A 54,990-nucleotide genomic window follows, 5' to 3' on the forward strand; every position below is an offset into this window, starting at 1 on the left:
TCGCGGATCTCGTCGATGTGCCGCTCGACCGCGCTGCGCGGGATGCCGAGCTCGTTGGCGATCGAGTTGACGGTGCCGGTCACGAGCCCCAGCGCGATCGCGCGGTGCAGCTCCGAGAGCCGGGCCAGGACCTCGGCGACATCGCGCTCGAGCTCGCGCAGCCGCTGCGGCACGCTCGACGACTCTGCGATGAGCTGGTGCCGCGGGACCGCGCGGCCGTCACAGTCGAGGGCGGTGTCGTCGAGCGAGCACTCCTCCCTCTCCGGCGACCGCATCTCGGCGAAGCGGTAGCGGATCAGCGTGACGACGCGGCGCTCGACGACGCGGGCGACGAAGGTGTTGAGCTGCGCCTTGGCCGGGTCGAACTTCGGCAGCCGATCGATCAGATCGGTGAGCAGGTCGTGCTCGAGGTCGCAGCGTTCGGTTCGCTTCCGGAGTCGTCGGAACAGCCTGTTGGCGTGGTACTCGACGACTCGGGAGATGGCAGGATCAGTAGGGTCAATCGGGGGTGCAGCGGCTGAGGATCGGTCCATGAAGAATCTCCGTGTTGGGCCGCATCCACTGCGACCAGTTCACGGGGAGTCTCGGGAGACCGACCTGCCGGATCAGTCCTGACTAGTCATGACTTGGAGAGGATTTCTGCCGCACGCACGCCTTGATCGGTGAGGAAGTAGCCGCCAAGCCGGCCGAGATGACGGCCGTTGCCGAGCAGGTTCATCTTCACGAGAGACGAGAGAGCGGCTTTGAAGCTGGCATCCCATGTGTAGCCCGCGAGCTTCGCAAGCGCCTTCTGTCCAGGCGGATTCGATGCATCGGCGCCGACGACTCCCTTCTCATGGAGCGCCGTGATTGCATTGCGTTCCATCTCCTTGAGACGACGCACCTGTTCCGCGACGGCATCACCGGTCGGGTCGGCCGGCCGGCCAGGATTCACTGCAGGTGTGCTCTGACGATGAGACGCCTCCTCGTCCACGCGGAGGCAGAAGTCGCGAACGCGAGCATGCGCCGATGTCATGAGTCGCACGGTGCCGGTCGCTCCGAACGCAATCGACTCGGACATCGCCAGGTGGAGTACCGTCCGGCGCGAGAGCACTGTCGCCAGCGATGGGTCTTCGCTCGGGCGGGGGGTGAGCACGACGAGCGGGACACTCTCCTCGCCAGCGAGTCGGATGATCGTGTCTACGAGTTCCCTGTCCTCACCCACGACGAGGAACACCCCACACGTGACGGATGACTGCGTGCGCAGCGTGCCGATGCGCCGGACGCCTGCCAACGCGTGACGCTCCCACCATCCGATCGGTTCGCAGCGAAGCGCGCCACAGACCCGCTGACACAACCCCCGCAGATCGATCCGATATGCCAGGACCTCCTCGTGCGACAACGTCACCGTCACGCCGTTGGTCGGATCGACCCCAACGACACGGTCTTTCTCGAGCACCAGATCGAGCGGCGGACCAACCCGGCCAAGACGCGGATAGGCGGCGACACGCTCGCCGGTCTTCACGATGAACGGCGCAACGATCGGGTATTCGTCACCCAGCAGCAACTCCCACTCGGCCCTAACCGAGGCGAGTTCCGGCATCGTGTTCAGCGACGACCAGAGTCGGCTTAACTTCCACCATCGATCCCTCGTTCGCATGTCGATCTCCTGCGGTGCGTCCAACAACGAAGCCGCGAGCTTCCAGCCATCGAGTGACAGCATCGCTATCGTCATCACGCACGAATGTCGCGTTGTGCGGAGTCACCTTGACGCGGCGGACGTTCGGGCTGTTGGTGAACTTGATCTCGAACTTCGCCGCGATGATCTTCGGCCTCTGTGGCATCGTCTTGCCGCGATTCCTCAGCCCCTTGAAGATGTCCTTTGACCGGCGAACCTCTGTCTCGATGGGGTCGCCAGGCCACAAGTAGTGGATCTCGACCAAGCGGATGAAGTCGATACCGTCGATGTCTTCGCACAAGAGGGCGCTCTCGCCATCGACCCGAAGCGGATCAAGTGTGTGCTTGTCTGCCTCGCCGAAGAACTCCTCGTCTCCAAGCAGCGCCTGTCCGAAGACCCTGCAGTAGAGGCGCTTCTCGCCGATGGTCTGCGCGTTCGCGCAGAGTTCACCGAGCGTCTTCTCGTAGATCACGACGTCGTACTTCATCGGGCGATAGAGCAAGCTGGCGCTGGACGGGCTATCCACTTCCTCACGGCGAAGGGGTTCCCCATGCTTGACGAGGAAGAGGATGCGATGGTCTTCGGGGAATGCCCTGACCTCACACCGATCCCCTCGCTTGTGCGACGCGAACCATGTCGCGAGCGCGCGTTCGATCGTTCGTAGTGCCCGCTCCGAGGGCTGACGGCATTTCGGCACCGGCTGATCCGCCCGTCTCATCGGGAAGTAGTCGAAGGATCGCGGACGATGGACGAACTGTCTCGCCTGCTGCTGCTCGAGGAGCGTCGGGTCGAGCAGCCAGAGTTGAACCGCCACATCCGCTGGAGTGTGCTCCTCGCCATCGATCGCGATGCCTGCCGCCGCTGCCGCATCGAGGAGCGCGTCCAAGCCCTCGGCGGTGGACAGGTCGGCGAGCAGATACAGCGCATCCACTAGATCGGGCGGAGGGCCATGGGCAGCAGAGGCGAGGATGAGACTGAGCTGGTCGTAGTCGATCTCGCGGCCGTCGTCGGCATCGGGCAGGTCGATGCCGCATCCAGCCAGGTAGGTCTCGAACCGCTCGAGGAAATCGAGGAGGTGCCGTCGCCCGATGCTCCGAAGGACCTTCGGCTCCGTGAATCGGCGAGGGTTGAAGGTCGGCATGCGTCTGGCTCCTCTCGTGGTTCGGCGGCGTTATCCGGGCTTCAGGGTCGGGATAGAGCGGCTGGGCAGCCCAGCCGGACGATGCTATACTACCTCGGAGGTTGACAAACCGCTACTCTGGGATAGACTACATGCCGAAGGATACTGAATGCCAGCCGCCAGACCCCAGAGCCGTTTCCGAGTTCCTGACCGCCTTCAAGCTGGCGATCGACTACGAGCGGTGCGAGTTCCGCGGACGCCCCCGGACCGAGCAGGATCTGATCGATCTCAACCTCACCCGACGGCTGGCCTTGGAGCAGATCTGCCGGCTCACCCCGAGCAACTACTCGGCGGGGCCGACGCCCGACGACACGGATCAGTCAAGAGACGTCTGGATCTTTGGGTGCGATCTTGAAGGCACGGAGGTCTACATCAAGCTCAGACTCAACCCCACCAAGCCGCGCGAGCTGCCTCGCGGAACGGTGTGGTCGTTCCACAAGGCCCAGCATCCGATGCGTTATCCGCTGAGAGGAGCCAGCTCATGATGGAACGAACAATCTACTGCCCCAACTGCGAGTGCGACCGCCTCTTTCGCCCGGAGGAACGCGACGAGCGATTTGATGTTCGAGGTGAGGACGTCTCGCTCAAGGTTCCCGTCTGGGTCTGCGCCGAGTGTGGCGAGTCCGTCGTCGATGCCGCCTTCGGCGATCCGGTCGAGCGCGCGATGGATGCCCATCGAGAGAAGCGCGGCCTGCTGTCGTCGGCGGAGATTCGTCGCATACGCGAACAGTGGAGCTTGAGCCAGGTGGCATTCGCCACGCTGCTCGGAATGAGCCCAGCAACGATTAATCGCTACGAGCAAGGCTCGCTGCAGCAGGAGAAGGAGGATGAGCTGCTGCGCGCCTGCGACAGCCCCGACCGCATGCGCGACCTCCTCAGACGCCGAGGGCACCTGCTTTCGGAGCGCCAGCGTATCGCAGCGGAGGCGAAGCTCGGACCAGTTGCGGCAAGCGGTGTTGCGTATTGGGAAACAGGCTTCTACGAATCGATGCCGGTTGAGGTGTCCAAGCGAAGTGGATTCCGCCAGTTCGATTTCGATCGATACGCCGCAGTGGTGGCGTGGCTCTGCAAGAACGTTCAACTCGTCACGCAGACAAAGCTTTACAAGCTCCTCTTCTACGCGGATTTCATCTGCTTTCGTGCGTCGTCGCGATCGCTCACGGGTGCCGTGTATCGGCGAATGCCGTACGGCCCGGTGCCCGTGGGATTCAGCGGACTGCGTGCGCAGCTCGAAGCCGACGATGTTGTGGTCGTCAGCGAGATGGCGTTCCAGAACGGGAACACGGGCGAGGTCTTCCGCCCTGGCGCGCGAGCAGAGGAGTCCCTCGGTGTGCTGACTGACGACGACATGCGTGTGCTGAAGTTCGTCCGCGATGCTCTCGGTGCTATGACGCCGTCAGACATCAGCGACAAGTCGCACGAAGAGTCGGCGTGGAAGGACACCCTTCCAAAGGATGTGATCAGCTACGAGAAGGCGATGGAGTTGTCGCTTTCGCTCACCAAGTGAACGGAGTCCAGCAATGGCAAAGAAGAGTAACACGCATCACGTGACCTACGACAAGAAGGCTGATGACTGGAAAGTCACACGCGGAGGTGCCGATCGTGCGGCGGGCCGGTTCGACACCAAGCAGCAGGCGGTCGACGCGGCGCGCGAGATCAGCCGCAACCAGAAAACTGAGCTGAAGATTCACAACAAGGATGGCAAGATCGCTCAGTCCGACAGCCACGGCAATGATCCTCATCCGCCGAAGGGCTGATTGCCGAGAACGCTACGGCACGCCGCCCGCTGCTTCCGCCAGTCGGGTATCGCCGCGATCGGCCGCAGTTCCCGTTCGGTGATAGGGTCGCGGCCAGACTCGACCCGGGGCAGGGCGAGGATCGCCTCCTGAATGTCGGGGGCTAGGTGCAGCAGATTCATGATCTGCGTGACGCGGGCGCGCGTCACCTGCCCGAGCCGCGCGATCTCGGCGAGGTCCTTCACCTCGCCGTCGCGGATCAGGTGCTCGAACCGGATCGCCAGCGCCATGAGCCGCGTCACCCGCGGCATCCGGCCGGGCATCGGCGCGGGCGACTCGGGACGCTCGCCGACGACCGCGCGCTTTCGGCCTCGACGGCTGGTGTTGAAGTGCACCTTGAACTCGATGCGCGGCTCGGCTCCGTCGATCACGCGGCGACCTCCTCTTCGTCAGGCGCCCCGACCTCGCTGGCCAAGCCGCGCAGGCCGCTCGGGTGGAACGTCACGCCCACCATCCCGGTGACGCCGTCGTAGTCGACGCGCTTGACCAACAGCCGGACGACGCGGGCCTGCTCCTTCGGCGAGAGCGTCTCCCACACCGGATCGAACGCGGAGAGCGAACGGGCGACCTCGCGCTCGTCGACGATCTCGCGCCCGAGCGTCATCGCCCGCTCGCGCAGCTCCGTCATCCGCTGCTCGCCTGATCGGATGCGATCGTTGAGCTCGCCCAGGCGCGATGATGCGACCGTGCTTGCTCCCGCCTCCGCGGCCAACTCGCGGAGCTCTCGTTCGTACCGCCGAAGCTCGCGCTCGACCGTCCGTTTTTCGCCCTCGATCGTGGCGATTGCCTCGGTTGCCTGCTTCCTCGCGTGCTTCAGCGTCGCGGTGATGAGCGTCGGGTCGCGACCGATCGCCCGGATCTGCTCGACAACGAGCCGCTCGAGCTCCGCAGCCGGAACCGACTTGGACGGGCAGGTGTGCCAGCCGCGCTTCTGCGCGTTGAGGCAGACGTAGTAGCGGTACTGGATGGAGCCGTTGCCGTTCCCATCGCGCCGGGTCGAATAGGTGTGACCCATCGAGCAGCCGCACGGCGTACACCGCAGCAGCCCCTTGAGGAGCGCGCCGTACTTGTTTCGCACCGCGGCTCCGCCCGTTCGGCCGTTGCGGACCAGCAGGCGTTGCGTGCGCTCGAAGAGGTCGGCATCGACGATCGCCGCGTGCTCGCCCTCGTGGACCTCGCTCTTGTACCGCACCTTACCGAGGTAGACGACGTTCGTTAGCAGCTTGAAGAGGCTCGCCTTGTCGAACGCCTTCCCGCCGCGCTCCGCGCCCTTGCGGGTGGTCCAGCGCTTGTTGACCCACCCGCGCTCGTCGATCGCCTTCACCGTCGGGATCAGCGCCTGGTGCTCGAGGTAGAGCGCGAAGATCTCGCGGACGCGCGAAGCCTCGTCCTCGTTGACGATGAGCCGGAAGCCGCGGGGATCGACGTCGTAGCCGAGGATCGGATGGCCGCCCGCCCACTTCCCCTTGCGCCGCGTCGCTGCGATCTTGTCGCGGGTGCGCTCGGAGATGATCTCGCGCTCGAACTGGGCGAAGGAGAGCAGGACGTTGAGGACGAGCCGCCCCATCGACGACGCGGTGTTGAACTGCTGCGTGACGGAGACGAACGACACCTTGCGGCGCTCGAACGTCTCCATCATGCGGGCGAAGTCGAGCAGCGACCGGCTGAGGCGATCGACCTTGTAGACGACGACGCAGTCGACCTTGCCCGACTCGATGTCGGCCATCAGGCGTCTGAGCGCCGGTCGCTCCATGTTGCCGCCCGTGAAGCCGCCGTCGTCGTAGCGATCGGGCAGGCATACCCAGCCTTCGCCCGCCTGGCTCGCGATGTAGTTCTCGCCGCTCTCGCGCTGGGCGTCGAGCGAATTGAACTCCTGCTCGAGGCCCTCCTCGCTCGACTTGCGGGTGTAGATGGCGCAGCGGACCGTCGCGGCGGAGGCGCGGGCCGGGGCCAGCCGGGATCGGCTCATCGGGTGGCCTCCTCGCACCGCGGCTTCTCAAGCCCGAAGAAGAGGTAGCCGTTCCAATGCGCGCCGGTCACCGCCTGGGCGACGGCCGAGAGCGAGCGATAGATCGTGCCCTCGTAGTCGAAGCCCTTCGGCAGCACACGCACGCGGATGGTCCGGCCTCGGTACTGGCGGGTGAGCAAGGCTCCGGGCATCGGGAGCCGACCGTCGCTGGCGACCGAGATCGCCGTGGTCGCGCTTGCGGGGGTCTGCGCTGCGAGGAGCGCCGGGCCGGGCGGCCGCGCGGGGCCGGGTGCCCGCATCCGCAGGTCGGCGTCGTCGGCGATCTCCATCGCCCGCTCGCGAAGCCGCTGCGCCCGCTCCGCGAGATCGCCCTCGGTGTTGGCCTGCACCCGCCACGCGATCCGCCGCACGAGGTACGCCTTGTGACACGAGCGCGTCTCCTCGCCGAAGACCTCGGCGTAGCGCCGCCGCAGTTCGGTCACCGTCATGCGCTCGAGCTCGCTCATCAACCGTCCGACGTTCAACGCCACGCATCGCTCCTTTCTGGCTTCAGACATCGCTGCATCTCCGAGCCGTTAACCAGTGGAACGATCAGGGCGTGAGCCACGAGGAAGATCAAGGCATGTCGGCGCGTCCTCGGCGAGATTCTGAAGATCGTCGAAGTCGCCAACGATGCGGCCATGCAGGCGGAGAATGCCGCGAGCGAAGATGCTCGCGACCTCGTCGCGGCGCTCCGCCGTGGACATGCCTTCGGGGTCGTCGTGATCGAGGCGCAGCGACATCGCGGACTCCTTGCGGGAGCTGTGAACGCGCGACCATCCGTGGTCGGTCGATCGTGCTCGGATTCAGAGGCGGCTGTTAAACGAAGCCGCTACTGGATACCTACGCGGCGGAGGGCCGGAGTTGCTCGAACCGCCGCGAGATGTCACGGCCGCTCGAAGATTGTGCTCGTCTTCCTCAGGGCGAAGTGACGGAAGTACTTGTTCGGCGACTGCTCGACGGAGTCACGTGTCAGCAGATCGACGGAGCGGCCGAACAGCGCCTCGAGGTCTTGCTGGAGTGCGACGATGGCCAATCCGACCGGTGCTCCAGATTCGAACGTCACGAGTATGTCTATGTCGCTCCCGGCTTCGACAACACCGAGTGCATGGCTTCCGAAGAGCTCCAGTCGCGCGACCCAATGCTTCTCACACAGTCGGGCGAGGCGTTCGGGATCGACCGGGGGCATTTCGGGCTGCATGCTGGTACAACCAGTGTTTCCGAGTCTCGCTCGGGGTGCGAGAGCAACCCTGCTGTTAAACTCACGCGAGGTGTCAACCCGAGAGCGCGAGAGTCCGAGAGGGTTGCGCTCGGTGGCCCGAGAGGAACCGTGACGGTTGCGCTCGGACCCCGAGATTCGGCTTCGGAACTGAGAGCGCCGCTGCCGAAGGCGGGTGGCCAGAAACGCCCGCACCTGCGGGAGATTGACGCGATTCGGCCCGATGCGGGCTCAACGCCCGAGCCGTAAACCAAACAACCGCCGCAGTTTCGCGGCGGTTGAGTGAACTCCCTGATCGCAACGAGATCAAAGTTTAGCTGAGGCACGGGAGGCGTGTTTGGGGCGGAATGGTAGTTAACAGGTGGGCGCATGGTCTTGTACCACGGCACTCTGCGACTTGATATCGATGAGTTGCTTCACCCAGAGCACGCCGCCTCCGGTGCCCGCAGTGAGGCGAAGAGACCCAAGCGTGGCTGATCTGACCGGGGTGGGTCAGATCTCGATGCTCGGCAGTGGGTCAGTTTGCGCGCGAATTGACAGTCGGGACACCTGAACAACCAGGCCTGACGGGCGATGGAGGTGGTTGGGTGAATCTCAAGTGATTAGCTGGGATCCCGTCGCAGTCGCCGGGGGGCCGATCGAGCCGGCCCTGCTGCACGGTGCCACTCGCTCTCGCTCATGCCCACGCGAGACTCAGGCTCCGTTTCCAGTTGTAGACCACGAGACGCATTGCGAAGTCGAACTCGTTCCGTCGCTGCCCTCGGTACCGCACTCGGCTGTACCCCATCTGTTTCAGCCATGCGAACGGACCCTATGTAGCCAAAGTGCGTCTGGCGGGACTTCTTCGTGAAGCTCGCTCCCAGATCGCGCGTGCTCGTCCCGTTGTCCCGCGTCGATCTACGCGCCTGCTCGATGATCGTCGCATCGACGAGCGTGCCCTCCTTCACCAGCAATCCACCCTTCTCGAGCTGAGCCAGCGTCGCCTCGAAGATCGTTCGATCGAGTCCCGACTCGCGAAGTCGACGACGGAATACCACGAAGGTCGTCTCGTCCGGCGTCGCGTCCGTCAGACTCAAGCCGATGAATCGCCGGAACGAGAGGCGGTCCTTCAGGCACTCTTCGAGCTGCGCGTCACCAAGGTTGAACCACTTCGCAAGACGCATGCAGCGGAGCATCGTCTCCGGCTGCCACGCCGGTCGACCGCCCTTGTTCTCGCCGCCTCGCTTCGCGCGGTACTCCGCAAGCTTCGCGATCGGTGCCACGAGATCCTTCCATGCAACGGCCGCATCCAGGCGATCGAGCAGCTTCGCCGTCCTCGGCCCGCCGAGGTCCGCCGTCATCCCGTCGACCAGTCCCATGTCCGCATTGATTCGTTGCGCCATTGTGATCCTCGCCGGCCGGCATCATCGCCGATCCGACGAACACCTCGCGGCCGACCCGTTCGCGGTCTTCTTGGAACCGGCGAATTCATCCTGGTTGTTCAGAGATCCCATTCGAGGTGATCGTGGAGGGCGTTGTGTTCTTGCCATCGCCGGGGGGTACTCCGACTCGGAGACGCCGTAGGCCTGTACAAGTGCAGCGCGACCCGGAATCGCACGAACCGAAACCCAACCGAAGCGGTATGCTCTTCCCACCCGATACACCCATCAGATGTCCCCAGCCCTTGTCAAAATCGTCGCCATGCTCCTGCTCGTTGTACAAGGGGCGATCGCGTCGGCTCCGGGAAGGGTCCTTTGCATTCCGGTCGTAAACTGCGGCACACACGAATCGGAAACTGCCGAAGTGTGCTCGCATTGTGACACCCGGGGTATGGCCGACGCGGGGAGCAGGGTTGGTGCCCCGAGCCACCATGAGGGACCGTACGGAACCGCGTTTCACCCCGACGATGAGTGCGGCTGCCACCTCCATATCCCGGTACCAGGCGACGAGCAGGTTCCCAGCAATCCGATGAGTGGTGGGCAAGACCCTCGGTCGTGCATCGCACCGCTGCTTGAGGCCGTCGTCATTGGTTGGAACTTCGATCCGCCGGTTGCCGAACGGCCTCGTCTCCAGCCCCCTGATTTCAGCGCCTCCGACCAGATCGTGGGTCTGAAGACGACCCATCTACTTATCTAGCGCCGATGTTCCCGCCCGCCGCCGCTCGGACAATTGTCTGGAGCGGCGGGCGATGTCGTTCTCCTGCTGTGGGCCTTTCGGCATGCACGCAGGTCTTGGCGTTGTTCCCACCACAATTGGGTTTGATCTGGCTCAGTGGTGTTCGCCGTGGCTCCGCGTTGCGGACGGCCATGATGGGCTGAGCTTCCACCTGTTCGGAAACTTACTGATGGTCAAGTCACACGAAGACCGGTCCGAAGGCGGACTGCGGCGGCGGTTCACGGGGATTTCTCTGGCTGCACTTGTCGCGCTCACCGGGGGAGGCTGCCAGTCGTACGAGCAACGGCCGCTCGACATGACTGGACACCAAGCCGCGTTCCTCGCACGGACGCCGGAAAGTCCGGAAGTCAGGACATTCGCGGAAAGCCTCGCGGCGAGGTCATCAGCGCCCGCGGGCGGGATGGTGGTGTTCGATCCCGGCGACGGCATTACCTGCGAGGAAGCCGAGGTCATCGCGCTTGTGTTCAACACCGACCTCCGAGTCGCTCGCTTGCGGGCGGGGGTCACCCAGGCGACCGCGGAGAACGCGGGGCTTTGGCAAGACCCAACGGTCGGCGTCGACCTGAACCGCATCATCCAGAGCACGCCCGAGCCTTGGAAAGTCTTCACGAGTGTCGGCCTCACGATCCCGATCTCGGGCCGACTGGAAATCGAGAAGCAGCGGGCGGGTGTGGAACACGCCGCAGAGCTCGCACGGGTTGCCCAGCGCGAATGGATGGTGCGGACGTCGGTTCGGCGGGCATGGAGCGAATGGTCGGCGCTGAACGCGCAGCTCGCGGTCACGCGCGACTTCCTGTCCCAAGTGGACCAGATCCTCTCTGTCGTCGACAAGATGGAGCAGGCGGGGGAGATGGCCAGGACCGAGGCGCGGCTCTTCCGCATCGAGAAGGCAACGAAGGCCGCAGACCTCGCCGTACTTGAGTCCCGAGTTCGTGAAGCAGATCTTCGGCTTCGCCAACTCATGGGGATGTCACCCGACGCTCCGCTTCGGTTGCACGCCGACGGGGTCGGGCCGACCCGGTCGAGAGTGCACTCCGGAATGGACACCGCCGAGCTCGAGCGCCGGAACCCGGCGATGCTGGTCGCCGCCGCCGAATACGAGGCCGCCGAGAAGACCCTTGAACTTGAGGTTCGCAAGCAGTATCCCGACTTGCTCATCGGACCTGGCTATGGGAACGAGGACGGCCAAGACCAGGTGCGACTAGGCTTATCTCTTGCCGTCCCGATCCTGAACGCCAACCGTCGCGGCATCGCTGAGGCGCGGGCGCAGCGCGAAGTCACCCGGGCCGCTGCCGAGGCCACACTGGAGCAGACCATCACCGCCGTTCGCGCGGCCGAGGTGCGGCTCATGGCTGCGACGCAACGCCGCTCGACTCTGGAATCGGAGATCGTGCCGCTGGTCGACGCGCAATACGCCGATGCCCGCCAAGTGGCCCGACTGGGCGAAGTGAACACACTGGTGCTCTTGGAGAGCCTGACGCGGCAACAAGAAGCCAAAGTCGGGCTCGTTGAAGCGGTACGCGATGAGGCGCTCGCCGGAGTTGATCTGGACGAGCTTCTCGGCCCCGAAGCGTTGACGTCTCCGAGTGGGCCTGCCGCGATTCCCGATACTCCGAGAATTGCTGCTCCTTCGAGCGGCAAGCCAGCTTCGGAAGGCACCCCCACGAAATCCACCGGCGCGGGCGCGCGCTGATCGCCTCCGCACAAGGAACACACTATGAACACCACACAAAGCAGACTCTCGAAGATGCTGCTCGCCGGTGGGCTGGCCCTGTCCATGCCGCTCGCGATTGCCCTCACCGGCTGCGAGAAGAAGGAAACGGCGCACGGCACGGACGACGGATACGACCACGTCAGCGAAGCGGCCGGAGCCGGAGGGGGCGCGGCCAAGGAGGGCGAGTCCGCACCTTCCAATCGCGTCGATATCCCGGCCTCGGTCCGGCAGAACCTCGGCATCACGTTCGCCAAGGTCGAGTCTCGGAACGTGGCGCAGACGCTCCGCGTCCCGGGACGGTTCGAGCTCTTGCCCACGGCCCGGCGCGAGTATCGCACGCCGCTGTCGGGCCGAGTCGACATCCTGGTGAGCCAGTACCAGAAGGTCGAACCCGGAACGCCGCTCTACCGAGTCGATGCCGCCGCGTGGCGTGACCTGCCTGAACAGATTGCCGCAACATCGGCAAGAGTCGAGTCAATGGCTCCGCTCTTGGCAGCGCAGGCTGATCACGAGAGAAGTCTTGCAGAAAGGGTTGCTCTCTGGCAGGAGCGGTTGGATCAACTGGACACCCTCCGAAACGCGGGAGGCGGAAGTGCGACCCAGTTCACGGAAGCTCGGGCGACGCTCAATTCAAGCCAGAGTGAACTGTCCGTTGCCCGCGGCAGGAGCGCGGAGCTCGCCGCCCAGAAGAAGCAGGCGGAGGCCGAGCTTCGGTCGCTGACCTCGCGGCATGAACTCCTCGTTCGGGGTGCCAATTGCGGCAATCGTCACGAAGGCATCGATGCAGGAAGCGGATACACGGTGTGCGCTGTTGCTGAGGGAGTCGTTGAATCGGTCGGGATCACGCCGGGTGGCCTGGCTGAAGAGAACGGCCACATCGTGACACTGGTGCAGCCGGACCAAATCAGGTTCCGCGCCCGCGGCTTGCAGTCCGACCTCGGACGATTGCGTGACGGCCTGCCGGCCAGGATCGCGGCTCCGCAGGGCGGAAGTCTGCCGCTGCAAGACGCGATGAACGGGGAGCTCCGGATCGGACTCTCCGCCGACCCGGATGAACGCACGGTGGACCTTGTTGTGATTCCCGAGGCGCTCGCACCCTGGGCACGCGCGGGCGTGTCGGCGCACCTCGAAGTCACGCTCGCAGGGGGAACCGAGGAACTGGCGATCCCCCAGTCCGCCGTCGTGCGCGACGGCGCGCGGGCGATCATCTTCCGCCGCGATCCCGCCAACCCCGACAAGGTCATCCGCATAGAGGCGGATCTCGGCCTCTCCGACGGGCGATGGGTGGTGATCGCCAGTGGCGTGAAGGAAGGTGACGAGATCGTCCTCGGCGGCAACTTCCAGCTGATGCTGGCGACGAGCGGTTCCGCAGAGAAGGCGGGTCACTTCCACTCCGACGGAACATTCCACGAAGGGAGCCACTAAGCCATGCTCGCGAAGCTCATCGCCTTCTCTCTGCGCCAGTCCTCCCTCGTGGTCGTCTTCGCAGGGCTGCTGCTCGTCTTTGCCGGGCTCAAGATCAAGAACATGCCGGTGGATGTCTTTCCCGAGCTCAACGCACCCACGGTCGTCGTGATGACCGAGGCGGGGGGATTGGCCGCCGACGAGGTGGAACTCAACGTCACCTTCCCGATCGAGACGGCGGTCAACGGTCTGCCGGGTACGCGGCGGGTCCGGAGCGCTTCGGCCACCAGCCTCTCCATCGTGTGGGTCGAGTTTGACTGGGGCACCGATATCTACCGCGCGCGGCAACTGGTCTCCGAGCGATTGTCCGCAGTGCGTGAGTCGCTCCCGCCCGGCGCGCACGCAGAGATCACGCCCGTCACCAGTATTACCGGCGAGATCATGCTCATGGCCCTGTCCAGCCCCGATGGCTCGGTCAGCCCGCTCGACATGCGATCATTCGCCGAGTTCGATCTGCGGAACAAGCTGCTCGCGGTCCCGGGCGTCGCTCAGGTCGTCGCCATCGGCGGTGAACTTCCGCAGTACCAGATCAACGTCAATCAGGACCAACTCGCCCTGTACGGCCTGACCATCTCCGACGTGGTCGCGGCGGCCAAGGGCGCGCACTCCACGGCCAGCGCCGGGTATGTCCCCAACTGGGAGAATCAGGAACTGCCCATCCGCCAGACCGCCCGTGTCACCAGCGCCGAGGACATCAAGAACACGCTGGTGCGCTATCACAACGGCGCGGCGGTGACGATCGGGCAGGTGGCCGACGTGCGGCTCGGCCCCTCGCCCAAGCGGGGAACCGCGTCCGACCGGGCGCTGCCGGGCGTGGTCATCAGCGTTCAGAAGAGCCCGGGAACCAACACCCTCAACCTCACCGAGCAGATCGACCGGGTGCTCGATCAGGCCGAGGCGGCCATGCCCAAGGGCATGGTCCTGAACCGGGACCCCTTCCGGGCCGCGCGGTTCATCGAGCGGTCGATCAACGGCGTGGTCAAGGTCTTGATCGAGGCGAGCATCATCGTGGCGGTCATCCTGATCCTGTTCCTGCTCAACGTACGGGCCACGATCGTGACGCTGACCGCTCTGCCGCTCTCGCTCGCCGTGGCGATCCTGCTGCTGTGGGCGTGGGGCCTCTCGATCAACGTCATGACGCTGGGCGGACTGGCCGTGGCGATCGGCGAACTGGTGGACGACGCCATCATCGACGTGGAGAACGTCCTGCGGCGGCTCAAGGAGAACGACGGGCTGCCCGAGGACGAGCGCAAAGGCCTCGTTGAGGTGATCTACAACGCGAGCAACGAGATCCGATCGTCGGTGGTGTTCGCGACCATCATCATCTGCATGGTCTTCGTGCCGCTCTTGTTCCTGCAGGGGCTTGAAGGCCGGTTCTTTCAGCCTCTGGGCATCGCGTACATCATCTCGATCATGGCCTCGCTGATCGTGGCCCTGACGGTCACGCCCGCGCTGTGCAAGTGGCTCTTCGCCGGCGCGTTCGGCAAGAAGTCTAAAGACGGGCATGCCGCGGGCGGCCACGGCGAGCATGACGGGTGGCTCGTGCGCAAGCTCAAACGCCGCTACGAACCGGCCCTGCGTGCGAGCGTCCGCAATCGCGGCGTGGTGCTTGGGGGCGCGGGGTTGCTCACCGTCGCCTCGCTGGTGCTCATGTCCACTTTCGGCACATCGTTCCTGCCTGCGTTCAAGGAGGGCACATTTACGGTCTTCCTGCTCGCCCCCCCGGGCACATCGCTGGTCGAAAGCAACCGCCTGGCCGTGGGAGTTGAGGCCCAGTTTGTCCAGATCGAGGGCGTGTCGAGCGTCACGCGGCGCACGGGCCGGGCCGAGCGCGATGAGCACGCAGAGCCCGTGAGCAGCTCCGAGATCGAGGTGACGATGAAGGCGGGTGTGGACCAGGACAAGGTCCGCGCCGCGATTGACCGCATCATCGCCAACATCCCCGGCATCACCACGATGGTGGGCCAGCCCATCGAGCACCGGCTCAGTCACGTCTTGTCGGGCACGCCCGCGGCCATCGCGATCAACGTGTACGGTGAAGACCTCAACGTGCTGCGCTCGCTCGCCAAGGAGATCGAGTCGGCGATCAAGCCCATCCCCGGCACGCGAGATGTCGCCGCCAACCGCGAGATCCTGATCACCTCGCTGCCGATCCGTTACCGCCCGCAGGACCTTGTCGCCGCGGGGCTTTCGCCCGCGGCTGCCGCCGAACAGGTTCAGCAGGCGCTCTATGGCGAGACTGTCGCGGAGGTGAATCAGGGCGTGCGGAGGTACGAAATGGTCGTGCGCCTGGCCGAGAGCGAGCGGGACCGAATCGACCAGATCATGGACCTGCAACTGCGCGGCGCGGGCGGAGCCATCGTCCGCTTGCGCGAAGTGGCCGACATCGGGCCGGAGAAGACCAGCAACCTCATCGCCCGTGAGAACGCTCAGCGCAAGGCCGTCATCTCGACCAACGTCGCCGACGGGTACAACCTCGGACAGCTGGTCGCGCAAGTGCAGGCCAAGGTGGACCCGATCGTGCAGAAGGCGGGGTACACCGTCCACTACGGCGGGCAGTTCGAGGCCCAGCAGTCCGCCAGCCGCACGATCCTCATCATGGGGGCGGGCGTGGCCGTGTTCATGTTCCTGCTGCTTCAGCTGTCTACGGGCAAGGCCCGCGTGGCGCTGCTGGTCATGCTCAACCTGCCGCTGGCGCTCATTGGAGGCATCGTCGCGATCTTTCTGACCGAGAGCCCGTCGATCGTGGGCAACGCCTGGGCACTCTTCGGGCTGTCGTCCTCACGCTACATCGCACCGGTTATCTCCATCGCCAGCATGGTGGGCTTCGTGACGCTCTTTGGCATCGCTGTCCGCAACGGCATCTTGCTCGTCAACCACTACGACCATCTCCAGGAGCGCGAAGGCAAGTCGATCGGGGACTCGATCATCCAGGGATCCTTGGAGCGTTTGGTGCCGATTTTGATGACGGCCCTGGCCGCGATGCTCGGCCTAGTGCCCTTGGCGCTCGCCAAGGGCAAGCCCGGCAGCGAACTGCTCGCCCCGCTGGCGATCGTCGTGCTGGGAGGGTTGGTGTCGTCCACGTTCCTCAACCTGTTCGTTGTCCCCGCTGGCTACGCGCTGGCGTTCAGGGTGAAGCGAGATGCGCTGGATCGTTCGGGGCTGCTCGCCCGCCTGCTGCGTCGTTCCGCCAAGAAGTCCGTTCCCTCAACCTGATCGCAAGGAGACTGTCCTATGAACACGGTTCGCACTATCCAACTCCTTCTCGCCCTTCCCGCCTTCGCGCTTACCCTGTCGATGAGTGCGTGCGAGAAGAAGTCCGAGACGCCCGCCAAGCCCGCCGCCGGAACAACCGGAAAGACAAAGGCCGACGGCCACGACCACAAAGACGGGGACGACCACGATCACACGGACGGCCACGGCCATGGCCCCAAGACCGAACTGGGCAGCCAGTCTGCGGGCGACATGACGATCGTGGCCGCACGCGAGGGCGATGTGACCGCGGGCGGCGAGGCGACGTTCGACATCAGCGTGTCCGGCGTCGTCGGCAAGCCCTCCGCAGTGCGGGTGTGGGTTGGAAGCCAAGACGGCAAGGGCTCGATCAAGGCCAAGGCCGAGGCCGAGAGTGACGGCTGGCACGCGCACGCCGAGGTGCCCGAGCCGCTGCCCGTCGGAAGCAAACTCTGGGTAGAGGTTGAAACTGCCAAGGGCGAGAAGCACATCGTTGGGTTCGATCTCAAGTCGTAGACCGTGCGCTCGTCGCACACCGTCCCGGCGGCGCGGTCGGGCGGAACACTGAAGACACGTCCCGGCGGCACGCGCCCGGCCGCCTTGCTTTGGAGTAGCACCATGAAGAATCCGAATCGCTCGTCCATCGTTCTTGGTCTTGTCGCGGGCACCGCGCTCGCCGCTGCTGTCGCAACGATGATGGGGCAGGGGGCCGCGCAGCGCGCTCCCGCCGACACGCAGTACTTCGTCACCGCCGACGACGGCGAGGCTCACCTGTGGCTCCGCGAAGGCAACACCCTCAAGTTCGTCGCGCATGGGGAGTGCGGCGAGTGCAAGGGCAAGGACCACGACGACCACGACCACAAGGAGGGCGATGGGCACGACCACGGTAAGCCCGCCGCCACAGCGCCCGCGGGTGGAGCCGGAAAGGCCGGCGGTGACCACGGCGATCACGGGCATGGCGAAGGCGGAGCGATTGGCACGGCCACCATCGGCGTGTGGACCGTGTCGGTCTCGGGCGAAGTGAAGGCCGGGAACGAGGCTCACCTGGACATCAAGCTCTCAGGAAGCACGGCCCGCCCCGCAGCCGTCCGCGTGTGGATCGGCTCACAGGATGGCAAGGGCGCGATGAAGCAGAAGGCCGACGGGGGCGGCGCGGAGTTCCACGCACACGCCGATGTGCCCGATCCCATCCCCGCGGGCGCTCAACTCTGGATCGAGATCGACGACGGCAAAGGCGGCAAGTCCGTCGGCGGGTTTGCGATCAAGAAGTAATGGCGGGTAGGGGGCGGCTCCACGCGGCCGATGCGCGACGTCGGGCCGGAGGGGAAGCACGCCGCTCGATTCCGAATCGGCTGGAGTTCATTCCAGACCGGTTGGAATCGGTTGCGTATGAGCTGCAACACACTCCCGGCGCGTGGGAACACGCTTCCGGGGGATTGGAAGACGCTGCGGGCGACCCGAAGTGCATTCCAGACGACCTGGAATGTGTTCACGGCGGCTTGGAATCAGGTCCGGCTGAGTTGAAAGACGGCGGCGCGGACCGCTGGCAAGGATTGGTTCATGGCAACCGTCAAGACCATCCTCGCCATTGACCAACTCGACTGCGCCGCCGAGGAGCAGGTGCTCCAGAAGGTCGTGAGCGGGTTGCCGGGGGTGGCGCGGGTGGAGTGCAACGTGGTAACGAGGCGCATGACCGTGACGCACGACGCGGCGAGCGTGGCGGGCGAGGCGCTCGCGGCGAGGGTGCGCTCGGTGGGGATGACGCCGACGATCATCGCGGCTGCCGGTGCGGTCGGTGAGACGGTCGGCGCGAACGGCTCACAAGCGCACGCGGAGGGCGCGCCCGCTGGGGCCGCCTGCGGAGGTGCCGCGTGCGCGACCGATGCCGCGCGGGCGGGGCCGGTCGATGACAGGCGGCCGTGGTGGATGAAACACGGGTCGTTCATCCTCTCGGGAGTGCTCGCGGCGGGGTGCGAAGCGGCGTACTTCGCGGGCGTCGAAGAGACCTCCTGGCCGATCATCGCGGCATCGGTCGCGTCGATGCTACTGGGGGGCCGCGAGACATTCTTCAAGGGCTGGATCGCGCTCAAGACCTTCACGCTCAACATCAACTTCCTCATGTGCGTGGCGGTGATCGGCGGGGCGGTGATCGGCGCGTGGCCGGAGATCGCGCTGGTGGTCTTCCTCTTCGCCTTCGCCGAGCTGATCGAGAAGAAGGCCCTGGACCGCGCCCGCGATTCGGTGCGCGGCCTGATGGCGATGGCCCCTGACGAGGTGAGCATCAGGCAGCCGGATGGTTCGTGGCGCACCACCGACGCGGGCGCGGTGCCCGTCGGCACGGTCGTCCAGGTGAAGCCTGGTGAGCGGCTGGCGCTCGACGGCGTGGTGGTCGCAGGCGAGTCGAGCGTGAACCAGGCCCCGGTCACGGGCGAGTCCGTGCCGGTGGACAAGAAGATCGGCGACAAGGTCTTTGCGGGCACGATCAACGAGTCGGGCGCGCTGGAGTTCAAAACTTCGGGCGGCAAGGACCAAACCACGCTGGCCAAGATCATCCGGACCGTGCAAGAAGCGCAGGGAAGCCGCGCGCCGACGCAACGATTCGTGGACAACTTCGCCCGGGTCTACACGCCGATCGTCTGCGTCGTCGCCGTGATGGTCGCGGTGGTGCCTTGGCTGGCGTTTAACCAGCCGTTCTACCCGTGGCTCTACAAGGCGCTCGTGCTGCTGGTGATCGCGTGCCCGTGCGCCCTGGTGATCTCGACGCCAGTGACGGTGGTGAGCGGCCTGACTGCGGCGGCCCGGCGGGGGATTCTCATCAAGGGCGGCGTACACCTGGAGAACGGCCGCAAGCTAAAGGTCATCGCGCTCGACAAGACGGGGACCATCACCGAGGGCAAGCCACATGTGATGGACGTGCAACCCATCGGCGGTGCGAGTAAGGACGATGTGCTGCGGATCGCCGCGAGCCTGGATGCGCTCTCGCAGCACCCGGTGGCGATTGCGGTTGTCGCCGCGTGGAGCGGCGAGCGGGCGAGCGTCGAGGGGTTCAAGTCGCTCACTGGCCGCGGCGTCGAGGGGACAATCGCGGGCGAACCGTACTTCGTCGGCAATCACCGCCTCGCCGAGGAGCGAAAGGTCTGCTCGCTGGAGGTCGAGGCCGTCCTAAGACACTTCGAGGTGCAGGGCAAGACGGCGGTCGTCGTTGCGTCGGCGAGCGCGGTGCTGGGAGTGATCGCGGTCGCCGACACGCCTCGCGAGAGCAGTGTGGAGGCGATCAAGTCGCTGCACGACATGGGCATCAAGACGCTCATGCTCTCCGGAGACAACCAGTCCACCGCGTCGGCCATCGCCTCGACGGTCAGCATCGACGAGGCCCGGGGCGGGATGCTCCCTGAGGACAAGCTCGCCGAGATCGAGCGCCTCACAAAGGCGCACGGGGACGCGATCGGCATGGTCGGCGACGGCGTGAACGACGCCCCGGCCCTGGCCAATTCCACCATCGGCTTCGCAATGGGCGCGGCGGGGACCGATACCGCACTCGAAACCGCCGACGTGGCCCTCATGCAGGATGACTTGCGCGGCCTGCCCGAGTTTGTCGCACTCTCGCGCCGCACCTGCGCGATCTTGGCCCAGAACATCACGCTCGCCATCGGCATCAAAGTGGTCTTCTTCGCCCTGACCCTGGCCGGATGCGGGACGATGTGGATGGCGGTCATCGCGGACGTTGGAGCGAGCCTCCTGGTCGTCGGGAACGGGCTGCGGCTGTTGGGGTGGCGGAGGGGTTCGGCGGCCTTGCGGGGATCGAACAGCCGCTGAAATCGTGCGTCTACTGAACCGGCCGCGAGTTTGGCCGATATACTGACGGACACCATGCGTCACCCTCTGCTCCGCATCTTGGTCGCCCTGCTCATCGGCGTGGTCACGCCGCTGTGCTGCTGCCAAGCGATGGCGTTGGCGGGAAGCATCTGCGATGGTCGTCACTCAGCGGCGTCCAATGCGGAGTCCTGCTGCCACGAATGCCCGGGCGACCCGGCTCCCGATCAACGGCAGGACGCACCGAGCAACGATCATCCTAGGCCGCCCGGTGAGTGTCCCTCGTGCCCGTCGTGCCAAGGCACAGCGGCAGGCACGGGCGCGAAGGCCGAAGCAAGCCTTCCGGTACTTGAGGAGCTTTCGAACGAGTTGGCGACGATCGCGCTCGCGGTGCTCTGGAGTCTGCCGCTGTTGGAAGTTCACGACGCGCCGGCACCGTCCGGCTGGGCGGCGGACCCGCCGTTCGTAAGGGCCAACCGCGAAGCGCTGCGGTGGCACTGCGCGCTGCTCATCTAGTACATCCCTGCAACGGACGCACGCCGTCCGAACTGTCCCCGCGCGAGCGTCAAAGTGTTGCACGCGCGCGAGGGTACGTCACAGGCACCCGCCGCTTTGCAGGGAAGACGCATGACTCCATCGCAGACCGATCTGCGGGCGCTCCGTCGAGCTCCGCAGCCCACAGAAGAACAACAAGGCCAATCGGCAGCCACATCGCCCGGGAATACCGCGGTGATTGCTCGCCCCAAGGCGAGATGGGCCACGAGACTTCTGGTTCCGGGTGCCGTGCTGCTCGCGACCGGCGGGCTCCTCGCGTACGCCGCCCGCGATGCGATCCAGCCACGGCTGGAGGTGTATGTCGCTGCGACCATCCCGAAGGAAGGCCCCGTCTCAGTCCCGCCAGTTGACAGCGTGAAGGCAACACCAGAGCTAGCGGAGACGCCTGCCAACGCACCGTTAGGGCCGGTCGCAGTGCAGGCGCCCGGGTGGATCGAGCCCGCGCCCTATGCCGTCAGCGTGCCTGCGCTCGCGGAGGGCGTGGTTAAGGAGGTTCTGGTTCTGGAGGGCGAGCGCGTTGAGGCTGGGCAGGTGATCGCTCGGCTGATCGACGACGATGCCCGACTCTTGCTCCGCGCCGCCGAGGCGACCGTCGCGGAGCGCGACACAGATGTTGCACGCGCTCGCGCGGCGCTCGCGACCGTTGAGTCGCAGGTCGAAGTGGAGAGAACTGCCGCCGCTGAACTGCGCGACGAGGTGACTCGCAAGCGTGAGCTGGTCCCCGTCGGCGGATTGAGCGAGGGTACGTTCCGCCGGATGGAGATCCGCTTGGGCGGGTTGGAGGCCAAGGTCGCCACAGCGGAGAACATGGTGATCGAAACCCAGGCCGCCCTTGCGCAAGCGAAGGCGGCACACGCCGCGGTCCGTGTGCTGCGCGACGAGGCCGCGCTGCGGCTGGCGCGGATGGAGGTTCTTTCGCCCGTCGCCGGCGTGGTGCTCGCCAGGTTGGTCGAGCCGGGTTCGCGGATCAGTATGAGCGGCAAGGGCGGGGACGCGGGGCCAAGCGGGGCCACGATGGGAGCGGTACTGCGCGTCTACGACCCGGCGAAGTTGCAGGTGCGTGTGGACGTACCGCTGGCGGACGCTGCCAAGGTGAACGTCGGCACGCGGGCCACGGTCAGCACCGAAGCATTGGCGGACCAGACATTTAACGGCGTCGTGTCGCGAATCGTGCACGAGGCCAACATCCAGCGGAACACCGTGCAATTTAAGGTTGCGATTGACGAGCCCTCACCCATTCTCAAGCCGGAAATGCTCACCCGCGTCAAACTCCACGCGCCCGCCACCGCCGCGCAGCGATCCGGCACGAGCACAGGGGGCGGTTCAGGCTCTGTTCACGGCGACCGCGGCAACATGACGCTGCTGGTGCCGACCGCTGCAGTTACCTCAACGGGTGAAGGAAATGGCCAAGTCTGGGTGGTGGACATCAGCGGCGGCAGCTCCGTCGCCAGACGGCGAGACATCTCCACCGCACCCTCGGCCGATGAGGAGTTCGTCGTCGTGACCAGCGGGCTCCGCCTCACTGACCGCGTCATCCTCGACCCGCCACCGTCGCCCGCCATTCAAGACGGGACGCGCCTCAAGGTGCTTGGTGAAAGAACTGCCACGGCAGCGGTGCCCATTCCGACCACCCCGTGACGCACCACTCCCGACCACACCGGCAACTGGCTCGCCGCCCGAAAGAACCGACCATGACCACCAACCAGACGAACCATCGAACAAACTCCTCTCGCCCGCCACTCATCCAATGCCGCCGGCTCACCAAGACGTACAAGAAGGGCGACAATACCATCACGCCCTTGCAGGAGCTCGACCTCGACGTTCCCGCGGGCGACTTTCTCGCCCTGATGGGACCCTCGGGCAGCGGCAAGACCACGCTCCTCAACCTCATCGCCGGGATCGACCGTCCCAGCGGGGGCAACCTCATCATTGGCGGCACGGACATCTCCACGCTGTCACGGTCGAAGCTCGCCGATTGGCGGAGCGTGAACGTGGGCTACGTCTTTCAGCTCTACAACCTCGTGCCCGTGCTCACGGCCTATGAGAACGTCGAGCTGCCGCTCCTGCTGCACAGAATGTCTGCCAAAGACCGCCACGAGAAGGTGCAGACCGCGCTGCAACTCGTCGGCATCGCCGATCGGCACGACCACTATCCGCGCCAGCTCTCGGGCGGCCAGGAGCAGCGAGTCGCCATCGCCCGCGCGATCGTGACCGACCCCACCATCATCGTCGGCGACGAGCCCACCGGCGACCTCGATCAGGAGTCGGCGCAGGCGATCATGGACCTCATGGTCCGACTCTGCGAGGACCTGGGCAAGACCCTCATCATCGTGACCCACGACGCGAAGAGTGCGGCGTACGCAAAGAGGACGCTGCACCTCGAAAAGGGCCGCCTCATCGAATCCGCCGAACTCGCCGCCCGCCGTGCACCCCTTGTCCCGCAGGAGACCTGAGCCATGATCGCGCCCAAGTTCGTTCCTGTCGTCGTCAAGCAGCTCTGGCGGCACCGCGTCCGCAGCGTGCTCACGCTCTCCGGCGTCGCCATCGCCATGTTCCTGTTCATTGCTGTGCAGACGCTGCAGGAAGGCGTGCGCCGCTCGACGCAGACCGCCGCGGGGGACACCAGGCTAGTGGTTTACCGCGAGAACCGCTTCTGCCCCGCCGCCAGCCGTCTGCCGCAGTTCTACGTGGACCGCATCGAGAAGATCCCGGGCGTGGTCAGCGCGGTGCCGGTCAAGATTGTGGTGAACAACTGCCGTGCCTCGCTGGATGTCGTCACGTTCCGGGGCGTGCCCCGCGAGGAACTGGTTGGTCCCAGGGGCTGGGCGACTAAGTGGCAACTGATCGCCGGCTCGGTCGCCGAGTGGGAGAAGCGCTCCGACTCGGCCCTTGTGGGCGAGACACTCGCCGCGCGGCGCGGCTTCCAGGTTGGCCAGTCCTTCGACGCCTCGGGCATCACCGTGACCGTCGCGGGGATCATCCGCTCGCCGGAAGCACAAGACCAGAACGTCGCCTACGTCCATCTTGACTTCCTCCAGCAGGCCGCAGGGAAGGGAGGCGGGCTGGGGAGCGTGACGCAGTTCACCGTCCGCGTCGATGACCCGGCGAAGATGGAGCAGGTGGCTGAGGCGATCGACGCCGAGTTCCGCACTGAGGCCGACCCGACGATGACTAGCCCCGAGAAGGCCTTCGTCGCGCAGGCCGGGGCCGACATCGTGGAGATTGTGAAGTTCACGCAGTGGCTGGGCTGGGGGTGCCTGGCCGCCGTCCTCGCGCTGGTGGCCAACGCCATCGTGCTCAGCGTGCAGGACCGCATCAAGGAGCACGCGGTCTTGCAGACGCTGGGGTTCCGCTCCGGCCTCATCGCCCGTTTGATTGTCAGCGAAGGAATGCTCATCGGCGCGCTCGGGGGCGCGATCGGCACAGGCATCGCCCTGTCGGTGGTCCACTTCGGCAACTTCAGTCTCTCGCAGGAGGGACTGTCGATCGGCGTGAGCGCGTCGTGGTCAGTCTTGGTTTGGGGCCTCATCATCTCGGCGGGCGTGGGCATCGTGGCGGGCTTGGTGCCCGGGTGGCGAGCCGGGCGGCGTGAGATCGCGTCCTGCTTCCGGGCAGTGTGAGAAAGGACTTCATGAGACTTCTTCCCTTTGCCTATGCCGTCCGCAACCTGGGGCGATCGCCCTCGCGGCTGTTTCTCTCTGTCGCTGGAGCGGCGATGGTCGTCCTGCTCATCCTGGTCGCGGGCGGGTTTGTCAACGGCATGAGCCGCGCGCTGCGGACCACCGGCGGCGAGCACAATGTCATCCTCATGGGCGCGGGGAGCGAGGAGAGCGTCGAGCGCTCCGAGATCGAGGCGGGCGTGCCGGGGGTGCTCGCGGCGAGCGTCGCAGGCGTGCGAACCCGCGCGGGCGTGGCGTATGTCTCGCCCGAGGTGCATGTGATGCTGCCGGTCCGAGTGGGTGCCGCGGCGAGCACCACGACCCAATCAAGCGGCGTGCAGGCCGCTGCCGCTCAGGGCTCGAGCACATCCTCGATGCCCAGGCCGAAGGGACGACAAGTCATGATGCGAGGAGTCACCACCGCCGCGGCCCTCGTCCACGAATCGGTATCGCTCACCGAGGGACGCTGGCCCGAATCCGGAGCCGAAGAAGTCATGGTTGGGCGGATGGCGGCGACTGTGCTTGGGGTTGCCGAGATCGACTTGCAGGTCGGCAAAGCAGTGATGATCGACGGCAGACCGTGGGAAGTCGTCGGGCGCTTCAGCGCGCCGGGGACGGTCGTCGAGGCGGAGGTGTGGCTGCCTCTGGCGGATCTCATGACCGCCACCAAGCGCGAGACCATCTCGTGCGTGGTCCTCACGCTCGATCCCTACAACGAGGAGACGGGCGAGGGGGCCGAGTTCGGCGACATCGCGGCCTTCGCCAAGACGCGGCCCGACCTGGAACTCGTGCCCATGACCGAGCGCGAGTACTACGGCAAACTCGCCGACTTTTTCGGCCCGATCAAAATCGTCGCGTGGGTGACGGCGGGGCTGATCGCCGTGGGCGGGCTCTTCGGCGGGCTGAACACGATGTACGCCGCGTTCGCTTCGCGTATCCGCGAGCTGGGCACGCTCCAATCCATCGGCTACCGACGGCTGGCGATCGTCTGGTCGATGATCCAGGAATCGACGCTGGCGACGGCGGCGGGCGGGCTAATCGCGTGCGCGGTGGGTGTGTTCATGCTCGACGGGCTGGCGGTGCGGTTCTCAATGGGGGCATTTGGGCTGATGATCGATGAGACGGTGATCGGGCTGGGGCTGCTGACAGGCCTAGCCCTGGGCGTCGTGGGCGCGTTGCCCCCGGCGATTCGATGCCTCAGGCCGACGATCCCGGTCGCGCTCAAGGCAGTGTGATGGCAAGCGAGAATGCCGGCGCGGCGCGTGTCGCGAGGCGAGTAGAGTCCAACAGTTTGTTCAAGGAGCTTTGACATGAAAACGGCGAAGACAGTGGTGACGGGTACAGTGCGGGCGATGGCGATCGCTACCATGCTGCTGGGCGGCGCGGCGGGGCTGGGTGTGTTCACGCCCACGGCGGCGATGGCGCAGGTCAAGAGCGTTGCGGACGTGAAGACGTTGCTCAAGCCGGATCTTCCGGCGAACGCGCTGGAAATCACCGCCGCGATGAAGTCCGCAAAGGTCGGTGAGACGATCACGGTGCGCGGCAACGTGGCAATGTCCAAGGACGCGTTCGTGGAGAACCGCTCGATGTTCACGCTGGTGGATGAGTCAACCCGCAAGGGCTGCTGCCCACCCTCGGACACACTCCCCGACACGGCGTGCGACATTCCAGCCGAAGGGCGGGCGACGGTGCAGATTGTGGATGCCGTAGGCAGGCCCCTACGCGCCGGGCTCAATGGCCAGCACGGGCTCAAGCAGGGCGCGGAGGTGTTCGTGACGGGCAAAGTCGAGACCGCCAATGGGAACGACGCGCTGGTGCTTACGGCGGTCTCAATGCATGTGCCCAAGGCTCCGCTGCCGAGCGGCTTCTTTGTCGAGAAGCTGCCGGAGACAGCCAAGGACGTGTCGGGGGCCCGCATGGCCGGGACTCTCAAGGTCGGTGACGAGGTCGTGCTCCGCGGGCGCGTCGGCGGCAGCAAGGAGCCGTTTGTCGCGGGCCGGGCCGTCTTCACGCTCATGGGACGCGGGCTTAAGGCCTGCAACGAGAACCCCGACGACCAGTGCTCCAAGCCCTGGGACTACTGCTGCGAAACCAAAGAGGACATCCTCGCCAACTCCGTCACGGTGCAGGTGGTGGACGCCAAAGGCCAGATCCTCCGCACCGATATGAAGGGCCGCCGTGGAATGAAGGAGCTGTCCGAGATCGTGGTTGTCGGGACGGTGGTTTCGGCTGGCGGCGGGGGAGTTGTAGTCAACGCGACGACAGCATACACCGCGCAGTAAGGTCGGAGCCGGTGCGAACACGCTGCGTCGCTCTTCCCGATAGGTTCCTACGCACGAGAGTCATTGACTACGATGAAGCATCGCTCTCCAAGGCGTGCATGCGGGCGAGCAAGCAGCGCCTCTGGTGTAGTGTACCTATAGAGTGCTGGGCGCCTCGACCCTCGATGTAGAGAGTGCCCGCGAAGTTGGCGGCGGTCTCAGCGGCGCCGAGCACCGCGAGCGTGTAGCGACGGAGCTGCGCGAAGAGAGGCAGCGCGGGCGTGATCTCAGGGATGCCGCGCGACTGACCAGGACGATCGACGCGATAGACATGCACCATCCCGGAGGAAGGCACGCGATCGAAGTCGATCGATGGGATGCCGAACATCGCGCCCGGATGCGCGCGGAGCACGTGGAAGAACGTCGGATTGCCGAACTCATCGAACTCGATGCCGTCGACAGCAGAGTCCTTCGAGAGCGCCCAGAGGCGCATCGAGGGGGTCGTCACCTGATCGGCCTCGATCAACCGCAGGTCGAGCATGACCTCGCTCTGGATCTCGGGATTCGTGGTCAGGAGTGCAAACGCTTCGCCATCGACCGCCTTCGCCATCCGCATCGTGCGGAGCTTGCCTGCAAGGTCGATCGCCTTCGCCCACTGCATGAACGCCGCTTCGATCGCGGTGTTCGCGGCCGGGTTGTCGGTGAGGAGTTGAAGACGCGGGCCGGTGCCGACGCAGTCGTTCGCGAGCGTCGAGACGATGCCCTTGGCGTAGCTGTTGTTCGCGGCCTCGTAGCGAGCACGAGCGCGCAGGATGCGCCGCACTTCTGGAGTCGCAGCGGCATCGGCGGAGAGATGATCGGCCTCGGACCAGTGACGGCGGTTCTCGTCGGTCGTCTTCGCGGCGTCGAATCCGGCGCGAAGGATCACCGTAAGCGTCCAAGAATCGACGGGTTGACCGCGATCTCGGGGAGGCTCAACGGAGTTCAACAGCTCAGCGCGCGAGCGGTAGTCTTGCGGCGGGATGGGATTCGAGCCAGGCGGCCGGGAGCAACGCGCGGAGCTCGTGCTCGCGTTGTTGGTCCGACGCCGGCTGATCGCGGAGCTGTGCAAGTCGTGCGAGCGCATCGGTGAGCCACGCCCACGGCTCGACTTCGGCGATGCGTGCGGACGCGATCAGCGTGAACCACTTTGCGGCACGCTCGCCACCGAAGGCGCTGCCGGCGAAGAGCCAGTTCTTGCGGCCGATCGCCACGCACCGAAGCGAACGCTCGCAGTCGTTGTTGTCGATCTCGAGCACACCGTCATCGAGATAGCGCGCAAATGCGTTGCGGCGTGAGAGCACATACTCGATGGCCGCGCGGACGGGGCTCTTCGGCAGATACTCGTCGCGCTTCGATTCGAGAAAGGCGAAGAGATCTTCGAGCACCTGTTTCGACTTCTCGCGGCGCAGCGCGGCGCGCTGGTCGGGAGTGAGCGCCCGATCGGGCTGGTCTTCGGAGCGGGCCTCCTTCTCGACGGCGTATAGCCCGGCGATTCGATTGAGCACATCGAGGCAGAAGCCGGGGGCGAGATCGCGACTCTCGTGAAACTTCCGCCGCGCATGCGCCCAGCAGGCGACTTCGATCAGCGGGCCGTCCGGCGCATGCAAGGGCGCATAGCCGGCAAACGCATCGGATTGCAGGAAGCCCTTGAAGTCCTTGAGCCATTGCTGCGGCCACTTGCCCTCACGCGAAGACGAGTACTCGAAGACCGCGTGGCGATGCTCGCGATCGCCGAGGTAGACCCACAGGCGTCCCTCCTTCGCTCGACCCGGAAGAAGGCCGAGTGTGGGGATCGGCGTGTCGTCGGTCTGGATCACTCTCGACTGGAGCACTTCGCTTCGCATGAGCTCGACGAGCGGCGTGATGAGGTCGGCGCCCTCGGCAAGCCAGTTGCAGAGGGTCGAGCGCGAGAGGTCGAGTCCGCTTCGCGCGAGCATGCCTTCCTGGCGATACAGCGGCGCGTGGTCGCAGAACTTGCTGACCGCGACCAAGGAGAGCAGACTCGCACCGGCATAGCTCTTGCCGAGCGGAAGCGCGGGCGCTGGCGCCTTGACCACCTGCCCTCGGCACGAAGGACAGGCGTAGACCGGTCGCACATGACGGATGACCTTCACCTGCGCAGGCACGATCTCGACGATCTCTCGCTCTGAGCGTGCGATCTCGACACGAGGCTCGTGGCAGCATGGGCAGACACGCTCCTCCGCGGAGAGATCATGGCGAACCTCTTCGCGCGGGAGATGATCGGGAAGCGGCTTGCGGCCACTTCTGGATCGCGGATGCGCCGGAACGAGGATCGTCTCCTCCGCGGTGCTCGACTGGGCGCTGCGGATCTCCTCATGGAAGAGCGCGAGTTGCTTCGCGTCGAGCTTCTCGATGCGCGGTCCGAACCGCGCGGCGAGCTGGAGCCTCAGCTTGTGCAGGGTGAGCGCGAGCTCGCTCTCTGCCTTGACCGCGCGGTCAAGCGCAGCGTCGCGCTCGGCGATGATGCGCATCGCCACATCGCGAAGCGTCTGCTCGTCGGTCAATGCCTCGATCTGCGCCGTCGTCACCATCGATGCGGCAGCATGTCACGGACTCGAGCTCGCGCCACTGAATCTTCGCGAGAATCTGAGATCTTTTCGATCGAGTCCCTCAAGCAGCATCGCGAGCTCGCGGCGCGGCAGCTCGATCCGTGCGCCGTCACGCGATTCGTCGCGCTGCGCGCGCAGATCCGCCGGCACGCGGAAGGTGCCGCGCTCGAGGCGCTTGCACCAGATGACGAACCCGTCGCGGTCCCACCAGAGGATCTTGAGGCGATCGGCGCGCTTCGAGGCGAAGAGGAAGAGGTGCCCCGAGAGCGGATCGTCGCCGAAGCGCTCGCGAACGATTCCCGCGAGCGAGTCGAATCCCTTGCGCATGTCGGTCGGCTCGACGCAGAGGTACACGCGGACCGAGGCGGGAAGGAGCAGCATGCGTCGCGCTCAGTGTGCGAGCGCTTCAATCGCGCGACGAAGCGTCGCAGGATCGAATCCACAACGAAGATGGATGCGCAGCGTCGCGCCGTACACGAGCTCGACACCGGACTCTGCTCCGTCCCGAGGGAGATCGGTCTCCGCGCGTGCCGAGACTGGCGTCACGACCTCGACGAACGCTGGAGATCGCCTGCTGTCGGCCGCGCCGAGCTCACGCTTCCACTTGTAGAGCGACGCATGGCTCACGCCGCAGACACGCGCGAAGTCGTGCGAACTCAGACCGCTCCGCTTCCAATCCCGAAGGATGCGCCGCCGCTCCGCATCAGTCGATCGTCCACGCATCAGCGAATGATCGCGTCACGAGACCTCTTGAACAGGCTCCAAATCGGACGCCGAAACTCGAACGGTTACGGATCACCCGGTGACGGCCAGACACTCCGGGGGCAGTTCGCGGCTTCTCGCCAGCGGCTCCCGCAAGCTTCCCCAGCATGGTCAGGAAGAAGCCCATCAGCCGGCCGCTCCTGGCGGGACCAGCTTCGTGAAGCGCAGCGCCTTGCGTGGGTTCGTCGCAGCTTCCTTCGACGCGAGATACCGATCGGCATCGATCAGCTCGCCAAGCGGCTGCTGATCGACCGAGCCAGTCTCGTTCGAGGCGCGCGCCGGCCCAGCGGCTGCGTCACGGATCTTCTGTTCGAGGTTGGCGTCAGGCAGGGGCATCGTGGAGTCCGATGCCCTCTACATCTGCAGCAGCAGGGGAGCTGTCGCATGTGTGCCTCGACTTGTTCCAGATCGTTACACCGGTAGACCGTTTGGCCTGAGATTGGACATGAAGAGCAAGTGAAGCCCTACATCCCCAAGCCCGACAATCACCGCCGCTGTCCTGGGAAAAGTGCGCGCAGCACTGCGTCGAGGTTGCGCATGCAATTCCTCCAACCGCCGCAGTGCCTCGGCTCAAGGGCGATCGTGATCCCCACAACGGTTGGCCAGAGATGTGCCATCAGCGGCCTGTGTCGACTGAGGGTGTGCTTCACGGCACGGTCGGAGAGTCTGATCTGATGATTGAGTACCTCAGACTTGTGATCCCGCGTGAAGTAATCAAGATCGATGTCCAGGATGGTGTTCGAGCAGGACCCGTTCTGCGACAAGCACCTGATCAGAGTGTTCGGGCTGCGGTGATACCGAACAGTGTGTCGGCCACCACGGCGCCCGCGGATGACTTGGACTCGTTCGGATTCCCGTTGATCGTGAGACCAGCCCTGTCGGACAACCGCATGCACATTGCCGATCGCGCCAAGGTGCGCGGCCGGTGCCACATGGCCGTCATTCAGCAGTCTCAGCCCTGCCCAACAGAACATGGCGATCTCGTTGCGATCTGAGACATCGAGGCGCTCGAGGGTTCTCGGGTCGTAGTCGCACTCTCCACCGACATCATCGTGAAAGTCGAGCGTTACCAAGTCTGGCCTAGCTCCACTCTCAGCAAGCGGCAGTCCCCACTGCAACCAGTAGTGGAATGCAAAGCGATGCTCGTGAACCAAGGCGACCGAAATGGCATGACCAGGGAGCAGAGGATGCTCAAACTCAAGGACTTCGCAACCCGGAGGCTCGAGTTGGGCGTGAAGGGCACCGAGGACTCTAGTGAGCAAGCGCGCGTTCATGACATGCGGCATCGCCCTACGGATTCCATATGCGTCGCACCGACACGGGGCTCGACGCCGACGTTCACCGCGACCTCGGCTGCCGCTGAGCGCTAGTTCTAGCTGAATGCTCAGCTACGCGACAACCGATTCTGCGGTCGTCAGTCGTCGCCCGCAGAGTCGGCACTCTCGCCTACGCCTCAGTCGCCCCCCCAACGACGGCCGCGTGTAGATGACCCGCCAGTGCCCGCACCCGCACTTCGGGCAGCGGATGCCGCGGTCTTCCTTCGTCTGATGCTTCGCTTCGCGACTGTTCATCGATCCCTCCGGAGCGCGGAGAGCTTCAGGCGCGGGCGCTTCGCTGGCATCGACGCGCCAGTGCCAAAGAGCACAGCGCCCTCCATCGATGCTGCGACAGCGGCGCCGACCGCGCAGTCGAACCAGTGGTTGTCGAGACCGTCGACCCGCATCTTCCACTCGTCAACCGTGCGACCGCGCCCTTCCGTGCGCACGCGGTACTCGGAGAGCATGTGGTCGGCCAGGTGCCGGTGCGCCGCGGGCGTCCTGCCGAAGAGCGACACACTTCCGGGATCACCCATCGGCACCGCAAGGCGCGCGTGAATGAAGCTCTTCCAGTAGTTCGTGTCGAACACGACATGCCGCACGGCGCGACGTCCCGTGATCGTCGGCACACGCCAGTTGAGTCCGACTCGATCACCGCGCTTCCTGCGGTACTCGCTGAACGGAATGCTGGACGCGCCGACATAGCGGCCGTGACTCGGCATGACGATCCCGGCGTGCGGCGATTGGCGGCAGAACTGGTAGACGACATCCGTCGACGCGCCCCAGTTCGCGTCGATCAGGCAGCGGTCGATGCGGACCATCGCGCCATCGTCCCGCCGCCACTCGCGGCCGACCGTCGACTCGATCAGACGCTCGAGGCCGGCATACACCGCACCTTCGAGCCCGGCGCGCGGGGCCATGTCGCCAAGAGTGAATCGCAGGTCGCGGAGAGTGAAGTGGCCGCCCGCGGCCTTCTGGTCCGGCTCAGTGCCGTAGTCGATCAGGTATCCGGTGAAGTCGTCCTCCCATGCGGCAACCATCCAGAAGAGCGCCTTGCCCTGGACATCGACGAACATCGTGAGCCGCGTGCATCCGATCGGGACCTCTCGGCGCGCATGGCCGTTCGTCTTCGCGGCGATCTCGTCCGCAGTGAGCAGGTCGTCGTCGATCGCGTTCGTCTCAGGCAGTGGTTCGTTCTGGTACTCGGCCCAGAACGCGGCCTCGCCCTGGAGGCGGAGGTTCATCGCGTGCTGGATGGCTGAGGCTTCGTCGTGATTGAAGCGCTCGGGCCATGCGATCACGGCGCCGTCGTCCATCGCGAGCTGGTTCTCGCGATAGAACGCGGTCGCACCGGCGATGCCAGCGTCAGCGCGAAGTCCGGCAGCACGCAGCTCCGCGTAGCGCGACCACATCGCGTCGTTCGTCGGGAACGAATACACCATCTTCGTGCGCTCACCTTGCCAGGCCGGGTGCTTGTCGCGATCGAGCAGGCGGTCGGCCAGATCGTCAGGGCGCACGACCGTGAGCGTCATGAGTCCCGCGATCTTCTTGCCTGGGCCAGCGAGTCCAAGAATCGCGCCTGAGAGGATGCGCTCGCGCGTCTCGCACTGCGATGGGGAGCGGGCGCTCTCGTCTGTCTGCGGGTCGTCGATCAGAACAAGCGACGGACGCACGGCGCCGCCGTCAGGCCGCTTGTACTTCATGCCACGGACTCGGCCCGTGATTCCGGCGACGCGAATGATCCCACCCGCGGCACTCGAGCCCTCGATCGTCGGTAGCACGAGCTCGCGTGCGGTCCAGCCGATGTGTGTCTGCTTTCCCTGGAAGAGCTGGCCCGTAGCGCGCTGGTGAATCCCCTCGAGCTTCCTGATCGGATAGCAGACCTCGGGGAAGTCGGCGAGCAGGAGATCGCTGTTCTCAAGCTCAGCCTTGATCGAATCGAGCATGTTCGCGGCGTGGTCCTCGTCGCTACCGACGAGCGCCACGAACCCGCGGTGTCCGTACAGGAGCGCCCAGAGACACGCCGTCTCGCACAGCGATGTCTTGCCGGAGCCGCGAGGCATCGCCATCGCGAAGAGGCCACCATCGAGCACCGCCGTCTCGATCTTCGAGATCACCTTCAAATGATCCGGCGACCACTTGAGGTGGAATGTCTGCGGCAGGTATCGCTCGCAGAAGCCTCTGAAGTTGCGCTCGCACTCGCTTCGCCGCACCGAGTCCTGCACTGCGGGCAGTTCACCGACGTCGCGCCCCGAGATTGACTCAAGCGATGCGCGAAGCCGCATCCGATCGCGATGCGCTTCATACCCCGGCGCGGAAGTTGAATTGATGTCACCTGCTGCCGGGGGGGCGTGGCGCTGATCGAAGAGCCAGGCGAGGTAGCGCAGCAGATTGATCCGCTGCGGATCGCCGTCGGCTGCGATGCGAAGCCCGGCACGCGTTCGATGCCGGTGGAACGGGCGCTCATTGAGACACTCGCCGAGCGGCGTCGAGTTCAGCAGTCGGCAAAGCTCGCCAGAGCGCAGGCGTTGGACATCAGTGGCCACGAAGCGCCTCCGATGCCATGACCTGGCGCACGAGCCACGCGCCGTAGTGCACCAGGTTGATCGTGCCGTCTGGATTCGTCGGCGCACCAGCGTCGATGTCCGCACGCACGCGCTCGGCGCTCATCTGGCGCGAGCCGGACGCGCGCAGAAGCCGCACGAGGTCGTCGATGTCAAGCGATGCAGGGCTCCTTCGCCTTTGGTCACTCATGCCCGGAATCCATGCGACACCTCGGACCATTGCCGCAGATGTAGCGCCTTGTGGCGGCCATGTCGCGCGACATGGGCGGTTCCGGCCGGAATGTGGCCGCAGTCGCCTTGATGGATCGCGCGGGTCATGCCCTTGTGTCGCTCACGCGAACGCGATCGTCGGACGCCCCGGATGCCCGGCAGCGAACGCAAACCACGAACGCAGGAGAACGCAATGAGCATCACCAACGACGAGACCATGTTTGCCGCACAGCACGCCCTTCGCACCTTCGAGGCTCTCGAAGAGGACGCGCACGAGCGCGTTGCGAAGGCGATCGAGTCCGCACGCCGCGATCTCGACGAGGCCCAGCGCCGACTCGACCGCGACGAGATGCCCAACACCTGCGGCATCCTCCAGACGCGAGCCACCGAGGTCGAGATGGCGATCGGAGCGCTCGCAGCGATTCGAGACGCCGCACGCCCCTTCAAGGCGCTCGCGGACGCCTTCGCCGCCGTGACCAGCCGCTGACCACCACGCACCATCGAGACCACCATGCCAAAGACAAACGCAACAGCGGCCGAAGCGCTCGCCAGCCACCAGAACGACATCGCTCGCCTGATCGATGTGCTCCAGATGGAGCTCACGAAGCACGCCGAGCGCGCGAAGGCCGCGCCGAACAACTGGGGCTTCCCCGGCAACCTCGGCAAGGTCCGCAGCGACCTGATCGACACCGTCGCATTCATCAGCGGCATGGGCCGCGAGGCGGTCGAGGGCTTCCTCGACGACGCGATCTGAGACTCAAGGAGCGAAGGAGAACTGAGATGGCATTGACACCAACCACCACCCGACTGGCGATCGAGGCCGCGAGCGCGCTCGCCCGACGAAACGGCACGCGAGTCCTCTCGATCGAGGTCGTGACTCCGGACGGCCGCACATGGGCGATCGACCCCAAGGTCTCCGGCTGCTTCCGACTCTTCGAGATCGACCACGACCGCGAGCGCGGCCCGGACGAGCACCACGCCGTCGACGGAGAGGAGTGGCACCTGAGTGACCTGCTCGATTACCTCGACGCGGTCGGCCAACGGAAGACCAAGCCCGCCACCTGAAGCCCGCTCAACGCGGGCTTCACCGTTTCCAAGAGCACCAAGAGACGCACCACCATGCCACGACTTCATTTCACAGATCAAACGCTCGTCCTCAGGATGGTCGAGGCGGCGGTCAAAGGCGGCAAGCCGCTGATGCTCGCGCATGACCACGGGCTCTACCTCTGCCACGACGACATCAAGCACGAGCCCCCGTTGCCGGGGGGAGTGTCGGGCTGCGTCTGTGCCTTCGTGAACGGATGCGACCCAGAGATGAACCCCGCTGCCTTCGAGGTCGCGCGGCAACTCGTGGGCGGCGACGACTTCGGCATTGCGCTTCCGCTCGGAGGCATGGACGACCTGCTCTCTGATCTCAAGCGCGGCCATCGCCTCGCCATCGCATTCGGCCAACGCGCCGTGACCATCCTCACGCAGGCACCACCGACCAAGCAACAACCGGCTCCAGCCGCACGCGGGCGCGGCGCGGAGTCTCCATCCACAGCCCGCAACAGGAGTGACAACATGTCCAAGAGCAAGAAGAGCACGAAGAAGACCGCCGCCCGCAAAGGCGGCCCCGCCACGAGCAAGGCGATCGCCAACGCACGCAAGGAGGTCGAGGCCAACCTGAAGGCGATTGCGGCTGCCGATCAGGAGAACGCCCACGGGAAGAAGCGCGACGAGCGCGCGACCAGCAAGGACGGCGCGGCGCCGAGCGAGCGAGCGGTCGCAACGACGAAGCCAGCGAAGCAGGCCAAGGCGGCGAAGCAGCCGAAGACCAAGAAGGCGAAGCGCACGAGCGCGCTCGACGCGGCCGCACAGGTGCTGGCCGGTGCCAAGGAGCCCATGACCGCGGGCGCCCTCATCGACGCAATGGCTAAGCGCGATCTCTGGAAGAGCCCGGGCGGCAAGACGCCGCACGCGACGCTCTACGCGGCGCTCATTCGCGAGATCAAGGCGAAGGGCAAGGACGCGCGATTCAGGAAGACCGATCGCGGCCTCTTCATCGCCACGAACGGGAAGGCGGGCTGATCGGTGCGCGACGAGACCTTCAGCATCCCGTTCGAGATGCTCGTGCGGCGCGTCGTGCCGAAGCGCGGCACGCCCTACGAGCACACCTGCACCAAGCAGGTCTACGACGACGTCGCCTTCGCGATCGAGGAACTCGGTGCCGGCACATTCACCGGCGAAGAGATTCGCGCGGCGATCGGCGCGCCCTTCACGCAGGTGATGGTCGCGATGGCCTTCCTCAAGGAGCGCGGCTGCATCGAGCCGGTGCATGGCCGACGGCACCGGGCCGCAAGCGACTTCGTTTACGAGGACGCCCTCATCGAGTGGCACGCGCTCCGCGAGGGGTCGCCGGGTTCCGCCGCGGCGCGGGGAGAGGAGGCTTGACCGATGACGCGCACCGAAACCGTCATGCGACTGCTTCTCGCTGCGGCCACCGAACTCGCCGAGGCGCGGCGGCACGACTCGGATACCTGCGAAGAATGGGACGCGCTCGAGCGGGCCATCACCGCCGCCGAGGAATCCACCGAACCGAGCTACGCCTTCGAGGGGGAGCGCTTCGTTCGACGGTCGACCAGATCCGACGGCGAGGAGCGCGCCGACTCGATCGACCTCGATGAAATCGAGATCATCGCCCAGACGATCGAGGAGGACGCGGACCCGCACGGCAACGGCTGGTTCGTGGCGGACGAGCTCGTAGCGCCATCGGGTCGCACATGGACGCGATGTCTCGTCGCGATCGAGTGCCTGAAGCGACTCGGGCTCCTCCGCGAGCGCTCGATCGACAACCGGCTCTCGATGGCCGATGGATTCGGCGTCGAAGCTGCCATCGCCGCATTCCGCCGCGCGGCTGGACTGCCAGCGACCTGATCCGGTCACGATCACTCGCTCACTCCCGCGCCAGCCTTCGCTGGCGCTTTCTCCGGGGACGCGGTCGCCGTGGGCGCAATCCGTTCAGCCTTGCGGCCGGTGAACTTCTCCCATCTCTGAACGATGACATCGCAGTAGAGCGCGTCGAGCTCCATGAGGAACGCGTGACGGCAAGTCTGCTCCGCAGCGATCAGCGTCGAGCCGCTGCCGCCGAAGAGGTCGAGCACGTTCTCGCCCGAGCGCGACGAGTACTGCATGGCACGCACCGCGAGCTCGACAGGCTTCTCCGTCAAGTGCACCATGCTCTGCGGGTTCACCTTCTTCACATGCCAGAGGTCGGTCGCGTTGTTCGGGCCGAGGAAGAGATGCGCGGCGCCTTCGCGCCAACCGTAGAAACAGATCTCGAACGCGCCCATGAAGTCCTTGCGCGTGAGCACCGGATGCTGCTTGTCCCAGACGATGCCCTGCGAGAAGTACAGCTCGTGCTTCTTGAGATACGGCGGGTAGTTGCCGAGATTCGCGTAGCCGCCCCAGATGTAGAACCCGCGTCCCGGCAGCAGCACGCGCGCCATGTTGCCGAACCACGCATCGAGCAATACATCGAACGCTTCGTCCGTCACGAAGTCATTCGCGAGCGGTCGATCTTTCGCGCGCAGCTTCTTGTGCGTGGCCTTTGAGTCGGGGTTCCGCGCCTTGTCGAACTTCTGATGGTGCGTCGCCGGTGTTCCCGCGAACGATGACAGCCCTGCTGCGATCGCGTTGTTCGAGCGCGGCTCAACTCGAACGTTGTATGGCGGATCGGAGTTGATCAGGTGGATCGGCTGACCATCAAGCAAGCGATCGAGGTCCGCCACGGACGAACTGTCGCCGCACAAGAGTCGGTGATCACCAAGAAGCCACAGGTCACCCGGATGAGTCGTCGCTGCGTCGGGCTGCGAGGGCACATCGTCGGGATCGGTGAGCCCGTCATTCATGTCGCCCGCGAAGATCTTCGCGAGCTCGTCCCCGTCGAAGCCGAGCGACTCGAGATCGACATCGATCGACCGCAGCGCATCAAGCTCGATCGCAAGCAGATCCATGTTCCACTCGGCGAGCTCTGCGGTCTTGTTGTCGGCGATGCGATATGCGCGGATCTGCTCTGGCGTGAGGTCCTTGGCGACATGCACCGGCGCCTTCTCGAGGCCGAGCTTCTGTGCCGCCTTCCAGCGCGTGTGCCCGCAAACGATCACGCCGTCGACGTCGACCACGATCGGCTGGCGGAACCCGAACTGCTTGAGCGAAGCGGCAACCGCATCGATGGCGTCGTCATTGATGCGCGGGTTCGCCTCGTAGGGCGTGATGTCAGTGAGCGGACGAAGTTCGATCTTCATGTGTCGTCCTTGCCCTTGGTCAGGGCGGTCAGAGTTCGGAGTCGGAAGTGGGCCAACACGCCGCCAACGGGCGCGTCCTTGGCGCAGTGGCGGCGACTGGGCGACCCCGCGCTACCTCCGCAACGGGGGCGATCGTGGTGGGCCAGGTGGCGACCGCGCCGCGTTCGGCACCTTGAAATAAAGTCAGTTGCTATTGGCGACTGTTCCCACGTGCCTAATTGGCAGTCGTCGCGCTGGTAGTACCTACGACAACCCGAACTCAAAGCGCGAACTTGAAGCGCACGCGCTTCGAGTTCGCGGGTCGCCGCGAACTCGCGGCGCACCCGCTGGGGGGGTATGGGGGGGTGCGCGCGCTTCGAGTTCAACCCGAAGCGCGAGCGCGAAAACGCCACTTTGCGCGCGCTTCGAGTTCGGAGCGCTTCGAGTTCGCGCTTCAGGTTCGGGTGCTTGAGCGTGGTCACTCGCCACCTCCGGCGATGACATAACCCGATGGTCCACCCCGACCAGGCAGCGTGACGCGCTCGACGATTCCCCTCCGTTCGGCGATGGCCACGAAGTCAGCAACTCGCCGCCATGAGAGCCCCGGCTGATGCGCAGCCGTCTCACGCAGGTCAGAGAGCGTGAGCGCCTCGGTCCCGATGAACTCCTGCACAAACCGCTCGACGGTCCAAGTCGGCGCCGGTGCGGGCTCGTCTTCCTTGGACTCCTTCCGCTTCGCGGGACGCTCAGGCTTGAGGGCGCCAGGATCGAGTGCGTCGTCCACGGTCCAGATCGGGAACGACCAGCGCAGGCAGGTCGGCTCGATGGGCGCCCACGAACGCACCGCGGCATCGAGCACGACAACGCCTTGCTCCTCGTGGGGGCGCAGCACGAGATGCGTGTCGGTCGCACGGCTCTGCGCGCCGGCGCCCGCGCCGACATCGGTCACGCTCTTCGAAGACTGGCTGCCCTTCGTCGAGTGGTGGATGAGCACGAAGCAGCAGCCGAGCGTGTCGGCGAACGCGTCGAGGCGGTTGTAGATGTTCGCCATCGTGCCGTTGTCGTTCTCGTCGCCGCCCGCGGGCATGAAGCGATAGAACGCATCGAGCACGATGACCTTGAAGCGCCCGGGCTCGAGCGCCGCGAAGTAGGGCGCGAGCGTGAAGATGTCCTGGAGGCGACCTCGGAGGTTGTCGACGAAGATCCGCTCGTCGATCTCGCGCATGGCGACGCCGCGTGCATGGGCGACCCGCGGGATGCGGTGAGCGCTCGTCTCGCGGTGCAGCTCGTTGTCGATGATGAGGACGCTGCCGGGGACCGTCTCGTAGCGACCGAGCCAGGGACGGCCGGTGGCGACGGCGATCGCGAGGTCGAGCGTGAGCCAACTCTTGCCGGTCTTCGGGCTCGCGATGATGTTCATCGTCTCGCCCTCGCGCAACAGGCCGTGGATCACAGGTGGCCGGAGCTGCGGGTAGGCAGCGACCAGCTCACGCACGGCAAGCGGCGCTGGCACGAGCGGTGATTCTGCTGGCGGCGGCGCTGGCGTGATGAACTCCGAGAGATCGACGCCATGCGTCCGGTCGGCAGCGCCGTAGCCCTGCGCCGCGAGCGCGCTTGCGGCGGAGTTGAAGTCACCGTGATGCTCGAGCAGCGCGTAGACGGCGAATGGCGAGTAGCCCTTGTGTGCCTCGAACGGCGGCGCGTTCGTCGAGAAGACGTAGAAGACGCGGTCCTTGAGGGTCGCGCTCGTGCCCGCGAACTTGCCCGGCCTGCACCAGTGCTCGTTCTCGCCCGGATTGACCAGCGTCCATCCGTGCTTCGTCAGTGTCTCGCGGGGGTCGCCACGAGAGTTGAAGTCGTCGCCAGGGCGGCTCGCCGCTGCGTGTTCGCTTCCGCTTGTCTGCCGCTTCGCTTCCTCTTGATTGCCGCATGATTTCGCGATGCCGTCGACCATGGGCCTTGGCATCTCGTCGAGCGCCCATGCGCAGCCGAGCAGGATGTCGCGCTCGTCCGCGGTGATCAGAGGCGGCGCGCGGAGATCGCCGTGCGTGATCTCGTAGCCCTCGGACGGCGCGCAGAGGAAGAGCCCACCTTCACCGCGGGTCTCGATCATGGTGACAATGACGAACCACTCGCCAGCAGCGTTCTGTCGTGGCACATGCGTCTTGCCACCGACCACGACGGACTCGGCGCCGCCGACCACGATGCGGCGCTGCGCGAGCTTCGTGTTGCCCGACACCGGCGCTTCGCATCGATAGACCACATGCTTGCCGCCGGACGGCGTCGACTCGATGACGAGTCGCTCCATCAGACCCGGATTCGTCTGCTCGACGGCGCTGCGCCAGGCGTCGAAGGCTTCGCCGCCGAGATCGAAGTCGATCATCTCGAGGTGGCCTGAGACGGCGCCGCAGACCAGGCACATGGCGGCCGCGTCCGTCTTGAACCACGAGTCGACTTCATCGGTGGACGGCAATCGCGACTGGTAAGTCTTCCAGCGCCGAAGCGCCACGCGCTTCTCATCACCGCGCCTGAGCGCTGGCAGAGCACAGAGTCCGGCCGCAACGCATGTGCGCGCATGAATCCCGAGCGAGCCGTTCACCGAGGTCGGTGCGTTGCTCGTCATCAGAACGGGATCTCCCCGACCCCCGGATCATCCGTCGACGGTGGCACGGTCTCGGGCAGGCCATCCTCGCTTTCGAGGCGCGGCGGCTTCGGACCGAGCTTGTGATCAACGACGCGGTCCCATTGATCGCCCGGCTTGCGTTCAACGGTGATTCCGAGCGTCTGAGCAAGAGCACCGGCGCGAGCGAGATCGACCGCCTCCTCGACGGTGCTTGGCACGAGTTCATTCGATCGCTTGCTCCACCATGCTTCGGCCTTCTTGCGTGCGATGCCGTTCCGAGGGTGCTCGAAGCAGATCCACTCCCGATGCCAGCGGTTCCAGCCGACGCGGTACTCGACGCGCATCGTCGGCAGCGCGTTCGGATTGTCGCGCTTGAAATGGATGTGATAGTCGACGGCGCTGACGCGCTCCTCGGTTCGCGCGACGCCTGCCGCGCCCGTGACGATGTCGGCATCAGACGCTTCGGCGCCGTGCTTCACCACCTGGCGTGGCGGGAACGCATGACCACAGTGCGGGCAGACGGCGTACGCAGCATGGATGAGTGCATCGCAAGCGGGACACTGCTTCGCAGGCGGTTCGCCATCACCGGCGTTCGGATCGGCAAGTCGAATCGCATCGACCGGCCCATGCCGGAGCACATTGCCGCCGAAGTCGAGGACGAGACACTCCGACTTCTCCGGATGCGGCCTGAAGCCACGGCCGACCATCTGGTAGTACAAGCCCGGGCTCAGCGTCGGCCGCAGCATCGCGACGCAATCGACATTCGGCGCGTCGAAGCCGGTGGTCAGCACATTCACATTCGCGAGGAACTTGAGGTCGCCCGACTTGAAGCGGGCGATCAGCGCATCGCGATCCTTGGTCGGCGTGTTGCCATCGAGGAATCCGCACTCGACTCCGTGTCGAGCTCGCAGGACAGCGGCGACATGCTCGCCGTGACGAACGCCGGAACAGAAGATCAGGACGGAGAAGCGGTCGGCTGTGGAGGCGACGATATCGGCGCAGGCCGCCTCGACGAGCGTGTCCTTGTCCATCAGGTCCTCGAGCTCGCCCGCAACGAACTCGCCGCCGCGCACATGCAGCTCACTGGTGTCGGCGACCGCCTTGCCTGCGCGGCTCCGCAGCGGACAGAGGAAGCCCTGCGTGATCAGTTCGCGCACGCCTGCTTCGAAGCAGACTTCGTTGAGCACATGCTGCGGTGCAGGGCCGCAGATCATGCCCGTCTTCATTCGATACGGTGTGGCCGTCAGCCCGATGACGCGCTGGTGGTCGCAGATGTCCCGCGCGTCAGCCAGGAAGCGCCGGTACATCCCTTCGCCGTCTGGTGGAATGAGATGCGCCTCGTCAACGATGACGAGATCAAGCGGACCGAGGTCATGAGCACGCTGGTAGACGGACTGGATACCCGCGATCGTGATCGCATAGCCAAGATCGCGGCGACCGAGTCCAGCGGAGTAGACGCCGATCGGAAGGTCGGGCGCAACGAGTCGCAGCTTGCTTGCCGCCTGGTCGAGCAGCTCTCGAACATGCGCAAGGACGACGACGCGTCCGTTCCATTTGGTGACGGCATCGCGGCAGATCTCGGCGATTACATGCGTCTTGCCGGAGCCTGTCGGCAGGACGATCGCGGGATTCGTGGTGCTGGTCGCGATGTGGTTCCACACCGCGTCGACAGCCTCGCGCTGATAGGGGCGCAGCTCCATTCAGTAGGTCTCCACGATGTCGATGGTGCAGGAGCCGCGAGGAACGACGGCGCCGCGATCGATGGTGAGATGGTCGATCTGCGAGTCGTCCTCGTAGACGCCCGCGTACTCGAGCGCATCGAGCAGGCCCTTCATCGAGTTGTCGATGTCGCGGCGTCTGCGATCAGGTGGATGCAGCGTGACGACCATGTCGAGGCGACCTCGGAAGGTGGATAGGTCAGGGCTCAACCGCACCGCCGCGAGGAGGGCGCGTACGCGTTCGCGATAGCGCCTCCCCTCGCGGCTCACCAGCACGCGGGGTCCGACATGCCGCCAGTAGCGATTGACAGACGGCGGAAATGGAAGGGTGAGCGCGCGTCGTCTCATCGCTTCCACGGCGGCGTCGAACTCGCAAGCGCGGGCTGTCGCGGCCCGGAAGTCGGTGCAGCAACGGCAGCGTTGGCGCCTCCAGTGCCGGGCGTGGGTCGCTTCGCGTAGCCCTTGATGACATTCGTGAACTCGCCGCTGTCATCGCGGCGCTTGAGCCCGACGGTGATCTCAAGCGGGACGCCATGCAGCTCGACGGAGTCCCTCGGCTGCATCACATTCGCCGCGCGGCAGATCGCGCTGAGTTCACCGCGAGCGATCTTCACCGCCATCTCGCTGTCGTTCTCGAGGTTGAGTCGCGCCCAGACCATGCGACCACGGAACGGGCCTTCGGTTACCTGCAGCGCAAACTGGAGGTAGCGGCCGGTTCCGGCCTTGGTGGGCTTCATCTCCGACTCGGTGATGACCGCGATGTACTTGCCAGCGGGGAGTGGATCGAACTGCGCGGCGGGATCGACTTGGTTGGCATCGAAGTTGTTGAGTGTGGCCATGTGGGTCTCCGGTGTGTGTGATTCAGACAGTGGCGGGCGCGTCCGGGCCGGGGGCGGGAGCGGGGGCAACGCCGTGACGGATCGAATTGATGAGGTCGTTCCACGCGAGCGGCAGGCGCGGCGGGAGCGAGTACCTGTTCTTCGCGGTGATTGTGCTGGTCCCCTCGGTTGTGACCACGCGCGTTCCATCTGCCTCGCGCGATGCATAGAGCACGCAGTCCGCCCACTCGATGAAGATGGGCGCGATCCACGGCGGAACATCAGGTCCTGCGAGACGAACGTCGAAGCCTTCCGGCGTCGTCATCTTGGTGTTCGTCGCATGCGCGAGCAGAAGGATGGCGATGCCGCGGTCAGTGATCGCATTCAGCAACGGAAGCAGCTCGCGGCTCACGATGTTCTGCACGATCTCGCGCGCCTTGAAGTAGCCGCCATGGGCGCTCGACAGCGTGTTCGTGACTTCGCCGCGACTCTTCTTGTCGAGGTCCATCACGACGAACTCGGCAATACGCATGACGAGCCAGTCCAATGTGTCGATCGCGATGACCTGGAGTCCCTCGGGTGGCGCACTCTCGATCTCGCTGAGCCAGGCGAATGCCTCGGGCCAGCTCTTGATGAACGGCGTGCGCGTCAGGCCGGGAATCGCGCCGGCGCCGTTCTCGCAGTCGATGAGGAGCGCGTCGGCATCGCGGGCAAGAGTGGTCTTGCCCACGCCGGCGCTGCCGTAGCAGATGATCTTGGGCGGCGCCGGAGTCGTGGTCGTGATCAGGGTGTCGAGTAGTGGCATTGCGTATCCGTGTTGAGCTGTGGGTTCAAGGTCGCTCGGCCAGATCTCACGCATGAAGGCGCCCTGGCCGAAGCGAACAAGTGGCACCGTGGTGCGGGTGGGTGAATCGACGCGCGTGAACCGCACCGACCTCTACATCTGCAGGTCCTGCGGAACCGTCGCGTCGAACATCTCAAAGTGAGGGATCGAGCCCAGCGGTCGTGAGCGAGCGCCGCATGGCAGCAAGGTCGCGATGCACGGTGCTCCGATGCTGACCCTTCTCTGCGGCGATCTCGGAGACGCGCAGCGTCTTCAGTGCCTCGGCGAGGAACTGCTGCCTGCGGCTGAGACGGGAGAGACTCGTGCGGAGGTCAAGCGCAAGATCGCGGGCGCTTGGTTCCGTCCATCGCGGTGCATGGAGCTGGTGACAGCGCCCATTCCGCTGAAGATCGCTCAGCAGGAGCGGCGATCGCGCTGGATTCCGCCGAGCGTTCCGGATGGTGCGGGCCTCGTGGGCTGCTGCACGGAGAAGGACGCGGCACGCGAAGGTGTGTTGCTGCGCCTTGGCGGGGTTGTAGCGCCGCGCCGCGCCGGAAAGCGCCGCGAAGAGGCTCTGTGAGAGGTCTTCGCGATCGTGATGGGTCAGGCGGTATGCCTCACCGATCTTGTCGACGAGGTAGTGGACGCGGTCCTCGACGAAGGAGTCGATCAGCTCGCTCGGGTCAATTCCGCGAAGCGGTTCGGACTTGGCTGGAACAGCAGGCGGGGACTGGGCTGGCCTGCACTCGGACTCTGGGTGGTTCGCGACGGCTGCTTCTGACATTGACGACTCCTCATGCTGCGGATCGCCGGCATGGCGTCCGAAGTGCGAGGAGTCTGCCTCTGCCCACGGGCAAAAACGGTGCGCAAAGGGTGTCTAAACAGTTGCGGAGTTTCCGACGGCGTCGCGGAGTTTCACTGCGCGCGCGTGGCCGCTCGTCGTGAGCCAGCATCCACCACCGCGCCCGGTCTTGGTCACGATCAGGCCGCGAGTCTTCAGGTCACTCATGACCGCCTTGAGAGCGTTGGCGTCGCCATCACTGGCCTTCTTCGCGATCATCTCGGTGGATTGGCGCCGATCCGAATCGATGGCGCCGAGATCGAGCATTGCGACAAGCACCTCTTGTGCGCGATCGCTCAGGGGCTCCTCCGCAAGCGTCGGGACTGTCGTCTGAGAGGGCGGAGGGCGCTGCGCCGACCTGGCCGCAAGCGCGAATGCGAGCGATGTCGGCGTCATCCGATAGATGACTTCGATCTGTGTGCGAGCTGGAACGGCGGCACCGCAGCCGGCGCATTCGAAGAGGTCCTCGTCGGCGATCGCACGGCGAAAGGCATCGGCTGAGTTCAGAATCTGGCAGCGGTCACATTCGACCATCTCGTCGGCCGCAACGACGCCATGCTCGGCAAGGAGCTCAAAGAGTGACTCCACGAGATTCGCCTCCGCGTTGATCACGCCAGCGAAGTCCTTCGGCCTCAGCGGCGATTGAGACCGCACGGTGGCGAGGCGCGCGTCAAGTCGCTCGACCTCGCGAATCAAGTCAGGATGTTCACGCGCAATAAGATCGGATTCGCGAAAGAACATGTCGCACTGCATCCTCGTCGTTCGCGGTCATGAGGCGAACTCGGTTGCGGTAGCCAATGATGATCACATGAAACTCTTGAGCGGCCGGCGGCGAATGGCCGTTCACGATGTGCGGGGCCGCGCACTGTGCAGCCCCATTGGCGCACAGGTAGAAATTCCCGAGGTGACCGAGGCCGTTCTCCCGCACGGCGGCGAGGCCCGAATCAATGACTGGATCGCCGAGCACTGAGCATGTGGGCGACGCGCTGATCACCTCGAGTCTCCGGCCCTCCAAGGTGCGATAGTTGATCCTGTGCGAGCGCGCCTCGCCATTGCCGCTCTCCTCGATCTCGTGCAGCCTCCGAATCGCGCGACGCAAGTCCAGAATCCTGAAGCGTGAAATGTCCAGCCATCCGGCGATGAGCGAGGAGAACTCCTCGGCGACATCCTCGTACTTGATCCCTGATGGGACCTGCGACACCTGCAGGATCGCTGTGTTCGCGGTCAGATCCCACTCGAACGCCACAAGCCCTCGAGTAACGCGCTCCACGAACGCTCGCAAGTGGATCGGTTCCCCAAGATCGCTGGCTCTCGCCTCGTCGTAATCCGGACGGCGCTCACTCCACTGTCGCTTCCGGATGGCCGTGACGCGTAGGCGGCGGCCATCATGGGTAATCGAGGACAGCGTCATCTCCTCCGGGAGCACGAGCGGCAGTCTGCTGTTCAAAAGGTGGTCTTGCCCATGCTCCCTCAGTCGCCGTTCGACGGATTCGGTGCTCTTCCACCCGGCGAGGGAATCGGTCGGTCCTCGGTAAAGGAAGACATGCTGCTTCCCCCAGGGCGTCACCTCATCCAGGAACTGAACGACCTGCTCCGCAGTCAGAGTGCCGGAGACCAGCGCGGCGTCCAGCCGATCTCGAATCTCTGCCTTGCTCCCCGATCTCTTCATGTCCTGCCGGTCGAGGAACTCCTTGAGCTGAGGTTTCTTCAGCGCAAGCAGGTGAGAGAGAAGCACGGCCTGCTCTTCATTGCAGACTGTTCCGGATCGACCTGTCGTGGTTCTACGGGCCATGGGACTCTGTTCCCTGTATCCCCTCCCCGGGGCCGCGAGAGTTTACCTTGGGACGCGACCGCAGCACGGCTGTGGGGGGAGGAAAGGCGCGCCCATAGGAGTCTCTGGCGCTCCCAAGCGACCTTGGCGACCACCGCCCGCAAGTGCGTCTCCACAATCGGATCTCGACCCTCACGAACCCGCGGAAGCTCCAGAATCGCCGCCTGGATGTCAGGTGCCAAGAGCAGGAGATTCATGATCTGCGTCATGCGCGCTCGCGTGACATGTCCGAGTTGGGCAGCCGCAGTCTGATCGGGGATCGCGCTCTTCTCGATCAAGTCCTCGATCTTGATGGCGAGCGCCATCAGGCGCGCGATGCGCGGCACGCGGCCTGCGGCAGTGACTTCGGCGATCGGTCGCGCGCCTTCAATGATCTCACGCCGCCTGTGCGATCGAGTGGCGAAGTGGATCGGCCTGGTCACGGTCATGTCTGGCATGTCACCTCCTCAAGCGTGGCATCGTCCTGCGCGTGGAAGGTCACGCTGAGCGACTCGCTCGCGGCGTCGTACTCGACGCTCTGGACGAGCAGGTGGATGAGCCGCTCTCGCTCGGTGGAGGCCAGCGCGGTCCACATGGGATCGAACGCCTCCAGCGCGCCAACCAATTCATCCTCATCGAGCATGCGGTTCCGAAGCGCCGTGAGTCGAGCATCAAGGCGCCGCTGCTGAGCGGTGAGCGCGCCGATCTCGGAGCGCAACTCGCTCGCACGTGCCGCACTGCCATTGCGATCTTGGCCAGAGTCCACCAGTTCGCGCAGTGCATCGCGCGCGGCGAGATGTCGAGCGGAGACGCCCGTGCGTTCCGCGTCCAGCTCGTCGACGCGCTCTCGCAGCTGTTCCTGCGCGCCGCGGACCGCCTCCGCCATCAACGCGTCGTCGCGACCCAGGGATCGAAGCTGGTCCACCACGAACCGCTCCAGTTCCTGGGCAGGAAGCGAAGGGGCAGGGCACTCGCTCCAGCCTCGCTTCTGGGCGTTCGTGCAGACGTAGTAGCGGTAGTGCTTCTCAATGCCCGCCTTTGACCGGTCGCTGGCGTAGTGGTGGATCATCGCGCAGCCGCAGGCCTTGCAACGCACGAGCCCCTTGAGGAGCGCGCCGTGCTTGTTCCCACTGCCGCGACCGTCACCGCTGCGATTGGCCTTCAGCGTCTCCGCGACGCGGTCGAACACGTTCTGATCGACGATCGCGTCGTGGAGTCCGTCGTACACATCGTCCTTGTGTTTCACCTTGCCGAGGTAGGCAACATTGGTCAGCAGACCAAGAAGCTGCGGGGGCTCAAAGCCCCGCCCGCCTTGGGCCACGCCGCCCTTGGTCGTCCACGACTTGTTCCTCCAGCCCATCTCGTCGAGCCGTCGCATCGTCTTCAACACGGAGCCGCACTCGAGGTAGAGCTCGAAGATGCGACGCACGCGCTCCGCTTCAGCAGCATTGACCACGAGTCGGTTGCCGCCGGGCAGCCGATCGATGTCGTAGCCGAGGATCGGGCGCCCGCCGCTCCACATGCCCTTGCGCTTCGTGGCTGCGATCTTGTCGCGCGTGCGCTCCGAGATGATCTCGCGCTCGAACTGCGCGAACGAAAGCAGAATGTTCAGCGTGAGCCGACCCATCGAGTGGGTCGTGTTGAACTGCTGCGTGACCGAGACGAACGAGACGCCGTGCCTCTCGAACGACTCCATCATGCGCGCGAAGTCGAGCAGCGATCGGCTGAGGCGATCGACCTTGTAGACGACGACACAGTCGATCAATCCGGCATCGATGTCAGCGAGAAGGCGCTGCACGGCAGGGCGGTCGATGTTGCCGCCGGTGAATCCGCCGTCGTCATAGCGCGTGGGGATGCAGCGCCAGCCCTCAGCCCTCTGGCTCGCGATGAACGACTCGGCGGCCTCGCGCTGTGCGTCGAGCGAGTTGAAGTCCTGGTCCAGGCCCTCCTCGCTCGACTTGCGCGTGTAGACCGCGCAGCGGATCACGCGATCGGATTCGGCTTCGCGCTGGCGCTTGGTCATGAGTTTGCCGCCTCCCTGGGCTTCGTGAGCCCGAAGAAGAGCATGCCGTTCCAGTGCGAGCCGGTGATCGCGTGGGCGACCGCGCTGAGCGAGCGGTAGGTCTCGCCGTCGAGCTCGAATCCGTTCGGCAGGATGGTGACGCGGTACTCGCGGCCCTTGAAGCGGCGCGTGAGCAACGCGCCGGGCGGCGGGACGCGACCGTCGCGGTCGATGGCAAGTTGCGCCGTGGCGGCGAGAGAGCCCCGAAGTGTCGGTGGCGGGGCCGGTGGTGGTCGAAGGCGAAGATCGGCGTCACGCGCCAGTTCGCGCGCGAGTGCTCGTGATCGCTCGATCGCACGCTTGGCGAGATCGCCCTCGGCGAGCGCCTGAATCCGCCAGGCGACGCGGCGGAAGAGCCACTGCCTGTTGCCCGAGCGCGCTGGTTCTCCGAAGACGTCGGCGTATCGCTTCTGGAGCTGGCCGACTGTCATGCGTTCGAGGGCGGCGATCTGCTTGGTAATGGAGTCGACTTCGATCATGCGTGCTCTCCGACATCGGGCCCGTTCTGCGTGAACGGCACGGCCAGTGGCACACTGAGCCTCAAGTCCGCCGAGAGTGCAAGGCCGTCAACGGCAGGATCTGCCGGCTCTTCGCGAGGTTCCGCCCGGGCGGCGATGGCTCGCGCGATTCCGCTCGCGACGATCGCCGCGAGTTCGCTCCGGCGCTGCCGTGGCGAGATGGTGGGGGCGCGTGATGCCCTCGGCCGCGCAGGGCCGCTGCGTCCGGGCATGGGGGTGTCCTTCCGCCCCCGCTGTCAACGGGCGGGTGGCATCCCTCTACATCTGCATGTACGGAAAGGTTGTCGCACCTCTTTCCGGAGGCGAGTCAACAAGGGGGTGAGCCGAGAAGGGATTTGAGAGCCATGTCGGCGCGAGGTCGTTCGAATCCTCCGGCTCGTCGCTCCTGCCAATCATGCGGGCCTGCAGTCGGAGGGTGCTGCGGGCGACGATGCTCGCGATCTCGTCGCATTGCTCGGCGTGAGATAAGCGTCGGACTAGTGGTGGCCGAGTCGCGGCGACATCGCAGAATCCTCGCAGAGGGGGTGAATGTGCGACCACCCGTGGTCGGTCGAATAGGCTCGGATTCCAGGCAAGGAACGAAAGGCAGCCGTCCTTACGCGGGGGCGGGGCGGGTGTTGAGGTGTTCGCCGTGGATCTGAGAGCCGACGCACGAAGCGCCCTCAACCTGGACCTCGGATGACACGCCGCAGCGCGTACCGCGAGACCCGCCTTGCCCCTCCAACGCCGGTACACTACCGGGATGGCTCCATCTGACAGCCCGCCTCTGGCCGACCCAGAGATGCCGTTCAAGGGCATTCTAGACGCCCTGCGAGTCCGAAAAGACGCCCTCTCAGTGAGTCTTGTCGCGGAGGCCGACAGGGTCGCTAACCACCATGTTTATTCCATGGTCGTGGACTTAGAGAGTGCTCGCGCGTTCATGGAGCACCATGTGTGGTGTGTCTGGGACTTCATGATGCTTGCCAAGTCGGTCCAGGTCGGATTGGGTTGCTACGAGCTCCTTTGGGTTCCGCCCGCGGACACCGATGCGGTGGCAGCGATCAATGCGATCATCGCCGATGAAGAAGCGGACATTGGCCCAGATGGCCTCAAACATAGTCACTTTGAGATCTACCTGGGCGCCATGAAGGAAGCGGGAGCATCGACGAGATCGATTGACGCCTTCCTTTCCCGCCTTCGGATCACTCGCGACCTGATCCCATCTATGCTCGATGTGGGCGCCACACCGCCAGCCGTACGGTTCGTTCAGGCGACATACAAGTCTGCTACGGGCCCGATCCACGCGAGGGTTGCAGCGCTGTGCCTGGCTCGCGAAGAGCTTGTGCCGCGATTGCTATCAACACTCCTGACCAACTTGCCCAATGACTCGTGCCTGTCGATGTTTCGCTGGTACATAGAGCGACACATTCAGGTCGACTCAGCGACACATGGACCACTGAGCGCCACTCTGTACTCTAATACTGTAAGGAATGACGCTGTTGTGGAGCGCGAGGCGCTAGAATCGGCAATCGAGGCGATTAGAGCGAGAGGACAGTTCTTGGATAGCATTGCCGATGCGCTCGCACGGGTTGCCAGCGCCAATACCCCATCGAGCTTCGCCAGGTCGAAGGTTTAGAGGAGTTGCCCAAACATGCCAAACAACAGGTCGGCGCCGTTCCTGCTCGTGGTGATTGCGGCGATTGTTGCCCTAGCAGTGTCGCTGATCGTAGTAAAGACTTGGCAAGTCGCGCCGACTGGACCTGTGACCAAGGAGCACGCTTACACCCGAGTGCTCCAGACAGGTACTTTGCGAGTGGGGTACGTCGCCTATCCGCCCGCCACGATAGTTGATGCTAGCGGCAAGAGAATCACTGGAATCTTCCCCGCGCTCCTCGAGGACATCGCGAGTCGTACGGGCTTGAGAGTTGAATTCGCAGAGGAGGTTGGCTGGGCGACTCTGATCGAAGGACTGGACACTGGTCGGTACGACATCGTCGGCGGCCTTTGGGCAAATCCAAGCCGCGGGAAGGCTGCCACGGTATCCGCCCCCGTGTATTTTAGCGGCGTCGGTGTTTGGGTCCGGCCTGACGAATCGCGCATTACTCCCGCTGACAACTGGGAGTCAATCAATCGCCCTGAGATTCGAATTGCGGCAATTGATGGATCAACTCCTCTGTCGATTGCCAAAACGCAGTTCCCCAAAGCCACTTTGACCACCTATCCAAATTTGACGAGCGAGTCGCAGTTGTTTCTCGATCTTGTCAGCAACAAGATCGATGTATTCTTTGCCGAGCCTGCTCAAGGTATGCTCTTTCTTCAGGCAAACCCCAACTCGATTCGCAACATAGCGTCCACCCACCCCATTCGAGTGTTCGCAAATGTGTTTCTTATGCGAAAGGACGAGTTTCAGTTCAAGAACATGATTGACACTGCAATCGCGGATCTTCAGAGCTCTGGTCGGGTTGCCGAGGTGCTGCGGGAGTACGAGCCGATACCTGGCGCCTTTTATCGCGTAGCGCCGCCGTATGCACCGCTTGATAGCAAGCCAGATTGATAGTGATGCTGCGTTGCGAATACCACCGAGATGCTCCAAGTACTGCAGCAACACTGGCGGGAGCTACTACAAGGCCTAACCGTGACCCTGAAGCTTTGCGGGATCGCGTGGCTGATAGGGTTTCCGTTAGGTATTGGGTTTGGCTTGGCAGGTGCGAGGTGGCCGCGAAGTGCGGGGCGAGTCCTCCAAGCTATAGCGGTGCTATTCGCGGCCGTGCCCGTGCTCGTTGTGTTGTTTTGGCTTCACTATCCGGCTCAAGCGATGCTCGGCATGGTCATCGATCCGTTTCTCACCGCAACCGTCACCCTAATGGCTTACACCGCGATCCTGGTCGCAGACGCTGTCAGATTAGGGTTAGGCGACTTTCCTGCGCAGTTTGATGTTGCTGCAAAGGTTTGCGGTCTCCGCCACAGCCAGATTCTTCTTCGAATCAAGCTTCCCCTGATGTTTCGCCGGTTGCTTCCAACCGCACTCTCAATCATCGTAGTCATTTTGCAGGCATCGCTGTTCGCGTCGTTGATATCTGTTAACGAGATATTCCGCGTCGCACAAAGAATTAACTCCATGGTCTACAAGCCGGTGGAGTTATTCACCGCCTTGGCTCTGTTCTTCGTCGTCGTCTGCGTCCCTCTTCATATCGCCGCGATCGTGCTTCGGTATCGTTACACAAGGGACGTGTCTGAACGATGATTCGTTGTGTCGACCTTTATAAATCGTACGGACACACTCGGGTTCTGGGCGGCGTGAGTTTTTCCGTCGACAGTGGTCAGATCCTTGCAGTGCTTGGTTCCAGTGGCACGGGGAAAAGCACACTTCTAAGAGTCTTGAGTGGTGTCGAGGGGTTTGATCAAGGGCATCTCGTAGTTGACGGATGTCGTCTCGAGCCTGGGGGAGAGGCGGCACTGAGTCAGGAGGAACTGTGGCCAAACATCACGATGGTCTTCCAGGATCTGTTCCTGTGGCCTCATCTGACTAATCGGGAGAACCTCCTCTTGCCTGCACGGAATCGTCATGGGAGCAAGGCGGAGGAAATCTGCAACGCGTTGATCGAGCGGCTAGATCTGTCGGGATTCATCGATAGGCATCCCAACGAAGCATCCCGCGGTCAGCGCCAGATTGTTGCAGTCGCGCGAGCGCTCGCATTGAAACCTCGTGTCCTACTGCTCGATGAGGTGACCGCATCCTTAGATATGTCGCGGGCAGTAGCACTTACTGCAGCCCTGAGGGAAGTGGCGCAATCAGGGACCACCATTCTGCACGTAACCCATCAACTGGGATTCGCGCGACACACGGCCGACTCAATCATGTTTCTAGAGAATGGAGCAGTTGCTGAGTTTGGAAGCATCGATATTCTCAACACCCCGGCCTCTTCTGGGCTTCAGGCATTCGTAGCCTTGGCTAATCGCGCGAACTAGGGATCGGCGGCGATGTGACTCGCGCGGTTACATGAGAAAGTACGCGGTGAAGGGATGAGGTCGGACCGTTGTCAACTCCTGCTCGCACAAGCTTCGCGACGTCCTCTGAGGCCCATACTGACTGATTGTGTTGGTTGGCCGCGAACTGAATGGCATCGGCCAGCGTTATTCGATGCGAGAGCTCGGGAGTCAAGTGCCGCCCTGTGCGGACGCGGAACGCTGTTGATTTCCACGCGATGCGAGTGCCGAGGGCTTTGGGGTCCCGGCTCAAGAGGGCCGCAAGGATCGAAGAATCGAATAGCTCAATCAATGGGCCGAGCTCGAAGAACCATCGAATGTGTTGGCTCGCCATTGCATCGGTAGCGTGTCCGAGACCTATTACAACATATGGTACAACAGTATCTGGAAGGTCTGCTATTGCCTGCGCTAGCGCGGGCTGCGAGGGCGTGTCGCTTAGCGCGAATATACATGGAATCTTTGCGTGGAGCTCGGAGCGAAGCCTCTCTAGAAGGGCTAGGTATTCAAGATGCCACGTCATCGCGCCGGTACGGATTCGCTGAAGATCGGTCATGCAGATCGCGTATGCACCGGTTGCCTTTGCAAGCTCCTCCGTTAGCTCGCGGCGCTCATCGACATCCAAGAATGCCCCCTCGCCTGAGAGGTTCTTTGCGTGGCTTCTAAGCCGATTGCTGAACCCGCGGATCAGACTTCTCGTTATGACGCGATGTTCCCTTGAGTCAGATTGTAGGAGTTCTCCAACAAGAGTGGCGGCAGCGATGCAGTCCGATTGCACAGCGGACGTCGATGCAACCTGCTGACTGAGTGGAAGAAGAGCCGACCGCATCAGGCCAACTTCGCGGACCACCTCGTGGACCGCCCCGTCTACCGTAACCTTCGCGCTCGTTAACAACGCGGCAATTGAAGCGTCTCCTTGATCCTTGAAACTGGCGCGAGCTGCTGTTGCCTGATCCGCCATCTCAAGCATCTGCTCGCGGTGTCGCGCAACGAAGCCATACAGGAGCAGAATCGCCTGGGCTAGGCCAAGGACCAAGGACGCCGTCAAACCGAGCCCCACGCTGAGCAGGTGGACGAATCGCTCGGAGGAGGCCGACGCATGCGAGACTGCAGAATCAAGTGTCGCGGGGTCGGTGAGTGGAGGTAGATCCGGCAAACTCAGTTTGACAATCCAACTGACCGCTCCCGTCAACGACAGAACGATTGGGATGCCGACAACAACAACAAAAATGACCGCGGTAAGTACCGGATTGTTGAGGAGAAGTAGACCTAGACGCTCGACACGGTTCGTGGGCTGCGCGTTGGCCTGATCCATGGGCAGATCCAAATCTGGCCTGAGTGTATCCGAAGCAGCTGTATCAGCAGGGACTGATC

54 protein-coding genes (1 of these 54 running past the window's edge) are annotated in these 54,990 nt (G+C 64.7%); 25 read left to right on the forward strand and 29 right to left on the reverse strand.

Annotated elements, in window-relative coordinates:
- The 3 genes from KF724_12280 to KF724_12290 all read right to left on the reverse strand — a co-directional run.
- On the reverse strand, positions 1 to 533 hold the 5' portion of the coding sequence (locus KF724_12280; protein MBX3356464.1) for a hypothetical protein. 37 nt of this gene lie to the left of the window's left edge; 533 of the gene's 570 nt are visible here — the first part of the coding sequence; it begins with the start codon at positions 531 to 533; its stop codon lies beyond the left edge, outside the window.
- An 86-nt stretch (positions 534 to 619) separates the two neighbouring features.
- Positions 620 to 1,582, reverse strand: a complete 963-nt coding sequence (locus KF724_12285) for a hypothetical protein (GenBank protein ID MBX3356465.1) — start codon at positions 1,580 to 1,582, stop codon at positions 620 to 622.
- Positions 1,560 to 2,798, reverse strand: coding sequence for a hypothetical protein (locus KF724_12290; protein MBX3356466.1), 1,239 nt, complete (start codon positions 2,796 to 2,798; stop codon positions 1,560 to 1,562). Before KF724_12290 ends, KF724_12285 begins: the two co-directional genes overlap by 23 nt.
- Before the next feature lie 101 nt (positions 2,799 to 2,899).
- On the opposite strand from KF724_12290, the gene KF724_12295 reads away from it, so the two are divergent.
- Genes KF724_12295 through KF724_12305 form a run of 3 tightly spaced genes read left to right on the forward strand, consistent with a single transcriptional unit; the run spans position 2,900 to position 4,594 of the window.
- Positions 2,900 to 3,322 (forward strand): hypothetical protein, encoded by a 423-nt coding sequence (locus KF724_12295; protein ID MBX3356467.1) that lies wholly within the window; start codon positions 2,900 to 2,902, stop codon positions 3,320 to 3,322.
- Positions 3,319 to 4,344 carry a DUF4065 domain-containing protein gene (locus tag KF724_12300; protein ID MBX3356468.1) on the forward strand — a complete coding sequence of 342 codons (1,026 nt, stop codon included), beginning with the start codon at positions 3,319 to 3,321 and terminating at the stop codon, positions 4,342 to 4,344. Before KF724_12295 ends, KF724_12300 begins: the two co-directional genes overlap by 4 nt.
- A 13-nt stretch (positions 4,345 to 4,357) precedes the next feature.
- Complete coding sequence (locus KF724_12305; protein ID MBX3356469.1) at positions 4,358 to 4,594, forward strand: DUF2188 domain-containing protein; 237 nt, start codon at positions 4,358 to 4,360, stop codon at positions 4,592 to 4,594.
- On the opposite strand, the gene KF724_12310 is transcribed toward KF724_12305, so the two are convergent.
- From KF724_12310 to KF724_12335, 6 genes are all read right to left on the reverse strand, one after another.
- Positions 4,576 to 5,004 (reverse strand): hypothetical protein, encoded by a 429-nt coding sequence (locus tag KF724_12310; protein MBX3356470.1) that lies wholly within the window; start codon positions 5,002 to 5,004, stop codon positions 4,576 to 4,578. The two genes, KF724_12305 and KF724_12310, sit on opposite strands and share 19 nt — an antisense overlap.
- On the reverse strand, positions 5,001 to 6,602 hold the full coding sequence (locus KF724_12315) for a recombinase family protein (GenBank protein MBX3356471.1): 1,602 nt from the start codon (positions 6,600 to 6,602) through the stop codon (positions 5,001 to 5,003). Before KF724_12315 ends, KF724_12310 begins: the two co-directional genes overlap by 4 nt.
- Positions 6,599 to 7,132 carry a DUF2924 domain-containing protein gene (locus tag KF724_12320; protein MBX3356472.1) on the reverse strand — a complete coding sequence of 178 codons (534 nt, stop codon included), beginning with the start codon at positions 7,130 to 7,132 and terminating at the stop codon, positions 6,599 to 6,601. The genes KF724_12315 and KF724_12320 overlap by 4 nt, the downstream gene beginning before the upstream one ends.
- A gap of 45 nt (positions 7,133 to 7,177) precedes the next feature.
- Positions 7,178 to 7,384 carry a hypothetical protein gene (locus KF724_12325; protein MBX3356473.1) on the reverse strand — a complete coding sequence of 69 codons (207 nt, stop codon included), beginning with the start codon at positions 7,382 to 7,384 and terminating at the stop codon, positions 7,178 to 7,180.
- A 143-nt stretch (positions 7,385 to 7,527) separates the two neighbouring features.
- Positions 7,528 to 7,830 carry a nucleotidyltransferase domain-containing protein gene (locus KF724_12330; protein ID MBX3356474.1) on the reverse strand — a complete coding sequence of 101 codons (303 nt, stop codon included), beginning with the start codon at positions 7,828 to 7,830 and terminating at the stop codon, positions 7,528 to 7,530.
- A gap of 632 nt (positions 7,831 to 8,462) precedes the next feature.
- The gene (locus KF724_12335) at positions 8,463 to 9,242 is read right to left on the reverse strand and encodes a transposase (protein MBX3356475.1); all 780 of its coding nucleotides are present in this window, start codon (positions 9,240 to 9,242) and stop codon (positions 8,463 to 8,465) included.
- Positions 9,243 to 10,309: 1,067 nt separating this feature from the next.
- Between KF724_12335 and KF724_12340 the strand changes: the two genes are divergently transcribed.
- The 12 genes from KF724_12340 (at position 10,310) to KF724_12395 (ending at position 26,732) form a co-directional block, all read left to right on the forward strand.
- Complete coding sequence (locus KF724_12340; GenBank protein ID MBX3356476.1) at positions 10,310 to 11,707, forward strand: TolC family protein; 1,398 nt, start codon at positions 10,310 to 10,312, stop codon at positions 11,705 to 11,707.
- Positions 11,708 to 11,731: 24 nt separating this feature from the next.
- A complete protein-coding gene (locus KF724_12345; protein MBX3356477.1) occupies positions 11,732 to 13,153 on the forward strand; it encodes a hypothetical protein in 1,422 nt (473 codons plus the stop codon).
- Between the two features lie 3 nt (positions 13,154 to 13,156).
- A complete protein-coding gene (locus KF724_12350) occupies positions 13,157 to 16,408 on the forward strand; it encodes an efflux RND transporter permease subunit (GenBank protein MBX3356478.1) in 3,252 nt (1,083 codons plus the stop codon).
- Positions 16,409 to 16,426: 18 nt separating this feature from the next.
- A complete protein-coding gene (locus KF724_12355) occupies positions 16,427 to 16,939 on the forward strand; it encodes a hypothetical protein (protein ID MBX3356479.1) in 513 nt (170 codons plus the stop codon).
- A gap of 102 nt (positions 16,940 to 17,041) precedes the next feature.
- The gene (locus tag KF724_12360; GenBank protein MBX3356480.1) at positions 17,042 to 17,695 is read left to right on the forward strand and encodes a hypothetical protein; all 654 of its coding nucleotides are present in this window, start codon (positions 17,042 to 17,044) and stop codon (positions 17,693 to 17,695) included.
- A 288-nt stretch (positions 17,696 to 17,983) separates the two neighbouring features.
- Positions 17,984 to 20,239 (forward strand): heavy metal translocating P-type ATPase, encoded by a 2,256-nt coding sequence (locus KF724_12365; GenBank protein ID MBX3356481.1) that lies wholly within the window; start codon positions 17,984 to 17,986, stop codon positions 20,237 to 20,239.
- Between the two features lie 54 nt (positions 20,240 to 20,293).
- Positions 20,294 to 20,752, forward strand: coding sequence for a hypothetical protein (locus KF724_12370; protein ID MBX3356482.1), 459 nt, complete (start codon positions 20,294 to 20,296; stop codon positions 20,750 to 20,752).
- 267 nt (positions 20,753 to 21,019) lie between these two features.
- Complete coding sequence (locus KF724_12375) at positions 21,020 to 22,429, forward strand: HlyD family efflux transporter periplasmic adaptor subunit (GenBank protein ID MBX3356483.1); 1,410 nt, start codon at positions 21,020 to 21,022, stop codon at positions 22,427 to 22,429.
- A 53-nt stretch (positions 22,430 to 22,482) separates the two neighbouring features.
- Entirely contained in the window at positions 22,483 to 23,244 is a 762-nt protein-coding gene (locus tag KF724_12380) for an ABC transporter ATP-binding protein (GenBank protein ID MBX3356484.1), read from the forward strand.
- A 3-nt stretch (positions 23,245 to 23,247) separates the two neighbouring features.
- Positions 23,248 to 24,411: an ABC transporter permease gene (locus KF724_12385; GenBank protein ID MBX3356485.1), complete on the forward strand. Its 1,164-nt coding sequence runs from the start codon at positions 23,248 to 23,250 to the stop codon at positions 24,409 to 24,411.
- A 95-nt stretch (positions 24,412 to 24,506) separates the two neighbouring features.
- On the forward strand, positions 24,507 to 25,685 hold the full coding sequence (locus tag KF724_12390) for an ABC transporter permease (protein ID MBX3356486.1): 1,179 nt from the start codon (positions 24,507 to 24,509) through the stop codon (positions 25,683 to 25,685).
- A gap of 75 nt (positions 25,686 to 25,760) precedes the next feature.
- Positions 25,761 to 26,732, forward strand: coding sequence for a hypothetical protein (locus KF724_12395; protein ID MBX3356487.1), 972 nt, complete (start codon positions 25,761 to 25,763; stop codon positions 26,730 to 26,732).
- A gap of 67 nt (positions 26,733 to 26,799) precedes the next feature.
- On the opposite strand, the gene KF724_12400 is transcribed toward KF724_12395, so the two are convergent.
- The 7 genes from KF724_12400 to KF724_12430 form a co-directional block, all read right to left on the reverse strand.
- Complete coding sequence (locus KF724_12400) at positions 26,800 to 27,639, reverse strand: phage portal protein (GenBank protein MBX3356488.1); 840 nt, start codon at positions 27,637 to 27,639, stop codon at positions 26,800 to 26,802.
- A 64-nt stretch (positions 27,640 to 27,703) separates the two neighbouring features.
- Positions 27,704 to 29,305, reverse strand: a complete 1,602-nt coding sequence (locus KF724_12405) for an IS66 family transposase (GenBank protein MBX3356489.1) — start codon at positions 29,303 to 29,305, stop codon at positions 27,704 to 27,706.
- 15 nt (positions 29,306 to 29,320) lie between these two features.
- Entirely contained in the window at positions 29,321 to 29,704 is a 384-nt protein-coding gene (tnpB, locus tag KF724_12410) for an IS66 family insertion sequence element accessory protein TnpB (protein ID MBX3356490.1), read from the reverse strand.
- A gap of 9 nt (positions 29,705 to 29,713) precedes the next feature.
- Positions 29,714 to 30,046, reverse strand: coding sequence for a transposase (locus KF724_12415; protein ID MBX3356491.1), 333 nt, complete (start codon positions 30,044 to 30,046; stop codon positions 29,714 to 29,716).
- 165 nt (positions 30,047 to 30,211) lie between these two features.
- Complete coding sequence (locus KF724_12420; GenBank protein MBX3356492.1) at positions 30,212 to 30,421, reverse strand: hypothetical protein; 210 nt, start codon at positions 30,419 to 30,421, stop codon at positions 30,212 to 30,214.
- A gap of 1,231 nt (positions 30,422 to 31,652) precedes the next feature.
- Positions 31,653 to 33,947 carry a phage terminase large subunit family protein gene (locus tag KF724_12425; protein MBX3356493.1) on the reverse strand — a complete coding sequence of 765 codons (2,295 nt, stop codon included), beginning with the start codon at positions 33,945 to 33,947 and terminating at the stop codon, positions 31,653 to 31,655.
- Positions 33,937 to 34,155, reverse strand: coding sequence for a hypothetical protein (locus KF724_12430; protein MBX3356494.1), 219 nt, complete (start codon positions 34,153 to 34,155; stop codon positions 33,937 to 33,939). The genes KF724_12425 and KF724_12430 overlap by 11 nt, the downstream gene beginning before the upstream one ends.
- A gap of 213 nt (positions 34,156 to 34,368) precedes the next feature.
- Between KF724_12430 and KF724_12435 the strand changes: the two genes are divergently transcribed.
- Genes KF724_12435 through KF724_12460 form a run of 6 tightly spaced genes read left to right on the forward strand, consistent with a single transcriptional unit; the run spans position 34,369 to position 37,091 of the window.
- A complete protein-coding gene (locus KF724_12435) occupies positions 34,369 to 34,662 on the forward strand; it encodes a hypothetical protein (GenBank protein ID MBX3356495.1) in 294 nt (97 codons plus the stop codon).
- A 24-nt stretch (positions 34,663 to 34,686) separates the two neighbouring features.
- The gene (locus KF724_12440) at positions 34,687 to 34,929 is read left to right on the forward strand and encodes a hypothetical protein (protein ID MBX3356496.1); all 243 of its coding nucleotides are present in this window, start codon (positions 34,687 to 34,689) and stop codon (positions 34,927 to 34,929) included.
- Between the two features lie 26 nt (positions 34,930 to 34,955).
- On the forward strand, positions 34,956 to 35,240 hold the full coding sequence (locus KF724_12445; protein MBX3356497.1) for a hypothetical protein: 285 nt from the start codon (positions 34,956 to 34,958) through the stop codon (positions 35,238 to 35,240).
- Positions 35,241 to 35,294: 54 nt separating this feature from the next.
- On the forward strand, positions 35,295 to 36,245 hold the full coding sequence (locus tag KF724_12450) for a DUF3085 domain-containing protein (protein MBX3356498.1): 951 nt from the start codon (positions 35,295 to 35,297) through the stop codon (positions 36,243 to 36,245).
- A gap of 3 nt (positions 36,246 to 36,248) precedes the next feature.
- Entirely contained in the window at positions 36,249 to 36,608 is a 360-nt protein-coding gene (locus tag KF724_12455; GenBank protein MBX3356499.1) for a hypothetical protein, read from the forward strand.
- 3 nt (positions 36,609 to 36,611) lie between these two features.
- Entirely contained in the window at positions 36,612 to 37,091 is a 480-nt protein-coding gene (locus KF724_12460) for a hypothetical protein (GenBank protein MBX3356500.1), read from the forward strand.
- A gap of 11 nt (positions 37,092 to 37,102) precedes the next feature.
- Here KF724_12460 and KF724_12465 read toward each other — a convergent pair whose 3' ends face one another.
- From KF724_12465 to KF724_12520, 12 genes are all read right to left on the reverse strand, one after another.
- Positions 37,103 to 38,461, reverse strand: coding sequence for a ParB N-terminal domain-containing protein (locus KF724_12465; GenBank protein ID MBX3356501.1), 1,359 nt, complete (start codon positions 38,459 to 38,461; stop codon positions 37,103 to 37,105).
- Between the two features lie 457 nt (positions 38,462 to 38,918).
- Complete coding sequence (locus KF724_12470; protein MBX3356502.1) at positions 38,919 to 41,063, reverse strand: AAA family ATPase; 2,145 nt, start codon at positions 41,061 to 41,063, stop codon at positions 38,919 to 38,921.
- On the reverse strand, positions 41,063 to 42,763 hold the full coding sequence (locus KF724_12475) for a DEAD/DEAH box helicase family protein (protein ID MBX3356503.1): 1,701 nt from the start codon (positions 42,761 to 42,763) through the stop codon (positions 41,063 to 41,065). The genes KF724_12470 and KF724_12475 overlap by 1 nt, the downstream gene beginning before the upstream one ends.
- Positions 42,764 to 43,129, reverse strand: a complete 366-nt coding sequence (locus tag KF724_12480) for a RusA family crossover junction endodeoxyribonuclease (protein MBX3356504.1) — start codon at positions 43,127 to 43,129, stop codon at positions 42,764 to 42,766.
- On the reverse strand, positions 43,126 to 43,620 hold the full coding sequence (locus KF724_12485; protein ID MBX3356505.1) for a DUF669 domain-containing protein: 495 nt from the start codon (positions 43,618 to 43,620) through the stop codon (positions 43,126 to 43,128). The genes KF724_12480 and KF724_12485 overlap by 4 nt, the downstream gene beginning before the upstream one ends.
- Positions 43,621 to 43,642: 22 nt before the next feature.
- Positions 43,643 to 44,404, reverse strand: coding sequence for an AAA family ATPase (locus KF724_12490; protein ID MBX3356506.1), 762 nt, complete (start codon positions 44,402 to 44,404; stop codon positions 43,643 to 43,645).
- A gap of 172 nt (positions 44,405 to 44,576) precedes the next feature.
- On the reverse strand, positions 44,577 to 45,206 hold the full coding sequence (locus KF724_12495; GenBank protein MBX3356507.1) for a sigma-70 family RNA polymerase sigma factor: 630 nt from the start codon (positions 45,204 to 45,206) through the stop codon (positions 44,577 to 44,579).
- Between the two features lie 93 nt (positions 45,207 to 45,299).
- On the reverse strand, positions 45,300 to 46,004 hold the full coding sequence (locus KF724_12500) for an Rrf2 family transcriptional regulator (protein MBX3356508.1): 705 nt from the start codon (positions 46,002 to 46,004) through the stop codon (positions 45,300 to 45,302).
- Positions 45,970 to 47,055 (reverse strand): hypothetical protein, encoded by a 1,086-nt coding sequence (locus KF724_12505; protein ID MBX3356509.1) that lies wholly within the window; start codon positions 47,053 to 47,055, stop codon positions 45,970 to 45,972. The genes KF724_12500 and KF724_12505 overlap by 35 nt, the downstream gene beginning before the upstream one ends.
- Positions 47,056 to 47,518: 463 nt before the next feature.
- On the reverse strand, positions 47,519 to 49,096 hold the full coding sequence (locus KF724_12510; GenBank protein ID MBX3356510.1) for a recombinase family protein: 1,578 nt from the start codon (positions 49,094 to 49,096) through the stop codon (positions 47,519 to 47,521).
- Positions 49,093 to 49,614, reverse strand: coding sequence for a DUF2924 domain-containing protein (locus tag KF724_12515; GenBank protein ID MBX3356511.1), 522 nt, complete (start codon positions 49,612 to 49,614; stop codon positions 49,093 to 49,095). The genes KF724_12510 and KF724_12515 overlap by 4 nt, the downstream gene beginning before the upstream one ends.
- Positions 49,611 to 49,865, reverse strand: coding sequence for a hypothetical protein (locus KF724_12520; GenBank protein MBX3356512.1), 255 nt, complete (start codon positions 49,863 to 49,865; stop codon positions 49,611 to 49,613). The genes KF724_12515 and KF724_12520 overlap by 4 nt, the downstream gene beginning before the upstream one ends.
- Before the next feature lie 530 nt (positions 49,866 to 50,395).
- On the opposite strand from KF724_12520, the gene KF724_12525 reads away from it, so the two are divergent.
- The 4 genes from KF724_12525 to KF724_12540 all read left to right on the forward strand — a co-directional run bounded on the left by KF724_12525 (position 50,396) and on the right by KF724_12540 (position 53,601).
- On the forward strand, positions 50,396 to 51,268 hold the full coding sequence (locus KF724_12525) for a DUF3050 domain-containing protein (protein ID MBX3356513.1): 873 nt from the start codon (positions 50,396 to 50,398) through the stop codon (positions 51,266 to 51,268).
- Positions 51,269 to 51,283: 15 nt separating this feature from the next.
- Positions 51,284 to 52,186 carry an amino acid ABC transporter substrate-binding protein gene (locus KF724_12530; protein MBX3356514.1) on the forward strand — a complete coding sequence of 301 codons (903 nt, stop codon included), beginning with the start codon at positions 51,284 to 51,286 and terminating at the stop codon, positions 52,184 to 52,186.
- An 81-nt stretch (positions 52,187 to 52,267) separates the two neighbouring features.
- Positions 52,268 to 52,876, forward strand: a complete 609-nt coding sequence (locus KF724_12535) for an ABC transporter permease subunit (GenBank protein MBX3356515.1) — start codon at positions 52,268 to 52,270, stop codon at positions 52,874 to 52,876.
- Positions 52,873 to 53,601, forward strand: a complete 729-nt coding sequence (locus KF724_12540; GenBank protein ID MBX3356516.1) for an amino acid ABC transporter ATP-binding protein — start codon at positions 52,873 to 52,875, stop codon at positions 53,599 to 53,601. The genes KF724_12535 and KF724_12540 overlap by 4 nt, the downstream gene beginning before the upstream one ends.
- Here the strand turns inward: KF724_12540 and KF724_12545 are convergent.
- Positions 53,585 to 54,990: hypothetical protein (locus KF724_12545; GenBank protein MBX3356517.1), on the reverse strand; the 1,406-nt coding region annotated here is incomplete at its 5' end. The two genes, KF724_12540 and KF724_12545, sit on opposite strands and share 17 nt — an antisense overlap.

Source organism: Phycisphaeraceae bacterium, assembly GCA_019636735.1.
Lineage (GTDB): Bacteria > Planctomycetota > Phycisphaerae > Phycisphaerales > SM1A02 > VGXK01.

Excerpts from the sequence above, each read along its gene's own strand:
- KF724_12380 (MBX3356484.1), top strand. The coding sequence starts at position 22,483 with ATGACCACCAACCAGACGAACCATCGAACAAACTCCTCTCGCCCGCCA.
- KF724_12520 (MBX3356512.1), bottom strand. The coding sequence starts at position 49,865 with ATGCCCGGACGCAGCGGCCCTGCGCGGCCGAGGGCATCACGCGCCCCC.
- KF724_12530 (MBX3356514.1), top strand. The coding sequence starts at position 51,284 with ATGCCAAACAACAGGTCGGCGCCGTTCCTGCTCGTGGTGATTGCGGCG.
- KF724_12290 (MBX3356466.1), bottom strand. The coding sequence starts at position 2,798 with ATGCCGACCTTCAACCCTCGCCGATTCACGGAGCCGAAGGTCCTTCGG.
- KF724_12505 (MBX3356509.1), bottom strand. The coding sequence starts at position 47,055 with ATGGCCCGTAGAACCACGACAGGTCGATCCGGAACAGTCTGCAATGAA.
- KF724_12490 (MBX3356506.1), bottom strand. The coding sequence starts at position 44,404 with ATGCCACTACTCGACACCCTGATCACGACCACGACTCCGGCGCCGCCC.
- KF724_12440 (MBX3356496.1), top strand. The coding sequence starts at position 34,687 with ATGCCAAAGACAAACGCAACAGCGGCCGAAGCGCTCGCCAGCCACCAG.
- KF724_12420 (MBX3356492.1), bottom strand. The coding sequence starts at position 30,421 with ATGCCCCTGCCTGACGCCAACCTCGAACAGAAGATCCGTGACGCAGCC.
- KF724_12515 (MBX3356511.1), bottom strand. The coding sequence starts at position 49,614 with ATGATCGAAGTCGACTCCATTACCAAGCAGATCGCCGCCCTCGAACGC.
- KF724_12285 (MBX3356465.1), bottom strand. The coding sequence starts at position 1,582 with ATGCCGGAACTCGCCTCGGTTAGGGCCGAGTGGGAGTTGCTGCTGGGT.
- KF724_12430 (MBX3356494.1), bottom strand. The coding sequence starts at position 34,155 with ATGAGTGACCAAAGGCGAAGGAGCCCTGCATCGCTTGACATCGACGAC.
- KF724_12460 (MBX3356500.1), top strand. The coding sequence starts at position 36,612 with ATGACGCGCACCGAAACCGTCATGCGACTGCTTCTCGCTGCGGCCACC.
- KF724_12350 (MBX3356478.1), top strand. The coding sequence starts at position 13,157 with ATGCTCGCGAAGCTCATCGCCTTCTCTCTGCGCCAGTCCTCCCTCGTG.
- KF724_12395 (MBX3356487.1), top strand. The coding sequence starts at position 25,761 with ATGAAAACGGCGAAGACAGTGGTGACGGGTACAGTGCGGGCGATGGCG.
- KF724_12495 (MBX3356507.1), bottom strand. The coding sequence starts at position 45,206 with ATGTCAGAAGCAGCCGTCGCGAACCACCCAGAGTCCGAGTGCAGGCCA.
- KF724_12315 (MBX3356471.1), bottom strand. The coding sequence starts at position 6,602 with ATGAGCCGATCCCGGCTGGCCCCGGCCCGCGCCTCCGCCGCGACGGTC.
- KF724_12540 (MBX3356516.1), top strand. The coding sequence starts at position 52,873 with ATGATTCGTTGTGTCGACCTTTATAAATCGTACGGACACACTCGGGTT.
- KF724_12405 (MBX3356489.1), bottom strand. The coding sequence starts at position 29,305 with ATGGTGACGACGGCGCAGATCGAGGCATTGACCGACGAGCAGACGCTT.
- KF724_12300 (MBX3356468.1), top strand. The coding sequence starts at position 3,319 with ATGATGGAACGAACAATCTACTGCCCCAACTGCGAGTGCGACCGCCTC.
- KF724_12480 (MBX3356504.1), bottom strand. The coding sequence starts at position 43,129 with ATGAGACGACGCGCGCTCACCCTTCCATTTCCGCCGTCTGTCAATCGC.
- KF724_12510 (MBX3356510.1), bottom strand. The coding sequence starts at position 49,096 with ATGACCAAGCGCCAGCGCGAAGCCGAATCCGATCGCGTGATCCGCTGC.
- KF724_12435 (MBX3356495.1), top strand. The coding sequence starts at position 34,369 with ATGAGCATCACCAACGACGAGACCATGTTTGCCGCACAGCACGCCCTT.
- KF724_12370 (MBX3356482.1), top strand. The coding sequence starts at position 20,294 with ATGCGTCACCCTCTGCTCCGCATCTTGGTCGCCCTGCTCATCGGCGTG.
- KF724_12450 (MBX3356498.1), top strand. The coding sequence starts at position 35,295 with ATGCCACGACTTCATTTCACAGATCAAACGCTCGTCCTCAGGATGGTC.
- KF724_12485 (MBX3356505.1), bottom strand. The coding sequence starts at position 43,620 with ATGGCCACACTCAACAACTTCGATGCCAACCAAGTCGATCCCGCCGCG.
- KF724_12500 (MBX3356508.1), bottom strand. The coding sequence starts at position 46,004 with ATGTTCTTTCGCGAATCCGATCTTATTGCGCGTGAACATCCTGACTTG.
- KF724_12365 (MBX3356481.1), top strand. The coding sequence starts at position 17,984 with ATGGCAACCGTCAAGACCATCCTCGCCATTGACCAACTCGACTGCGCC.
- KF724_12355 (MBX3356479.1), top strand. The coding sequence starts at position 16,427 with ATGAACACGGTTCGCACTATCCAACTCCTTCTCGCCCTTCCCGCCTTC.
- KF724_12470 (MBX3356502.1), bottom strand. The coding sequence starts at position 41,063 with ATGACGAGCAACGCACCGACCTCGGTGAACGGCTCGCTCGGGATTCAT.
- KF724_12475 (MBX3356503.1), bottom strand. The coding sequence starts at position 42,763 with ATGGAGCTGCGCCCCTATCAGCGCGAGGCTGTCGACGCGGTGTGGAAC.
- KF724_12525 (MBX3356513.1), top strand. The coding sequence starts at position 50,396 with ATGGCTCCATCTGACAGCCCGCCTCTGGCCGACCCAGAGATGCCGTTC.
- KF724_12305 (MBX3356469.1), top strand. The coding sequence starts at position 4,358 with ATGGCAAAGAAGAGTAACACGCATCACGTGACCTACGACAAGAAGGCT.
- KF724_12345 (MBX3356477.1), top strand. The coding sequence starts at position 11,732 with ATGAACACCACACAAAGCAGACTCTCGAAGATGCTGCTCGCCGGTGGG.
- KF724_12465 (MBX3356501.1), bottom strand. The coding sequence starts at position 38,461 with ATGAAGATCGAACTTCGTCCGCTCACTGACATCACGCCCTACGAGGCG.
- KF724_12330 (MBX3356474.1), bottom strand. The coding sequence starts at position 7,830 with ATGCCCCCGGTCGATCCCGAACGCCTCGCCCGACTGTGTGAGAAGCAT.
- KF724_12385 (MBX3356485.1), top strand. The coding sequence starts at position 23,248 with ATGATCGCGCCCAAGTTCGTTCCTGTCGTCGTCAAGCAGCTCTGGCGG.
- KF724_12340 (MBX3356476.1), top strand. The coding sequence starts at position 10,310 with ATGACTGGACACCAAGCCGCGTTCCTCGCACGGACGCCGGAAAGTCCG.
- KF724_12360 (MBX3356480.1), top strand. The coding sequence starts at position 17,042 with ATGAAGAATCCGAATCGCTCGTCCATCGTTCTTGGTCTTGTCGCGGGC.
- tnpB (MBX3356490.1), bottom strand. The coding sequence starts at position 29,704 with ATGCTGCTCCTTCCCGCCTCGGTCCGCGTGTACCTCTGCGTCGAGCCG.
- KF724_12335 (MBX3356475.1), bottom strand. The coding sequence starts at position 9,242 with ATGGCGCAACGAATCAATGCGGACATGGGACTGGTCGACGGGATGACG.
- KF724_12390 (MBX3356486.1), top strand. The coding sequence starts at position 24,507 with ATGGTCGTCCTGCTCATCCTGGTCGCGGGCGGGTTTGTCAACGGCATG.
- KF724_12445 (MBX3356497.1), top strand. The coding sequence starts at position 34,956 with ATGGCATTGACACCAACCACCACCCGACTGGCGATCGAGGCCGCGAGC.
- KF724_12415 (MBX3356491.1), bottom strand. The coding sequence starts at position 30,046 with ATGCGTGGACGATCGACTGATGCGGAGCGGCGGCGCATCCTTCGGGAT.
- KF724_12325 (MBX3356473.1), bottom strand. The coding sequence starts at position 7,384 with ATGTCGCTGCGCCTCGATCACGACGACCCCGAAGGCATGTCCACGGCG.